Source organism: Candidatus Nitrosocosmicus sp. FF01, from assembly GCF_047711275.1.
In the GTDB taxonomy this organism is placed as follows: Archaea; Thermoproteota; Nitrososphaeria; order Nitrososphaerales; family Nitrososphaeraceae; genus Nitrosocosmicus.
Genome location: NZ_JBLNIG010000003.1, coordinates 1 through 57,671, shown reverse-complemented (window position 1 = coordinate 57,671; position 57,671 = coordinate 1). Strand labels below are relative to the sequence as shown.

General features: G+C 33.9%; 58 protein-coding genes and 2 pseudogenes. 22 read left to right on the top strand and 38 right to left on the bottom strand.

The features are described from left to right. Positions 1–352: 352 nt before the first annotated feature. The 3 genes from ACMT7R_RS10415 to ACMT7R_RS10405 form a co-directional block, all read right to left on the bottom strand. Entirely contained in the window at positions 353–1,057 is a 705-nt protein-coding gene (locus ACMT7R_RS10415; RefSeq protein ID WP_415311770.1) for a hypothetical protein, read from the bottom strand. Positions 1,058–1,328: 271 nt separating this feature from the next. Further along, a complete protein-coding gene (locus ACMT7R_RS10410) occupies positions 1,329–1,685 on the bottom strand; it encodes a hypothetical protein (protein ID WP_415311768.1) in 357 nt (118 codons plus the stop codon). Positions 1,686–2,000: 315 nt separating this feature from the next. Next, on the bottom strand, positions 2,001–2,795 hold the full coding sequence (locus ACMT7R_RS10405) for an AN1-type zinc finger domain-containing protein (protein ID WP_415311767.1): 795 nt from the start codon (positions 2,793–2,795) through the stop codon (positions 2,001–2,003). 1,632 nt (positions 2,796–4,427) lie between these two features. On the opposite strand from ACMT7R_RS10405, the gene ACMT7R_RS10400 reads away from it, so the two are divergent. Beyond that, positions 4,428–4,817 carry a hypothetical protein gene (locus tag ACMT7R_RS10400; protein ID WP_415311765.1) on the top strand — a complete coding sequence of 130 codons (390 nt, stop codon included), beginning with the start codon at positions 4,428–4,430 and terminating at the stop codon, positions 4,815–4,817. A gap of 210 nt (positions 4,818–5,027) precedes the next feature. Here ACMT7R_RS10400 and ACMT7R_RS10395 read toward each other — a convergent pair whose 3' ends face one another. The 3 genes from ACMT7R_RS10395 to ACMT7R_RS10385 all read right to left on the bottom strand — a co-directional run bounded on the left by ACMT7R_RS10395 (position 5,028) and on the right by ACMT7R_RS10385 (position 8,812). Next, entirely contained in the window at positions 5,028–5,282 is a 255-nt protein-coding gene (locus tag ACMT7R_RS10395; protein ID WP_415311763.1) for a hypothetical protein, read from the bottom strand. Between the two features lie 1,298 nt (positions 5,283–6,580). Beyond that, positions 6,581–6,985, bottom strand: coding sequence for a response regulator (locus ACMT7R_RS10390; RefSeq protein ID WP_415311761.1), 405 nt, complete (start codon positions 6,983–6,985; stop codon positions 6,581–6,583). Between the two features lie 1,323 nt (positions 6,986–8,308). Further along, positions 8,309–8,812, bottom strand: coding sequence for a Dps family protein (locus ACMT7R_RS10385; protein WP_415311760.1), 504 nt, complete (start codon positions 8,810–8,812; stop codon positions 8,309–8,311). Positions 8,813–9,316: 504 nt separating this feature from the next. Between ACMT7R_RS10385 and ACMT7R_RS10380 the strand changes: the two genes are divergently transcribed. The 3 genes from ACMT7R_RS10380 to ACMT7R_RS10370 all read left to right on the top strand — a co-directional run bounded on the left by ACMT7R_RS10380 (position 9,317) and on the right by ACMT7R_RS10370 (position 12,150). After that, on the top strand, positions 9,317–10,225 hold the full coding sequence (locus ACMT7R_RS10380; protein ID WP_415311758.1) for a TPM domain-containing protein: 909 nt from the start codon (positions 9,317–9,319) through the stop codon (positions 10,223–10,225). After that, positions 10,125–10,889 (top strand): LemA family protein, encoded by a 765-nt coding sequence (locus ACMT7R_RS10375; RefSeq protein WP_415311756.1) that lies wholly within the window; start codon positions 10,125–10,127, stop codon positions 10,887–10,889. Before ACMT7R_RS10380 ends, ACMT7R_RS10375 begins: the two co-directional genes overlap by 101 nt. 187 nt (positions 10,890–11,076) lie before the next feature. Then, positions 11,077–12,150 (top strand): radical SAM protein, encoded by a 1,074-nt coding sequence (locus tag ACMT7R_RS10370; protein WP_415311755.1) that lies wholly within the window; start codon positions 11,077–11,079, stop codon positions 12,148–12,150. Positions 12,151–12,393: 243 nt separating this feature from the next. Here the strand turns inward: ACMT7R_RS10370 and ACMT7R_RS10365 are convergent, their stop codons facing one another. The 3 genes from ACMT7R_RS10365 to ACMT7R_RS10355 all read right to left on the bottom strand — a co-directional run bounded on the left by ACMT7R_RS10365 (position 12,394) and on the right by ACMT7R_RS10355 (position 16,420). Continuing rightward, positions 12,394–13,998, bottom strand: coding sequence for an ATP-binding protein (locus ACMT7R_RS10365; RefSeq protein WP_415311754.1), 1,605 nt, complete (start codon positions 13,996–13,998; stop codon positions 12,394–12,396). A gap of 1,343 nt (positions 13,999–15,341) precedes the next feature. After that, positions 15,342–15,794, bottom strand: coding sequence for a hypothetical protein (locus ACMT7R_RS10360; RefSeq protein ID WP_415311753.1), 453 nt, complete (start codon positions 15,792–15,794; stop codon positions 15,342–15,344). 104 nt (positions 15,795–15,898) lie between these two features. After that, positions 15,899–16,420: a response regulator gene (locus ACMT7R_RS10355; RefSeq protein WP_415311752.1), complete on the bottom strand. Its 522-nt coding sequence runs from the start codon at positions 16,418–16,420 to the stop codon at positions 15,899–15,901. Between the two features lie 356 nt (positions 16,421–16,776). On the opposite strand from ACMT7R_RS10355, the gene ACMT7R_RS10350 reads away from it, so the two are divergent. Beyond that, positions 16,777–17,097 carry a hypothetical protein gene (locus ACMT7R_RS10350; RefSeq protein ID WP_415311751.1) on the top strand — a complete coding sequence of 107 codons (321 nt, stop codon included), beginning with the start codon at positions 16,777–16,779 and terminating at the stop codon, positions 17,095–17,097. Between the two features lie 622 nt (positions 17,098–17,719). Here the strand turns inward: ACMT7R_RS10350 and ACMT7R_RS10345 are convergent. Together ACMT7R_RS10345 and ACMT7R_RS10340 are read right to left on the bottom strand one after the other, a co-directional pair. After that, positions 17,720–18,967, bottom strand: a complete 1,248-nt coding sequence (locus ACMT7R_RS10345; RefSeq protein ID WP_415311750.1) for an MBL fold metallo-hydrolase — start codon at positions 18,965–18,967, stop codon at positions 17,720–17,722. A gap of 173 nt (positions 18,968–19,140) precedes the next feature. Continuing rightward, on the bottom strand, positions 19,141–19,494 hold the full coding sequence (locus ACMT7R_RS10340; RefSeq protein WP_415311749.1) for a hypothetical protein: 354 nt from the start codon (positions 19,492–19,494) through the stop codon (positions 19,141–19,143). A 493-nt stretch (positions 19,495–19,987) separates the two neighbouring features. Here ACMT7R_RS10340 and ACMT7R_RS10335 point away from each other — a divergent pair, with 493 nt between their 5' ends. The 7 genes from ACMT7R_RS10335 (at position 19,988) to ACMT7R_RS10305 (ending at position 24,391) form a co-directional block, all read left to right on the top strand. Continuing rightward, the gene (locus ACMT7R_RS10335) at positions 19,988–20,488 is read left to right on the top strand and encodes a Mut7-C RNAse domain-containing protein (RefSeq protein ID WP_415311747.1); all 501 of its coding nucleotides are present in this window, start codon (positions 19,988–19,990) and stop codon (positions 20,486–20,488) included. A gap of 293 nt (positions 20,489–20,781) precedes the next feature. Then, positions 20,782–20,988 carry a hypothetical protein gene (locus ACMT7R_RS10330; RefSeq protein ID WP_415311746.1) on the top strand — a complete coding sequence of 69 codons (207 nt, stop codon included), beginning with the start codon at positions 20,782–20,784 and terminating at the stop codon, positions 20,986–20,988. Between the two features lie 195 nt (positions 20,989–21,183). Then, positions 21,184–21,837 (top strand): NADPH-dependent F420 reductase, encoded by a 654-nt coding sequence (locus ACMT7R_RS10325; RefSeq protein WP_415311744.1) that lies wholly within the window; start codon positions 21,184–21,186, stop codon positions 21,835–21,837. A 313-nt stretch (positions 21,838–22,150) separates the two neighbouring features. After that, on the top strand, positions 22,151–22,432 hold the full coding sequence (locus tag ACMT7R_RS10320; RefSeq protein ID WP_415311742.1) for a macro domain-containing protein: 282 nt from the start codon (positions 22,151–22,153) through the stop codon (positions 22,430–22,432). Between the two features lie 10 nt (positions 22,433–22,442). Continuing rightward, positions 22,443–22,703 (top strand): macro domain-containing protein, encoded by a 261-nt coding sequence (locus ACMT7R_RS10315; protein WP_415311740.1) that lies wholly within the window; start codon positions 22,443–22,445, stop codon positions 22,701–22,703. 327 nt (positions 22,704–23,030) lie between these two features. Further along, complete coding sequence (locus ACMT7R_RS10310; protein ID WP_415311739.1) at positions 23,031–23,195, top strand: hypothetical protein; 165 nt, start codon at positions 23,031–23,033, stop codon at positions 23,193–23,195. 350 nt (positions 23,196–23,545) lie between these two features. Beyond that, positions 23,546–24,391: a hypothetical protein gene (locus ACMT7R_RS10305; protein ID WP_415311737.1), complete on the top strand. Its 846-nt coding sequence runs from the start codon at positions 23,546–23,548 to the stop codon at positions 24,389–24,391. 10 nt (positions 24,392–24,401) lie between these two features. Here the strand turns inward: ACMT7R_RS10305 and ACMT7R_RS10300 are convergent, their stop codons facing one another. The 4 genes from ACMT7R_RS10300 to ACMT7R_RS10285 form a co-directional block, all read right to left on the bottom strand. After that, the gene (locus tag ACMT7R_RS10300) at positions 24,402–24,617 is read right to left on the bottom strand and encodes a dodecin family protein (RefSeq protein ID WP_415311736.1); all 216 of its coding nucleotides are present in this window, start codon (positions 24,615–24,617) and stop codon (positions 24,402–24,404) included. 196 nt (positions 24,618–24,813) lie between these two features. Beyond that, positions 24,814–25,005: a hypothetical protein gene (locus tag ACMT7R_RS10295; protein WP_415311734.1), complete on the bottom strand. Its 192-nt coding sequence runs from the start codon at positions 25,003–25,005 to the stop codon at positions 24,814–24,816. Between the two features lie 155 nt (positions 25,006–25,160). After that, positions 25,161–25,337 carry a hypothetical protein gene (locus ACMT7R_RS10290; protein WP_415311732.1) on the bottom strand — a complete coding sequence of 59 codons (177 nt, stop codon included), beginning with the start codon at positions 25,335–25,337 and terminating at the stop codon, positions 25,161–25,163. Between the two features lie 284 nt (positions 25,338–25,621). Beyond that, positions 25,622–26,431, bottom strand: coding sequence for a nucleotidyltransferase family protein (locus ACMT7R_RS10285; protein ID WP_415311730.1), 810 nt, complete (start codon positions 26,429–26,431; stop codon positions 25,622–25,624). 297 nt (positions 26,432–26,728) lie between these two features. Here ACMT7R_RS10285 and ACMT7R_RS10280 point away from each other — a divergent pair, with 297 nt between their 5' ends. After that, entirely contained in the window at positions 26,729–27,319 is a 591-nt protein-coding gene (locus ACMT7R_RS10280; protein WP_415311729.1) for a MarR family transcriptional regulator, read from the top strand. Between the two features lie 311 nt (positions 27,320–27,630). Here the strand turns inward: ACMT7R_RS10280 and ACMT7R_RS10275 are convergent. Then, positions 27,631–28,615 (bottom strand): annotated as a pseudogene (locus ACMT7R_RS10275) (NAD(P)-dependent alcohol dehydrogenase). Between the two features lie 254 nt (positions 28,616–28,869). On the opposite strand from ACMT7R_RS10275, the gene ACMT7R_RS10270 reads away from it, so the two are divergent. Together ACMT7R_RS10270 and ACMT7R_RS10265 are read left to right on the top strand one after the other, a co-directional pair. After that, positions 28,870–29,664 (top strand): carbonic anhydrase, encoded by a 795-nt coding sequence (locus ACMT7R_RS10270; RefSeq protein WP_415311727.1) that lies wholly within the window; start codon positions 28,870–28,872, stop codon positions 29,662–29,664. A 789-nt stretch (positions 29,665–30,453) separates the two neighbouring features. Then, complete coding sequence (locus ACMT7R_RS10265; RefSeq protein WP_415311725.1) at positions 30,454–31,080, top strand: TMEM175 family protein; 627 nt, start codon at positions 30,454–30,456, stop codon at positions 31,078–31,080. A 145-nt stretch (positions 31,081–31,225) separates the two neighbouring features. On the opposite strand, the gene ACMT7R_RS10260 is transcribed toward ACMT7R_RS10265, so the two are convergent. Beyond that, positions 31,226–32,041, bottom strand: coding sequence for an SIMPL domain-containing protein (locus tag ACMT7R_RS10260; protein ID WP_415311723.1), 816 nt, complete (start codon positions 32,039–32,041; stop codon positions 31,226–31,228). A 312-nt stretch (positions 32,042–32,353) separates the two neighbouring features. Here ACMT7R_RS10260 and ACMT7R_RS10255 point away from each other — a divergent pair, with 312 nt between their 5' ends. Next, positions 32,354–34,774: a DNA polymerase domain-containing protein gene (locus ACMT7R_RS10255; protein WP_415311721.1), complete on the top strand. Its 2,421-nt coding sequence runs from the start codon at positions 32,354–32,356 to the stop codon at positions 34,772–34,774. Positions 34,775–35,673: 899 nt separating this feature from the next. Here ACMT7R_RS10255 and ACMT7R_RS10250 read toward each other — a convergent pair. Together ACMT7R_RS10250 and ACMT7R_RS10245 are read right to left on the bottom strand one after the other, a co-directional pair. Next, entirely contained in the window at positions 35,674–36,177 is a 504-nt protein-coding gene (locus ACMT7R_RS10250; RefSeq protein ID WP_415311719.1) for a CHRD domain-containing protein, read from the bottom strand. A 1,341-nt stretch (positions 36,178–37,518) separates the two neighbouring features. Beyond that, entirely contained in the window at positions 37,519–37,716 is a 198-nt protein-coding gene (locus tag ACMT7R_RS10245) for a hypothetical protein (protein ID WP_415311718.1), read from the bottom strand. Positions 37,717–38,933: 1,217 nt separating this feature from the next. Here ACMT7R_RS10245 and ACMT7R_RS10240 point away from each other — a divergent pair. Continuing rightward, positions 38,934–39,104 carry a hypothetical protein gene (locus ACMT7R_RS10240; protein ID WP_415311716.1) on the top strand — a complete coding sequence of 57 codons (171 nt, stop codon included), beginning with the start codon at positions 38,934–38,936 and terminating at the stop codon, positions 39,102–39,104. A 147-nt stretch (positions 39,105–39,251) separates the two neighbouring features. On the opposite strand, the gene ACMT7R_RS10235 is transcribed toward ACMT7R_RS10240, so the two are convergent. From ACMT7R_RS10235 to ACMT7R_RS10215, 5 genes are all read right to left on the bottom strand, one after another. Beyond that, positions 39,252–39,419: a hypothetical protein gene (locus tag ACMT7R_RS10235; RefSeq protein WP_415311714.1), complete on the bottom strand. Its 168-nt coding sequence runs from the start codon at positions 39,417–39,419 to the stop codon at positions 39,252–39,254. A gap of 706 nt (positions 39,420–40,125) precedes the next feature. Further along, a complete protein-coding gene (locus ACMT7R_RS10230) occupies positions 40,126–40,611 on the bottom strand; it encodes a hypothetical protein (protein WP_415311712.1) in 486 nt (161 codons plus the stop codon). Between the two features lie 526 nt (positions 40,612–41,137). Beyond that, the gene (locus ACMT7R_RS10225; protein WP_415311710.1) at positions 41,138–41,329 is read right to left on the bottom strand and encodes a hypothetical protein; all 192 of its coding nucleotides are present in this window, start codon (positions 41,327–41,329) and stop codon (positions 41,138–41,140) included. Between the two features lie 437 nt (positions 41,330–41,766). Next, positions 41,767–42,771 carry an LLM class flavin-dependent oxidoreductase gene (locus ACMT7R_RS10220; RefSeq protein WP_415311709.1) on the bottom strand — a complete coding sequence of 335 codons (1,005 nt, stop codon included), beginning with the start codon at positions 42,769–42,771 and terminating at the stop codon, positions 41,767–41,769. Positions 42,772–43,305: 534 nt separating this feature from the next. Then, entirely contained in the window at positions 43,306–44,334 is a 1,029-nt protein-coding gene (locus ACMT7R_RS10215; protein WP_415311707.1) for an aldo/keto reductase, read from the bottom strand. Between the two features lie 474 nt (positions 44,335–44,808). Here ACMT7R_RS10215 and ACMT7R_RS10210 point away from each other — a divergent pair, with 474 nt between their 5' ends. After that, positions 44,809–45,618 carry a DNA alkylation repair protein gene (locus ACMT7R_RS10210; RefSeq protein ID WP_415311706.1) on the top strand — a complete coding sequence of 270 codons (810 nt, stop codon included), beginning with the start codon at positions 44,809–44,811 and terminating at the stop codon, positions 45,616–45,618. Positions 45,619–45,791: 173 nt separating this feature from the next. On the opposite strand, the gene ACMT7R_RS10205 is transcribed toward ACMT7R_RS10210, so the two are convergent. The 4 genes from ACMT7R_RS10205 to ACMT7R_RS10190 form a co-directional block, all read right to left on the bottom strand. After that, a complete protein-coding gene (locus ACMT7R_RS10205; protein WP_415311705.1) occupies positions 45,792–46,436 on the bottom strand; it encodes a hypothetical protein in 645 nt (214 codons plus the stop codon). 162 nt (positions 46,437–46,598) lie between these two features. Next, entirely contained in the window at positions 46,599–47,000 is a 402-nt protein-coding gene (locus tag ACMT7R_RS10200; RefSeq protein WP_415311704.1) for a hypothetical protein, read from the bottom strand. A 216-nt stretch (positions 47,001–47,216) separates the two neighbouring features. Beyond that, positions 47,217–47,579, bottom strand: coding sequence for a hypothetical protein (locus ACMT7R_RS10195; RefSeq protein ID WP_415311703.1), 363 nt, complete (start codon positions 47,577–47,579; stop codon positions 47,217–47,219). 339 nt (positions 47,580–47,918) lie between these two features. Next, positions 47,919–48,536 (bottom strand): TMEM175 family protein, encoded by a 618-nt coding sequence (locus ACMT7R_RS10190; protein ID WP_415311702.1) that lies wholly within the window; start codon positions 48,534–48,536, stop codon positions 47,919–47,921. A gap of 831 nt (positions 48,537–49,367) precedes the next feature. Between ACMT7R_RS10190 and ACMT7R_RS10185 the strand changes: the two genes are divergently transcribed. From ACMT7R_RS10185 to ACMT7R_RS10170, 4 genes are all read left to right on the top strand, one after another. Next, on the top strand, positions 49,368–49,757 hold the full coding sequence (locus ACMT7R_RS10185) for a methyltransferase dimerization domain-containing protein (protein WP_415311701.1): 390 nt from the start codon (positions 49,368–49,370) through the stop codon (positions 49,755–49,757). Then, on the top strand, positions 49,720–50,187 hold the full coding sequence (locus ACMT7R_RS10180) for a methyltransferase (RefSeq protein WP_415311700.1): 468 nt from the start codon (positions 49,720–49,722) through the stop codon (positions 50,185–50,187). The genes ACMT7R_RS10185 and ACMT7R_RS10180 overlap by 38 nt, the downstream gene beginning before the upstream one ends. A gap of 7 nt (positions 50,188–50,194) precedes the next feature. After that, complete coding sequence (locus ACMT7R_RS10175; RefSeq protein WP_415311699.1) at positions 50,195–50,383, top strand: methyltransferase; 189 nt, start codon at positions 50,195–50,197, stop codon at positions 50,381–50,383. 332 nt (positions 50,384–50,715) lie between these two features. Next, a complete protein-coding gene (locus tag ACMT7R_RS10170) occupies positions 50,716–51,162 on the top strand; it encodes a hypothetical protein (protein WP_415311698.1) in 447 nt (148 codons plus the stop codon). Positions 51,163–52,331: 1,169 nt separating this feature from the next. Here ACMT7R_RS10170 and ACMT7R_RS10165 read toward each other — a convergent pair. From ACMT7R_RS10165 to ACMT7R_RS10120, 10 genes and pseudogenes are all read right to left on the bottom strand, one after another. Continuing rightward, positions 52,332–52,517 carry a hypothetical protein gene (locus ACMT7R_RS10165; RefSeq protein ID WP_415311697.1) on the bottom strand — a complete coding sequence of 62 codons (186 nt, stop codon included), beginning with the start codon at positions 52,515–52,517 and terminating at the stop codon, positions 52,332–52,334. 365 nt (positions 52,518–52,882) lie between these two features. Continuing rightward, positions 52,883–53,053, bottom strand: a complete 171-nt coding sequence (locus ACMT7R_RS10160) for a hypothetical protein (protein WP_415311696.1) — start codon at positions 53,051–53,053, stop codon at positions 52,883–52,885. Positions 53,054–54,324: 1,271 nt separating this feature from the next. Continuing rightward, positions 54,325–54,513, bottom strand: coding sequence for a hypothetical protein (locus ACMT7R_RS10155; RefSeq protein WP_415311694.1), 189 nt, complete (start codon positions 54,511–54,513; stop codon positions 54,325–54,327). Between the two features lie 851 nt (positions 54,514–55,364). After that, positions 55,365–55,628, bottom strand: coding sequence for a hypothetical protein (locus ACMT7R_RS10150; RefSeq protein ID WP_415311693.1), 264 nt, complete (start codon positions 55,626–55,628; stop codon positions 55,365–55,367). Next, the gene (locus ACMT7R_RS10145; protein WP_415311692.1) at positions 55,629–55,880 is read right to left on the bottom strand and encodes a hypothetical protein; all 252 of its coding nucleotides are present in this window, start codon (positions 55,878–55,880) and stop codon (positions 55,629–55,631) included. Beyond that, the gene (locus ACMT7R_RS10140; protein WP_415311691.1) at positions 55,861–56,187 is read right to left on the bottom strand and encodes a hypothetical protein; all 327 of its coding nucleotides are present in this window, start codon (positions 56,185–56,187) and stop codon (positions 55,861–55,863) included. Before ACMT7R_RS10140 ends, ACMT7R_RS10145 begins: the two co-directional genes overlap by 20 nt. Continuing rightward, positions 56,144–56,338 (bottom strand): hypothetical protein, encoded by a 195-nt coding sequence (locus tag ACMT7R_RS10135; RefSeq protein WP_415311690.1) that lies wholly within the window; start codon positions 56,336–56,338, stop codon positions 56,144–56,146. Before ACMT7R_RS10135 ends, ACMT7R_RS10140 begins: the two co-directional genes overlap by 44 nt. Continuing rightward, a pseudogene (locus tag ACMT7R_RS10130) lies at positions 56,316–56,877 on the bottom strand (hypothetical protein). Before ACMT7R_RS10130 ends, ACMT7R_RS10135 begins: the two are co-directional and overlap by 23 nt. 67 nt (positions 56,878–56,944) lie before the next feature. Continuing rightward, positions 56,945–57,121, bottom strand: coding sequence for a hypothetical protein (locus ACMT7R_RS10125; protein ID WP_415311688.1), 177 nt, complete (start codon positions 57,119–57,121; stop codon positions 56,945–56,947). 370 nt (positions 57,122–57,491) lie between these two features. Beyond that, a partial coding sequence (locus ACMT7R_RS10120) for a hypothetical protein (RefSeq protein ID WP_415311687.1) occupies positions 57,492–57,671 on the bottom strand: 180 nt, incomplete at its 5' end.

Below are 57,671 nucleotides of genomic sequence, written 5' to 3'. Positions count from 1 at the left end.
ATTTTAAATAATCAAAAACATTCATCTCATAGTCAAAAAATATCTATTTCACGATTATAATGAGAAAATATTACCTCCTAATCTTTCAATTTCTCACACAAAAAATAACAAACTAGATAAAAACTTGACAGCATGGTGCAATCGTTTAATGGAAAGTTTGAAGTTAATCTATTTTAGTTTCAATATAATATCTTTGCCTGAGTTTTGGTGAGCGATATTCAAAATCTTGAACTTAATTTCAAAATTTGTTACAATAAAATCAATTATGACTCAATTCCATCATAATGGAATTCTTACAGATGAGATCAAACTGGCTAACGTCATAAGTCAGACAGGATCCGACTTTTCTGAGTTATCTACATAGGTCTATTACTTCATCACATTTTAGCTCCTGAGTTCCAAAAATAGGGGAAGTTCCAAAGTGTTTGTTAAGCTTGCCGGCGTCCAACCAAATACTAACGGCACTGTCTCCCAATAAAGTAATGTTAATTGGTACATTCGCAACAGGACCCTCTCTCATGGTTACCGTAGAGGTACCATTAAGGAAAGTAGAATTATTTCCCATTAGATTATCTGTTATTGCTCTCAATTTGGAATCGTAGATATCGTGTGAATGAGAGGAACTTCCATTAGTTTTTACCATATAAAAGGATGCATTGAAAGTTGGGGATTTAGATGTAAGGTTTTCTATTTCATAAACTCCCCCTAATATCCATATAGTTCCGTTATTCATAGGATCATTTTGCAAACTGGTGATCCCCCCTCTTACTATATCATTTGCTGAACTATTGACAGGTATATCTTGACGTTGCATTTGCTCGGGACCTGAGGATGACGAGTTTGTGCTATTATCAATACTACTAATAGTATCAGTAATAGATTGTTGCACCTCTCTATTTATAGAGTCTTGTAGGGCTTGTTGAGTATCTTGAAGGGATTGGTCGAATGAGTTAGTCGCAAATACATAAATTGATATGCTGCCAAACAAAACCATGCTAATGATAGGGCCAGTTATTACTAATGCAAAAGGAAAAAACACAAGAAAGATTCTATTCATGCAGAAGGTTCATCATTCTTATTATTAAGATTTTGTGGGTTTTAGTGACTATTGTCTATGGGTTATTTGAGATCAAATTGGTTTTAAACCAATTTACAGTTGATAATCACCATAATCGATTTTAAATTTGCTTAGAATAATTTTTGTTTGAGAATAGGTTATTTTCGCCCTATTTAAAAAATCATATCAGAATTGAATAATTCATTCGATCATAGTAAACATCAACGAAATGATCTAATTTTATTCTAAGATCTAAAGAGAAATAAAAAATTTATGGGCAATCCACTGCGGATTGATTGGGTAACTGCATACAGTCCTCTTGTTCATTTACGGTTATACTATCCGTTAATGTGTTGTTAGTATCGCTTATGTTGGTATCATTTCCTAAGATATCAGCATTGCTACCTTCTATGCTTTCAAAAGACTGGATCGTTTCGGGACCTGTTTCATTGAGTGGAGGATAGTAGGGTTCTGAGTTATTTACAGTACCAACTTCCCCAGGTGTTCCCGGGTCTATCTCTGACGTTGCGAGTACATTTGCTGGGACAAGTCCCGAAACTACCGATGCAACTAAAACGAGAAAAGCAGGTGCCATTCCAAGCATTACTGAACTTTTTACTAAATTCATTATGAGTAATCATGTGAAATAGAATTAAAACATTTTGGTTTATGAAAAAGACATGGACAATAAGTGAAATTACTAGCTTTAAATTGACGAAGAAGATAGTATAAAATGCCAATCGGCAATCAATTATTATCGGATAAAAAGATAAAGCCAATCAAGCTATGCTGATCTCGTTTTGGTAACCAGAACAGTACAAGTTGACTGCCAAATCAAACAGACTGAGCAGAGTTGCGATCTGAACAAAATCACTAATCATCTTGAAGAGTGATCGCCTAACTACAACAATTTACAAGAAGCATGCCCATCCTCTAATTATGCCTACAGATATCCAATAACAAATAGCACCATTGCAGCAGTCATCGAAATGCCCCAGACAACTTTGTTCCAATCGAAGATTTTTTGACCATCTAATACTCCCATTGGAATTAAATTGAACATGGCGATCCAACCATTAAATGACGCCCCGATCGCAAAATAATGGCTATTTGAGTCATTAGATAAATTTGATAACAATAGGAACGAAAACCCCATTATCAAATTAGTTACAGGACCAATTAGGGCGACTCTACCGAATTTCTGCCTATCTGCTAAGTGAACCATAACTGCTCCGGGAGCAATAAATTTGAAGGGCATTATGGGAAGAGCAGAAATGGCAGTTATTATTAATCCATACATTTCTGCTCGAAACTCGGCCCAACTACCGTAGTATTGAGCAAGAAACTTGTGAGCTAACTCATGTACTAAAAAAGCACTGATAAAAATTGTTAAAAACTGCCACGAAAATGACCTATATTGATTCAAAGACAGACCTACGCATGTAACCAATATAGTTGCAATAGTTAAATGAAGTAGTTCGGTTCGTGAACTTTTTAGTCTAAACATCCTCCGCATGGCGTTATTCCAAGAAGGATCATTGTTGCCAGAAGATCTAAGTTGAGAAAATTTCGTGTCCTGGTTTTTTTTGATGTAAGTTGAAAGAAAGGGACATGAGTGTATTAAGGGGTTTCGATGATCGCTACAAAAATATTCTTTGCAATAGGTACATCTGAATGGGAGATTCTCCACTTTATCACAAAAAGAGCATTTAATAGAATTATTTTCTTGAGTGTCCATTTGAATAATCTTTAACCAAAATGTTTTCCTAACATCAATCTCATTCCTTTGTGATTATAGCCACATAGCAAAATACTCGTATAATTGGTGACAGAATTTATCAGTAAAATCAGAGATTTATGAGAATTCGACAAATGATCATTCACAAAAATAATTAGCCATTCCACATATTTAATAATTGATTCAGTCTAGGATATCGGAATATAATCTGATGATTTCGCGACTACCAAGAGAAAAAAGATCTGGATTTTGAATTTATATACATTAATCATAAAATTTTTGAAATTCTCTGAGTTTCGGTTAGATAATTAATCCCCTTGCGATAAATTGCAAGTCGCATGTTGGTAATTTATTGATCTCAAACATGATGGTTTTTTTATAGGTTTTCCTTCAAACTAGTCCTTATGCTATATAGTGGTCAAGGTACTTGCATTATATCATGTGATTTAGATCGAGATTCTAACTTTAGGTCGGGCTTCCTTTGTTACGGTTACTGGTAAATCTAGTATGGGAAATTCTGTCTGAATGTATGAAAAGACGATTAGACATTGAAAACACTAGAAAGTTAATATAACTACAATTAATATCATTGAGTTCATGTACAACACCAAGTATAGGTATATCAAACTATTAAACAAAAAATAGAATTGAATTCAATACTTAAAATGATATTTTTTAAACAAGTTTTCGTTCAACAATCAAGTTAGATTTGGGAAAGAAATAGTAAAATATTTTCAAATAATCAAATTGATGTAAACCTATGTAATGATTTTCACAAGTAACATGCGGCAATGCTTCAATACGGTTTCATTTTGATGATGCCTCTGCAATAAATTTATCGGTTGGAAGATTTGGTAGATAATATAAAATGAATTGCCCTTTTTATACCCAGATCACTTTCATGAAATGTATCTTCACAATTTAAGTGAATCTTCAAAAGCATTTCTGCAGTCCACCTTCCAAGACCCTTAATTTTAATTAATTCGCTTATTACTTCCTCGTTTTTAAGACGGCAAATATTTTGAGTTTAATTCATTTGAGGGATATTGATGATTGATCTATTATATATTCAATTTTTTGAACAACAGTCAAAATTGGAGTGTAGAATTTGTTGTGGGGTTTCCAGAATCTATCGAGGAGATGGAAAAGATGGATTGTAATACATAACGAATCTCTCGATAATTACATTGTCAGCTTTTCTGGCCAATTGCTGAAAAATATAGATCTAATCAAAGACTCGAAATCTTTATGCTATTCGATTGAATAGTTACCAACTAAACATACAATTTGAGCCATTCAAACGTCGTTCTTTGACAGGGTCTCTATTGGACTTGTCTTTACCATTAAATGATATTATAATTTTTTCCACAATATTAAACTTGTTGAATTAGTATCTCCAAACTAGAAATCTAGATTTATTACAGTCATTGTCCAACGCCACTATCCTACATAATAAATTCAGTATTACAATAAAACGCCACTAGTTTATGATATATTTTTCAAGGAAATCGTATAAATTTCATTTTAAGTATTGATAAAAACGTAATGAGCCTAACGGGAGAAAAATTATTTTCATTTTCTAGAAGCAAATAGCATATAGGAATTATTTGCATACTTTTGATAATTTTAGTTGTGATTGAAAATAACAAAACGCCTTTCAGTCAATCGCAGATAAACCCTCAATCAGCCTTAAATTCCATTGGTAAAACCGTTCAAGATAATAGTCTAATCGCAGGTCTTGTTGGAATAGATCAAGCTGTAAACATATGTAACAATGTACAATCAATTGGCTCAAATCAGGCACTTTCTGAACTTTGCAATGTTGTTTCCGGTTTAAAGATCATAAATGGTGATTCTTATTGCAACACACAAACACAGCAAGCAGATCAGAAAAGTCAAGTTCAAGTCGAAAATGGCATTCGGAATACTTTAGCTAACAGCAATGATAACCAGGACGCCAACAAACCAGGATCAATCATAGATAGATTGATTGGATTCTTGCTAAATCAATTTGGACTGTAGAGTAATGCAATGAAAAGACTAAAAAATTAAATTTTATTTCTGCAGATTTATTGCAGAATGTATCATAATATGATCCGTTGGATTTAACTTATGTACCTTATTTGACAAGGGTCCTTGATCATATAGAACCTTGAATGAAAGAATTTTCCTAACCAGGATTCAAGTATAAATTAAAAATAATTTTATTTCAGGTAAAATATATGGTATAAGCTATTTCCTAGATAGTGTGAATGTGTGGGCATTAGAAGCGTCGTAAGTCGGAGGGATTGGACTAGTAGAGAAGCAATTTTGTTTTGAGATAATAATGCCACTATCAGATGTACATTTTCGATTGGGTGTTTGACCAGCAATAGTTGAAAGAAACCTAATTCGTAATATCTGCAATGAGAGAAGTACGATTATTATAGTAGTAAGGTTGAAATCAGAATCGTTATTGGGAGAGCGAGTATTATGCAGAGATCTCATAATAAAATATTATTTATCAAAATATATGATCAACTTCACCTTAGCTAAATTCCTCTTTATCTACAAGTAATATTACTACAGATGTAGTTTTGTCCCTAATATGCGTAAGCACCGTCAGCAGGTCTACATTGGTTGCATAACTTAACTTTCTCATTTGTATCCTTCCTGGTAACGACCATTATTTCAACATTATCCAAGCCACAATCTTCACACTTTCCAATCATCAACATTCTATGTCTATCATAGTTAAAATAGATATTATGATCTAGGTCAGTTAGGTTGAGAGTAGCAGCATGCTAATAATGTCATTTCTCCGAATAAATCCATAAAATTTTTATGATTGATTTGATACCAATGCTTTAAAACTTGCAAATTACTTCTCAATTGAAAAACATCGTATCTCCCATTTAATGAACATAGCAGGACATAAATCATTTTCATAAGACCCAACTGAATATGTTGAGCCGTTAATAAATAGTGATTCCGATTGAAACTATTTCATATAGAACAGCATATGTAACTGAACATACGATATAATACCAACTAGAACAAAAATTAATACGATAAATAATAGCTGTATTGATGAAGTGCTGATATTAAAATAGGTATCTAATTATCCTGTTTCAAAGAACACAATACTATATGCATACAAACGATATTATTCTATAATAGGTCTGGCTTCAGGCATCGATTGGAATGAGATGTCTAAGAAGGAAGCAAGAGCGAGTAATGATACACATTTGGGCGAAATTCATCAATCCCTAAGAGAATGAGTAATTGTTCAAAAGGATCGATCGACAAGAAAATACACGATTTTAAAGTCCTTAGTAAAAATTTTGATGGTAAGATCCTTACTAGTGAGATTCCAGAAAATCAAGTGATAGACTTAAAAAGACAAATCTGATTCACTGACAGTCAGAGATCAATATCTAGCTACCACTGATATTGATTTAGGAGGTGGAAATGGTGGAGGCATACAAATAGAACCGCCTGCAGACAATTCAATCTCGAGTTCTGAGTCTACGTAAAATATTATTGCAATTTGCAGGCGGTAATTTAATTTTTAATAAATCTCAATAGTTCATTTTGAGGTTGTTATGAGAACTAAACGTAAAGGGTTAATAGATATGATGTATCTTTCATTAATTTAATTTGAAGAAATTTTTTAGCCAGTTACTAAATAAGATTTAATGAAAAGATTCCGAGTAAGAATTATCAATTCATAAAACGCAAATATTTTCGGTAACAAGTTTTTGAAGTAATAGGTTCGGTAAATAAAAGTACTATTAGTCATTTTCTCAACAAATGATTTCCATTGCCTCTTGGATCATTTGTCGCATTTTAATTGGTTTCTGCAAGAATTTTTCTATATACTTATTCTCAAGCAAATCTTTCTTGATGGGTTCATCTAGATTATAGGCAGACAATAAGATAATCTTTATGCCGTTGTGCTCTTTTATTTTTTTTGCGACTTCATCTCCAAGCATATCTTCCAATTTATAATCTAAAATGAGCAAATCTATATTGGCGCCATTAGATTTTTGGTCCAAATACTTGTTTATGCAGTCATTCCCAGAGCAAACCTTAATCACCTCATATCTTGATTCTAAAACTTTTGAATATAATTCTAAAAGTTCGCTTTCATCTTCACAAACCATAACAACTTTTTTCCTTGAGGGCCCAATTGGTTTGGGATTTTCCATCTAAATTTAAAATCAAATCCTCGGTATAAAAATTTTCATTTAAAATTTTGGCGTGAATTGAATTCATCCTTGCAAAAAAAAATCAAAAAATTTCACTACTTCTTGATAAGGAAAACTAATTCTAATTTTTAATATTCTAAAGCGTTGATAGAGATCTATCCAATAATTGACATAAAGTACGTTTCTCTACCCTCTAATTTATCATAGATTTTAAATCACTTTGTAACACTAGAATGAATATAGTCAAGAATTGGCGATCCAGTAGAGTGCTGCTGCTATGAATATTCCTATTGCAATGCCATTTATGATTTTCCATTTTCTATCCATTATCTCTTATGATACCGCTGTTACAGAATATTATTTTAAGATACCTATGGTCACACATGTCTATTGTGCTAAACCTAGCACAAAATGAAATGAAATACCTTCGGAAGCTATAGATTAACATAACATTTTATTTTCTTGATTGTATATTATTATTCTACATTCATAACATGCTGTTAATGGATTGTTGGAGATCGGCCAATTGCATTTTGCGTTAACCTCATTTTAGTAGTTTTTGTTCAGATCCTACAAACTTATCTGATAATAGCTACTATTATTGGTGCGGAGGGATACAATCACAATAAAAAAAAGATTTGAGTTCTATCTGTTGCTAAACATTTTTTTTCCTTAATTTTTGATATACAAACAAGCGTTCAGTAATTCTTGGGTTATAACTGCGAAATCACTCACGTCCTCAATAAATGCCTAGTAGCTTTTAACATGCCTGGATTTAGCTAAGCATAACCTCTTTTTTATCGAGGTATATACGATATTGATTCAATATATGACATGAAATTTTGTCGAAATTTTTGTTTTAACGCATATTAGTTTCTATTGTGAACATATTTTCTATTATGTTCATTTACGCTTCCTCCGTAGACTAGATTCAGGTTCATTCAAGACCACAATTACATGTAAGATTGAGTGAGATGATACAAATGTTGGCAGGGAAATGCTTCATATCATCCATATACTTGAATAGAAAAAACGGATTTTTCAAATAGACCAGTTAGATAATAATATTTCAATTATTGAAGCTAATATCCAATTTTAGAGATAGTAAATCAATAGAATTGAATTAAGATTCTATCGATTAACTTCTTCTTCTTTTGGCTAAAATATGCTAGTTCGCCTTGATTGACGAATCAAAATTAGTTATATAGTTAAAAATAAGTATGCAACAAGAAACTGTGAAGTATACAGAGAGAATAGAACAATTGAGTGATAATAAAAACTAATCACTTGGATAAACTCATTTGTAAATTGTTAATCTTTAATCTAGTCTAGATGGGTTCTTAACATCCAAGCCATTTTTTCGTGAATTTCCATTAGGCCTATGAGAAAATCGTTGGTACCACTATCATTATATTCTTCATCACAGTCTTTAGCACTTTTTCGTAAAAATTTAATCGTACTCTCATGATCTTTTAGGAGATTCGAAATCATTTTTATGTCGGAGGGGTACTCACCTGGATTTTCTTTCAAATTTGCAATTTGTATGAATTCATTCAGTGTGGCTACAGATAAACCTCCCAATTGTCGGGTTCTTTCAGCTATTTCATCTATCATTTCATCCAATTTTTCGTACTGCTCTTGAAAGAATTCATGTCGCTCCTTGAAATCCTTACCTACTACGTTCCAATGATAATTGCGAGTTTTTGTGTAAAGGACGTATTCATCTGCTAATAGGGTATTTAAAATTCCGACCACTTCTTTTCGGTTTTCTGACTCGATACCGATATCGACATTTTCTCTCATCTCATTAATCTGTTTTTCAAGCATAATGTAGTATATGGTAAAGAAAGTTTTTATAGATAACAAATTTGTGTCTAAAATCTTTCGCTTAGATGATGACTCTATTTGCCCTATATGCAAGTAGAATGGCTATTAGTCTAATTAATGAAATGAATTTGGTTTTAAAATTTTAAATCTAAAAAAATTATGGATATGTATTGGAATATTGCGAACCCCGTGAATTTTTTTTCTGTGAGTTTACGTAATCACTATGACCGCATTCTAAAACCCTGCCTCGTTAGCAGACACAATATACTTTTGGCATGAAAAAGATTTTGCAACAGTTTTTACCTTTACACAATTTAAGGCACACACAAAGATATCACAATAGGCTTACCGAGGTCAGTATAATCCTACAGAATCTTGAGAAGTTGTATACTCACGCTGAGTAGGCCAATCCCCGGAAAAATGAATAGATGATATTAATGAAATACGAATAGATAGAGAGATTAATCTCTTTACCTATTAAGTAGACAAATATTGAGATTCAGTTTGGGCAAATTAAAACCGTTTTCCGTTCTCGATAGGAAGAAAAAAGAAATGATTTTCCCTCTCTTAAATTGTTTAGTTCTATCTTCTCTTTTTATTGCAGGAGACTCCATTTATCCAGTTCATGCCTCTCCGGAAGGATCTCGTCCGTCTTATGTTTATGACAGGGCTAACATCATTAGTCCAGATTATGAAGAATTACTGAACGACTACAGTCGTCAGCTAGATAGGGCGACTTCTACAGAAATTATTGTTTTTACGATTCCCGGGTTTATTGGACATGGTATAATGAAAGACGGAATAGAAATTCAGGATAGAGATTCACTTTCAAATTTCATTTACAATGAACTATCACTTGATGGCATCACAGGTATCGGTAAAAAAGGAATAGACAATGGTGTACTGCTGCTCTATTCATCTAATCCAGACGCCGCTGGCGGCTCAATGCGGATTGAAGTTGGAAGAGGATTAGAGGGAAACATAACGGATGGGATAGCAGGAGAAATTCTTGACAGATATCTTGTTCCAGCTAGGGACACTTTTAATCAAGATAGAAATATTACAGTAATTGATAACGGAATTTTCAATACTGTTGTTGCTCTTGGTCAGTATTCTGGATATAGTAGTAGTGATCCAAAATACAAACTTTCAACGGAAATCAGCCAAGAAGAATCACTTGACTACTTTAGCATTATTGTCTTGGTAGCAATAATTGCTATAATATTGATAACGATACTTCGAAAGCGTGGAAATTATTGGTCTAGGAGCAGCAGATATGGCGGAAGTGGCTGGTATGGCGGTGGTTTTGGGGGTGCGGGTAGCTGGACTAGAGGCGGAGGCCATTCGAGCGGAGGCGGAGGCCATTCGAGCGGAGGCGGAGGCCATTCGAGCGGAGGCGGAGCAGGCAGATGAAATATATGGTATGTTCAATAACTCTTATAAAAAGAGAAATTCAGAAATGGTAAGTAGAAATATCATAATTATTTTGGGTATTATTGCGATATTTGCTATTACTGTCATTATTATGATTGTGGTTTACTTTACAGGATATAATACTGCGCTCGCAAAGGATGAAAATGTAAAAAAACTCGCTGCCGATACAGATACTCAGTTGCAAAGGCGATATGACCTGATCCCGAATCTTGTGCAATCCGTAAAAGGTTATATGCAATTTGAGCAACAAACGTTAACGGAATTAACCCAACTGAGAACTCAATGGATGGCCACTTCTAGCGAAGATATCGCAGAGAAAAATCAAATAAGTAGTTTAATTGAAAATGCATTGGGTAGGATTGTGTTAACATATGAAGCATATCCTGCGTTAAAAGCTGATCAAGTAGTTACGAGATTAATGGATGAATTAGCAGGAACAGAAAATAGAATAACCGTGGCAAGGACTTACTACAACGATGGGGTAAGAGAATACAATATCTTTCTAAAATCATTTCCTAATGTTTATTATAACAATAACGGATTCCTAGGATTGAAACCTTGGGGATTTTCTGAACTTCCACAGTTCCAAGCAAGCTCTTTAGTTAGGACTTCCGTTCCCCAAGTTAATTTGAGCTTGGCTTAATCAAGTCACGCAGTTCTATAAGTAAATTGCAAGCAACATATTTCATTTATTAATAGAGACTGATTTATTTGTCAACAACATCTTATCAGAATCAATATGTCGTATGAGCATTAAAATTGCCATCTCTAACGCAGTCGATAAGCGATCAGCCAACAATGTTATCTATCATAGATGAATCTATGGAGGTATGGTTGTAGATACAATTCGTACCCTAAAATTATTGGGGAATTGGGCTGGAAACAGGATTATACAAAAAAGACGTCCATTAATTGCTGTTTTCAGTTTGACCCACTATTGTAACTACTATTGCCCAATGTGTCCGTTTGGAGAATCAGATAAGACGGGTCAAATCAAGTTTGCCAAGAGCAATGATCTTACTACCGACCAATGGAAAATCATATTTGACAAGGCCTCCAAGTATTGCATTTGGTCAATTATCGAAGGGGGAGAGCCCACATCTCGGCCTGATTTTATGGAGTTAGTAAAATATCTATATGAAATCAAAACGCCAGTCAGTGTCATATCAAATTGCTCGTTACTCCACAAATTAGATCTACCACATCTCAGAAGATATATCCAATTCATTACGTGTAGTATAGATTCCGTATATGAAGACTCGTATTGCAAAGTTCGAGGGGTCAATGGAGATACATTTAACAAAGTGTTAAGAAACATTCGCTTGTTACAAGAACATGATATACCTCATTACTTTAATAGCGTGATAACCAAATTTAATACCAAGGAATTTATCGAGCAAACATATTTTGAGAAAGCTCTTGAGCTCGGGTCCGATGCCGTTTCTCTAACATTTGTAGAAGATAGATCAGACGTAGATTATTCACTACTTCCGGATAGAAAAACTATGAACAAAGTGTGTGAGAGCATATTAGACTATACCAAGAGAAAGACCAAGCCGAGGATCATGATTCCTGACTTGTACTTTAAACAAATACTAGAGAATGGACATGTACTTTTTGATGAATGTGGAGTATGGAAAAGCATATTTGTTAATGGAGACGGTTCGGTGCTGGTACCGTGCTGGAAATTTAAAGGACCTGAGAATACTTATAATCTGTTATCCCAAAGCATTGACGAGATATGGAATGCTCCGCAATGGGACATTGCAAAAACCTGTCATGATTGCAAGGTTTTAGGATGTATTTGGTACTCCTCCCAACCATTAACCACATTTGTAAGCAACTATATGCAAGGATTATCGCAATATATATCTCATAAAAATCCTGAAATCGATATTCGATAAGAAGTAGAAATTAACAGGAGCCAACTCAAATAAAATGTGACTACTAAAATGGTAAATTTAAGATTCAAAATAGAAGGTATCTTGTAACATTCCGTATCAACTCCATATGGCAGATTGAACCACGAGTAATTATAACTAGACTGTGAAATTATAACCAGATATTTATTGATTTTGATATGTGTCTCACATAGATTACACTTTCAAGATATTGTTGTTATTTAGCAGGGTTGACATTTTCCATACCTACATCTCATCAAGTGGTAGACTGAATGAAAAAGTCGATCCCTTGCCATCCTTGTTATTTCGGGCCCAAATTTTACCTTTGTGTGCTTCTATGATACTTTTTGTGATATACAACCCCAGACCTGTACCTTGATTAGATTTTGTAACAAATTTTGTAAACAGCCTAGGCAAAATATCCTTATCGATCCCCTTGCCATGATCGATAATTGATACCACAACCATTTCACTAGGCGTGTTATCATCCATTCTACCAGAAACGAAAGTTTGGTTTTTAGAGTCTTTTTCATGACTTTGGGTATTTGGGACTATTTCAACAGTTATGTTAATGGGATTGCCTTCGGAGAACTTTATGGCATTATTAAGTAAATTGGAAAGCACTTCAAATATTCTAATCTTGTCGGCGTATACTGGAATAGGATCGATTTCTTGTTGATAAACAATCTTAACCTGATCTCCAGGCCTGTTTTGTGTATCCAGATCATTGTACTTCTTGGTAATATCCTTTATGACATTTTGTATTTTTTCGTTTAAGTTGAATCTTTCCTTGTGAATTTCCAACTGATTGCTTTCTATTCGTGACGTATCTAGAATATCATTTACAAGTTTTTCAAGCCTTTGAGAATTTCGGTATGTTGATTGTAATCCCCTTATAAAATCCGCGAGTTTTTCTTTATCTTCCAGTATCTCCTGAAATTCCTTTCTAAGCTCATTCTCATTGTGCCCGGTATTCTGCATAATAGATGGTATATGCATTATCTCGATTAGATCTAGGTTTCCCGAGATCGCTTGTGTAGGAGTTCTAAGTTCATGTGCCGCGATATTGATGAATTCTCTTTGAAGTTTATCGTGCGTTTTTAAGTCTTCATTTGCTTGTTCAAGTTTTCCAACTGATTCGGATAATTGAGTGGTTTTTTGACTTACATTTTCTTTTAAGATCTTGTTCCAATGTAATAACATAATTGCTACGATCAATGATATTGATGCAATCACTAAGATTATAGAGAAATTGACCAATATTAGAGTATCAATTAGACTTATAACCTCTACTGATAATATATGAGGAACGGTTATGAATAACGTCCCTATTCTGGTACTGGATTCATCCCTGTTTGGAACGTTAACAGCCTGATATGCAATAGTAGTTGTTGAATTTTCAAACTTGAATTCTTGCACACCATTCTCCGACTTCATGGCTCTGTTGATTATATCATTGAATCCTTCTTCTCTATCCTTTAAAATCGATTTCATATACGATTGAAAATCATTACCGAAGAAATCAACACCAATGAATGATTGATCTGATGAGTAAATTATAGTACCGTTTCGGTCTATAAAACCAATATCACCATTAAATTTGGGATGCATTTGAGATTCGAGAAAATTCCCAAGCGTTTTGGCTGCAACGGAAGCTACAATCACACCTTCAAATCTGGTGGGATTAGCAACATCAAGATCGCTTATATGGGTGGGAGTAACTGTTTGATTATTCTTGGTAATCGGTAAGGAAATGAAAACTCTTGGAACGCTATCATTCGAATCTATCACGGTATTTATGAATAATTCACCATCTCTTTTAGGAATTTGAAAATAATCTCTGTGACTCAAATTGATTCCCTCATATCGCGAATTCTATCCCTGATCTTTTCCAGTAAAGGTAACTAAAGTTCCATTTCTATCTAGAAGATAATATCCATCTGTTAGCTGATCCGTAGTATTTTGAGACAGAGCCAAAAGTCTTTCGATACCAGTAATATTCCAATTAAGTATGGAAGGCGAATTTACAATTCTCTCAAGATTAGAGTTAATGAAGAAAATAGAATTACTTAGCTTATTTGATATACTATAAACTTCAATCTCAGAATTTGTTTCTAAATCACTTAATGCAAGCTCTTGGACTTCATTGACGGTTTATGTAAAATAATTATGTGAAACTACTCCCAAAATGATTGAGGTAATTACCACGATTGGCAAAATTACAGAACTATTCTTACAATCTGACAGCCACAAGACAGTACATACCACAAATGTGGTATTATTAATATTTCTATGTTACCTTCATACTAATTTCTTATAATGAAATAAAACATATTTTCTTGGTGAATTCTCGAAAGAAACTCTCAACCCAGAAATTTTAGAAATAAAAGAAATCAAAATAAACATGACTACATAATTAAGCAAGTCTAAAAATTAACATAATATCCAAAGGGATTTGTTAGATTTTTGAATTTAAGGGAATGTCAGTGTTGATATCTAACCATGACCGAGAAGAATTGAGCATTTGATTTGACAACAAATTAATTGAACCTTTGTAAGCTCTGTCTTCCAGCGGGTCACAACACATCAAAAAGCTATTACCACTAGATGAGATTACAAACAAGTATATAACGATCGTATAATCCTCAAGTGAATTTAAGATACGGATTTAACCACATCTGTGCTAAATCCTTTTGAAATCCCAGTTCATAATTTCAGTAGCGCGCAAGATTTTTAGTCCAAGGGTTTTGAGTAGGATATGAAAAAGTTATGAATATGGTACATAATAACATAGAATTACAGGATATATGAAATCCAAGAGGAAAAAAGAAATATAAAGTATTTCTATCGGTGTTAAGAATAGAAACATTTTGCAAACAGTCATATACTTTACAGAGGTTACTCCGGTAGACAAATATATTCAGAAGTTAAAGTTGGCAGGGGAGATTATTACTGTTACTAAATATGCGAACCTCAGGTATTAATTTTTTACTATCTTGTTTGATAGCAAAAGAATATTTGTTCCGCCTATTCAAAAAAAAAGGAAATAAGATAGTACAAGGAAATCGAATGGTTGTATTAAGACCACATACGCTTAAACAAACCAGTACTTATCGTTACTAATACCCAACATGTAACATATATGAGTAAGATGTCCAACTTTCTTTTTTTGTTACTTTATTATGGTTTAATATTCAGGAACTGCTTTTATCTTCACCATGATGCTTACAAAAAGCACCAATTCCAAGCCCCAACACACTTGCAGCTATGGGTGCAACCAATAAAGCAGAGCTTTCAGGTAGTTTTAACTTATCCATTATCAATTGAACCACTGATGCACCAGTAACGACATCATCGGACTCCATTAGTTTATGCATGCTACCTGTTGGCCCGCAGAGATCATCGTGTAGTACTTCAGCATACGCAAACCATATGGACCTCCCGTCAGGATTTGTTGTATTATGTTCTAAATCTACATCAAAGAGTGCCGGCATAACTAGATCAACATCAATTCCTTGTCTCCTATAATCAATCAGAATTTCTTCCAGCTTGTAATATACAGGAACCAAACTTCCGCCGGATTTCTTAATTTTGGCCGAAACTTGATCAGCAAGTTCACCTGCTTTTTGAATATCAGGTAGACTCATCCATATCACCCTCTTAGATTTCGTTCTAATACTTGTTTATAAAATTTTAGTGCTGGTCAAATTTAACCTGAAAAATTACCAATTTTAGTATATTATATCGAGGTTTATCGCTCTATAGAGCATAGTAGTTCTGAGAGTCTAAATGGTTTAGTAAATACATCAGCTTCATTTACTTTTGCACTTTTGAGAAGTTCGTACGAAAGTTGTTCTCTTGGAGTTGTACTCATTATCATTATGCGTTGGTCTAAATCTATTTTACGGATCTCATTTGCAACAATTAGTCCGGGCATATTGTCTAGATGGGTATCTAATAAGATGACGTCATATTTTTTCTTCTTACTTGACTTGTTACCATTGAAATATTGGAGCACCCTATCGCCATTTTTAACCACGTCGTAATCGTAACCGAGAGAGTTTAGGAATAGTTTTAACATCGAAAGGATTTCTGAGTTTGATTCAGCAACTAAAATTGACTTTTTATTTATTGGTAAACTGGTCCGACCTTTGTTATACCCATGTTCGTTATGATTCAATGATTGTCGGAGATTCTCTTGAGTTCTTGCAGTTTTATTACCCAAATTCCATTCTATATCACCCCTTTTTCCTCTTCTATTGATCTGACTCATTGAGGCTATGTAACACAAGTATTCAATTGACATAAGTTTACCGACTAATGTAGATTTTTGGATAACATACTTAATAAACTGTTAATTACATTCGTAATGAAATATGGAAGTCGATATAAAAAATTAGATATATTTTAGATTCCTACGAGGCAATGGATTTTACATTTGTGCGATATCAACATGATATGAATATAATATGATGGTCTAAAAGTACTAATTCTTCGTTCCTATCCATCGAATTGGATTAAATTTGGTCTAAAATTGTTAAAAACAAGATGATATTGACTATTTGCTATATTTATAGACAAACTAATATAATGACCCCATAGATTGTAATTTGATATCAAGATTATACCATGTCAAACAAACCATGTATTTTCGCAACTGAAGCTGTAAAAGTTTCGGAAAGCATCAAAGAATTTTTGATTTATTCCGAAAATCACCATGGCGAATTTGGCATAAATATGTTAGATTTAGATGGAATATATCGTTTTATTGAGCTAAACAAACCGCAAACTGTAATAATTATTGGAGATGATATCCACGGGAGAGATATCATAGCTCTTTTAGAATATTTGTTGTCAAGAAAGTATAAACCGCTTATTTGTGAATTGTCAATACTGAGATCACCCAAGTACAATAGAGTAATGATAATAAAACTCCAAAGACTGGTCTAAAATAGTCGTATTAATGTCAGACATTAATTATTTATAAACACAACCAGTTAACACAAATGGACTCAAAATAGTGTTTGGTATTACATTTGTGATCACATTGGTACTCTTGAATTTAAAACTTACAATTCAAGCTGCAGTTTGCGAGGAAGATAATATGATAATTTCTTCTTAGTTCTATGATTCTAGACTATTCATACCATCGAAGGAATTTTATTAAAAAACTAGGTCTTTATTTTTGTCTTGTAGTTGTAGCCTCTACTTTCATTGAGGTGTTGGTTTAATCAGAATTAAGAAAAAATATATTAATAATTAGTAACCTAATTGGCTTCTATAACGAAATAAGGTCTTGTTAAGAAATCAAAACATTCATTTCTGGCAATACAATAACCTTTACTAAGACACTGTAGTCGATTACAAGACAAATTTAATTCACTATTGATTATTCACAACAATAACATAGATATTCTATAAGAAATTAAAGGGAATCTAAAATCACTCATTTGTCTGATTGTGTTGCTTGGAATGGGCCGCTATATATTATTGCGCGAAATTTCTCTATTTATTGGAAAGATAAATAGTTGTAATTCCTTCATAACAAAGAGGTATTAATTTAAGGTACCTATCATGTCCTAATCCCACATGAATTTGGTCCAGCTTCTAAATCCCTAAACAACACAGTTTCACAAGAAATGAGATTCCTATTTATTTTTACAATCTTATCATAATTCATTGGTTGTGGAGGAATATTTGATGAGACATATTCCGAAAAACTGTTCTCTGATTGAGTAATATCTCCTAATTTTTGTTTAATTGATTTCAAGCTGTTGAATATGAGTTTGTTATGTGAAAAGATTTCACTATAATGTGTTGGTAATACTATGGTATTATCAGGCATACTAAATATTTTAAGTTGATATGTTTGATAGAGATGGGCTGTGTACTGTTCAGCATTGTTGTGCAGATCAGGTCTGCCAACACCATTGACAAATAAAGTGTCTCCTGTGAATAACAATAAAGGATGATCAGAAACATTGCTCTCAGCTCCTAGCTTTTGATTGTCTTTCACTGCAGCATGATTGATGTCAAGAGTAAAGCTCATACTACCTTCAGTGTGTCCAGGAGTGTGAATAGCCTCTAAATAAAACTCATCTCCTATTTTTATTCTATCGCCATCAGCAATTCTCTTGATTTTAGAATGGGATTCTGGAGATATACCTTCTATAATGTAGTTTTCTATCGAACTAATGCTCAATTGAGCATTGTACTTTGATGCGATTTTTGTAGCGCCGGACAGATGATCTGCATGCATATGAGTATCAATAACATTAGAAATTGTAAGCTGATATGAAGATATCAAGTCATCAATGACGCTATCAATACCACATGTAGGATCTATTACAACAGCTGCTTTTTCTGTAATGGATGCGATGATATAACTCATGCATCCTTTTGAAATACGTCTTATTTGCCAAATTCTTAGAGGAATTGATTTTTCAATTTCAACGTCAGCTATGTCGTATACGTTACTCCATTCAGCAATTCCCCCCTCGACCGTACGAACTTTAAAACCCAAAGAAGAGAGTGCACTTGCAGCAAAGGACGAGCGCTGCCCGTGTGCGCAATACGCGATGATTTCCTTGTCCTTCGGTAGTTTCTTTAGCGATTCAGCTGACATCAAGGTATCAACAGGTATCAGAGTTGAATCTTGATACTTGTCATATGATATGGTCCACATGTCATGTTCTTGTTTAGTCCTTACATCTAGAATTAGAAAGTCATCCCCATCGTCCATTTTTTTCTTCAATTCAGATGGTTTGATTATCAGATCATTATTATCACCTTTTTTTGAGTTTCCAAGATTTGAAAGCATGTTTCCTATTTGGCAAGTTATTATTTATAAATCATAAATGAAACGTTAGTAGCTAAATAGGTTTATGGAATTACGTTCAATTCTAAAGACTCTAGCCTCGAATTTGTTTGGTTTCTTAGCATCATTGCTAGTTTGTCAAGAGCGGGTTTTTGATGAAAGTAATAAAATACCTATCATTTATTTTTTACCTCAAGGATCGTCTTAGCATCATTACCAACAAGATAGCAAAGATTGAGTACATATGCCGTGACAGCTCCTATGGGGGCATTGGCAACTTGTGATGCGGGGGTGGCATTTGAATCATTGTGAACTATTGACCTAAAATACTTCTCAATCGATTGGGTCGCTTGATAATATTGAAATTCAGGATTGGATATACCTTTTGCGAAAATACTTGAATTCATTATATTTGTCTGAATGAAACTTGGTTCGATAACTACTACCTTTATTCCAAAAGGTTGCAATTCATGATACAATGATTCGCATAATCCTTCTGAAGCATGTATTGTGCTCTGATAAGCAGACAATATTGGAGCACCCACGCAGCGTCCCTCGAACTTTGTGAGCGAGTGCAATTATTTTTATATTTTTAAACTATTTGAAGGATAATAAATCCGCATAGTTGGTCAAATAGATAGAAAGAATTGTCGCATTTTCAGACAGAAGCTGTGATACCTCGTTTTTAGATTCATCAGGATTAAACTTTTAAAACTCCATGCACACTTTCGTTTATTCTTTAATATTTTGTTGTACCTTAAGCAATATGAATGGTAAGGATACATCAAGGTGTGATTCTTGTGGTAATACACTAGTTTCCAAAAATAATGATACTATATGCAAGATTGCGAATAAGAGATATAAAACACAGGTTAGTTTTTTGAATGCTCTCCAGAATTTTTTGTAGATTCTTGGATGGATATCCTCAAAAGTCCAATAAATACATTACAACAGCTAGCCAAAATAAATTCATAAATGAGCTTGGAGAATCTTAAGTTCACGTAATTTTTTTGATTTATCAGCATGACCCCTCGAGCCAGCAATAATCCAAATTTTTATGTGGATGCCATGTTAGGGAAAATAGCAAAGAAACTAAGATTGTTTGGATTTGATACCATGTATAAAACAGGCATCAGTGATGAGTTATTAGTAGAACAAGCGTTACTTCAAAATAGAATTTTAGTTACCAAGGATAAGAATCTCTATCAAAGATTAAAAAGGTCTAAAATCCTAGTTGTGTTACCATTAAGAAATGACGAAGTGGGAATTTTAATAGAATTACTAAGATGTTGTAAAATTAGACATATAGACTTGTTACCTAATTCCTATACGAGGTGTCCTATATGTAATGGATTGCTGAAGACAATAAACAAAATTCGCGTGATTAATGAGATACCTCATAATGTTTTTGGACGAATTGATGCTGCATATAGATGTTCAAGTTGTATGAAGGTTTATTGGAATGGTACGCATATCAGTTGCATTAACGCAATAATCATGGAAATCAATACTCATTTGTATTGAAATTGGTAGGCTTAGTATCTAAACTATTTTCTGGTGTTATATAGCAAGATTGGTGGATGATTAAAGATCAAAAAGGGTTAATCTGTTAGATCGTCAAATAAATAGGATACTAATGTCATAACAGATTGGTATTCTTCCTTCTCTGTTACTCGTAGCCGGTTTCTCTGAGGCTTTTTTTGATTCCAGATATGCTATAAGAATACGATCTAATCTCAATGATACTACAAAAGTCCCCTATAGTAGTACTAATTTCCCTACGTCTACATCAGCTCACAAGGGATTGAAAAAGTTAGATGCCTATGGAAGATTTAGTGATTTCAAAATCACCAGAAGGTTTGTTAGTTCTAAACGCATCTGTAAGAAATAATCGCACTTTTCAAGTACACCACATAAAAATTATCCTTGAATTTTTTGATAAGGATGAAAACAGTTTGTGCAAAATTGAAGGGTTTGATATCCAGTCTTTACACACAACTAAACCAGAGGGAAAATTTGTCTAGTTTGATAAGGCCACAATTTTCAACCATACCGGCCAGAAGTACAGCTGTAAAAACTCTGGTGTTGTATCCTATTGCAAAAAATGTATTTTGATCAGCAGTAGAATTAATTTAATGGCATGCTTTGTAGACCTCGTAATTCTAAGGTTCGACAGACAAAAGGATTTAAGTTTTGATAAATAATCTTATTTATATCATATGAAAATTGGAATATTGGGGTCAGGAGAGGTAGGGCGTAGGCTCGGCAAAGGATGTATTGATCTTGGTCATCATGTAATGATTGGAACGAGAAATCCTGAGAAAAAAGAGATTCAAGAATGGCTGAAAGACTCAAACAGTAAGAATAAGGCATTTGTAGGAACGTTTGCAGAAGCCTCGGCTTTTGGAGATCTACTCATTATTGCTACTTTATGGAGTGGAACAGAAAATGCTATAGACCTTGCAATTCCGACTAATTTTAAAGACAAGATAGTCGTTGATACAACAAATCCGCTTGACTTCACGAAAGAAAATTTACCCCAATTATCAATTGGCTTTGATAAGTCAGCAGGAGAAACGATTCAATCAATTTTATCTGACTCTAAAGTGGTAAAAGCGTTTAATATAGTAGGAAACCCTCACATGATAAAGCCAGATTTTCCTTCTGGACCGCCCACTATGTTTATTTGTGGAAATTCAGAAGATGCAAAAAAGACTGTAATCGAGACGCTTACAAATCCATTTGGTTGGGAAACAATAGATTTAGGTGGAATTGAGCAGAGTAGATTGTTGGAACCACTTGCAATGATCTGGATAAATTACTATTTAATAACGGGATCAGGAAATCATGCGTTTAAGTTATTAAAGAAATAGACATGCTCACTTTCTCGCGTTCCATAATGAAGATTTGAAAAATCATCATAAATGCAAAAATTTTGGAAATGCATTTAAATTGAAGTAAAAATTTGTTGATTAAGTCTTGTTAGAATACAACAAGTTGAGGAGACATGTAGATATATGAAAACAAGTTTTTAATCAACTATGATAGAGTGATGTGGTAGTATTATAGGTAAGAAATACAAACATAGACTTTAACATACTTCAAATTCTGTGTAAAATCATTTAAAGAACTTTATAATACGACAACTTTATTAAATAATCATCCAAATAGTCCAAAAGGATTATCTTGAGAATTATTAATGAAGTAGTCATAACTGACGGTATAACGCTGAGACTAGTCGTTAGTAATATTACTTCAATAAACGTTGATGCTATAGTGAACCCGGCAAATTCGAATCTAAAGCATGGAGGAGGAGTCGCAGGAGCAATTGTATTAAGAGGAGGGATCACCATTCAAGAGGAAAGTGAAAAAACAGGATTTGTTCCAGTTGGAACATCAGTAATAACGGGTAGTGGACTTTTACCTTGTAAAGGAATAATTCATACTGTAGGACCTCGAATGGGCTAAGGAAACGAAGATGAAAAACTTAAAAGCAGTTTGCAGTTGTCTTGAACTATGTACCAAAGCAGGTTTTAAAAGTGTCTCAATTCCAGCAATTAACACAAGGATTTTTGGTTTCCCTAAAGAACTATGTGTAAAAATATTAGTTAGAGAGGCATTTGATTTTTTAACAAGACTAGAAACAGCAAGAACAAAAATTAATCTGGTAGAATTCTGTATTATAGATATTGATACTCTAGAGTTCTTTGATTGTGAATTCTCAAATTTAAAGAATTAAATGGACTAAATTACTCTCGATGTAAAGTAATAATGTGCAGTATGTTGCAAACTTGGTGACAATGGCAAAATAGGGTGTAAACTCACCTTGTAGTATTAATGCCCAATATAATACTCAAAATCAAGGAGTAGGCGAAATGAATAGTTGATTTTCAACCTGTCGATAAATAATTTCTCTTAATATAGTCTTCTAACTAATTGTTCGTATGGTTTCGACAATTTCAAAATTATCATCCTAATTTGCAGAATCCATATAATATAATTTTGCTTGCAAAATATAAGATTGCACTGGATAAAGAACTGTGATTGTAACCGGCTGGGCTTGGGTATGCCAAAGACAATCGAGTTTTTCAAAATTAGTAAATCAAGAACACAACTTAGATGCAGTAGATGTAAAGGATTGATGGGATGGTGGGATGAGCCCTCTCAAGTAAAGAAAATTAGGCCAGAAAAAAGAGATTGGTCATATCAAGAACGGTTGTCGCTTCGATAATTAATTGCATTTGAATTCTTACTAACTTACCTACCCATATTTATGATAAATATTGGCAAGGTCAATAGGAATATGGCCACAAAAAGATTTTTTCTACAACAAGTAATCTTTGATGATCGTAATTAAAGCACCAATCGTTACAATTTAGTGCTATGAAGTAATCAGTCAAACTGAAATGAAAATGCAATACAAATACTGATTCATTTTGAGTTTAGTTGAATCAGCAAAATTTTTTTGAATTATTCTATCGATATTCTAATAGTCAAAAAACCCAAGTCGTCCACAAGTCCTTTTGTATAAAATAATATATTTATGATACCATTAGCTACAAATCAGTAAAATTGCGAGTCTTGACTAACATAATCAATTCAGGCTTGATTCGCAATTTATCTGTAAAGTCAATATTAATATTTTTTATAGTTTTTGAAGCCATCGCGTTTGGCTTGTATTTTTCTGGAACATTCGATCGATATAATATTTCGAATGTTTTGTCTTCGGGTGTTATCGTCGGACTAGTTTTAATATTTCTATTAAAATATACCAGTTCAATTGGCAATATCAATAAAAGTGAATTATTTTTTCTCTTAACATTAACGTGCTGGTTTGGTGCCGAAATCCTTTATGGATATTTAAACGGTTACCTCCAAATAGATGCTTATCCATCAGTTGCTGACATCCTTTATATCTTTGGTTATATCTTTTTTGTTTCCTTCTTATGGTTCATGAATAGAATATACAAGATTGAACTTGCATATATCATGAGTGCTACAATCACATTCGCGCTTATTGTATTTTATGTAATGTATATAGCAATTTTTGTTTATGAAATTTATTCCTTCAGTGGTAGTGTAATCGACCTGACACTTTTGTTCGTTTATCCAATAGTTGATCTGTTTATATTTTTGGGTTCGATGATGTTTTATTTTAGGGGTAGAACTATTTCAATAAATAAGGGACATAATTTCTGGCTTTTCATCTCAGCTGCAGGAGTAGTTTTCTTTGTAGCAGACGTAATTTTTGGATTTAATGATCTCTTTAAGTTGCTAGCCGAAGATGACATCTACTTGTCCGATTTGTTTTATAATCTCGGCTATATTTTGTTCGGAATCGCTTTCATAGTAAGAATAAGTTCCTTGATCATGGGAGACAAGAGCAACAACGATCAGTATCTAGGATCTAAAAAAATAAAAAAGTAAAGTATAGAGGTCAGGAATGTTCCACACCAAATGCTATTTTTATGGTCGAATGGTAGTCGGATATTTTTCCCGTACCAGAATCTACCTTTGCGGTCATATCTACTAGTTCAATCCCCGTTATGCCATGCACCGTCTTCGTAGCCTCAGCAAGCGCCACCTGTGCCGCATCCTCCCAACTTTTTGAAGAAGTTCCTACAATTTCAATAATCTTTGCTACATGTGTCATTATATGTCTATTTTTTATTTATTATACTTTAAATACCCTATAAAATAGGGGTTTCAATCCAATATAGTATTGGTTGCAAGACATTTTGGGATTTTTGAGATAAAGATCGTTCCACATATCATTAACTGACTATTTAGTTTGTTACTATAAAATAAGAATATGTAGACCTCAATTCTGTAAAGAATTGTTGGTGGATCTACTCATCAGAACTCGTAGAGTTAGGCTTCGATAGTGAAGTGTCAGTCACATCGAATACTCCTTTAGGTTGAACAACATCTGCAACTACTTCGTATACTGTAATAAATGGTTCTCCATTAGGTGATCGAAGCCACAATGAATCACCTTCCAAAGTTGATGGAAGTTGAGAAACTGGATGGAACAGTTCCATGATCAGGTATAATCACTGAAGGAACGCTTTTGACCCCAGGGGTTCCACATTCGCTAGTATTGTTATGAAAACTGCATAAAACTCACTAGACTCCGCAGTATCAATCTGTAAATAGATTGAATTATCATTATGGAGTAGGTGGCTAGTGTCTAATTTCACGGGTTAGCTGCAGTTGATGTTATTATTTCGGAATAAATTGAACCATCCGGGTTGTATGTCAGGATGGCAGCAGCATGTGGAGCGTCTCCAGTCTCTGAAGTTACATCTTTAAATTCTTCATAAGAGACACTGTCTCGATGCACTATCTTGTCACCAGATTTTGTAATACTCACTTTTTCAGCGCTACTATAGTCCTGAGAATTATTTGTAGTATCTAACTGGGCAGAAGCGTATAACGAATCTGTCTAAATTATAAAACGTTGCAAAAAGCAATGGAAAGGCAAAGGTGATGATGTTGGCTGCAAATACAAAACCTAATAGTGTTATTGTAATTTGCTTTTGCATAATTATCATGCAATAAAATGTCTTGTAAAAATGAGTCAACCCGAAAAAGGGATTGTGGCTATAAACGGTCAATTTCCAGTCGATTAATTGGGTAAAGTTGTGGAGTTAAAAATCAATCAAATATCCTCCAATTTATCATTTGATTAACAATGGTTTTCATACTAACCTTGTTTCTATTTACAAAAGTTGGAGATTCAATATCAACCCATTCTTTTTTTGTATATTCAATATCATAAGCGTACAATTTATTTTGTTCATCATATTTCACATGTGACAAGATATCAGATGATAAATCAAAGGATTGAGAAGAATGCATCTCGGCACAATACATCAATTCATCAAGAATTCGTTGAGTAAACAAATAGATTCCTACCGCTTCTGGATTTTCCAAATTTATTATGGGTTTCTCCACAAAAGACTCTATGACGTAAACATTCTCTTGACAGTGGTCATTTACTAACACTCTACCTGTTTCTTCGTGACGCTTGGATCTGGTTACAACCATTGCTATAGGAAGTTTTTCTTGTTTCTTATCCTCTAATAATTTGAATTTCTTATACATGTCATTCAAATGTAGTGCACAGAGGTTATCTGCATACCAGACCAAAAAGAAGGGCTCATCCTTCAAGAGTTCCCTGCATTGAAATAGCGCTCCTCCTGTGCCGTTCTTCTTATCTTCTACAAATCGAATTTTTTTACCAATTATTTTCTCCTTACCTTCAAAATAATTAATAATCTGATTTCCAAACGAATCAAACTCACACACAATTAAGATTTCAGAAATAAATGAAAATTTACAAATATACCTGGTGATATGATCCACGAGTGGTCTTCCTTCTATTGGAATCATAGCTTTTGGACAATAATCGGTAAATGGTTTTTCTCTAGTTCCCAGTCCGCCTGCCAAAAGAACGGCCCTCATCTGATTACTTGGACCTGTACCAATAAAACAATTACTAAGACTAAAAGAATGGTATTATGGCGCAAATGCTAATTTTGGTCAGTCATAATTACTCATTTACAAGACCAGAATATTATAAACCCCTACATTTGACTATTACAGTTTTTAGATCTATTAGATGTTAGGGATGACAAGCTTAGTAAATTTAAGACTGTATGGAGATCGATCTATATCGACAAAATAAAATATTTGAATTTTTGAATAATATAGCCTCTCCAGTAAACTAAGATTTAAATATTTTCATATTAATAAAATGATATGTCTTCCGACGGTGCTCAAGGTCAAAGTCCAAATCATTTCATGGTTTTGGATGCTATCTCAAGAGGTATAAAAAAAATAGGCGATATAGCAAAAATTACGAAGTTATCTAAGGACGAAGTAGAACTAATAGTTAATGATTTAAAATCACAAAAATTGATTTTTATGAATGAGAAAAAAGGGTTTTTTGGAGGTAAGAAAATAGAAGTTTATACAACTGATACAGGATTTAAGGTATTGGATTCAAAAAAGCAAGAATTAGCAAGTAAATCAAAGTATCTTCAACAATTGTATGAAACAGGTAACAAGCGTCAGTTACAAAGTTATATGGACGATAATAGAGCCTGGATGCCTATGATGTTATTTTCTGGATTAATAAATATGGTAATGTTCACATCTATGATGTCATTCATGGGTATGCCAATGACTCCCGCAGAAACTACTCAAGCTGAATCTCAAGCGAGCGAGTCTTCTAATTCGGCATCTGAAGATTCAGGCTCAGCGTCAGACGATGCAGGGGGTGCAGATTCTGGGGGTTATAGTGAAGCTGACTTTGGCGGAATGGATATGGGCGGGTTTGATTCGTTCTAGACGATAACAGACGCTTCTGTCTAATGAAAGGATCACCTTGTTATGAATTTTTTTCTTCCCATAAGTCAACATGGACAAGACAATTATAAGTTTTAAATTTATTTTCTGATTGTTCTCCAACCATTACCTACTATCTGGTACCTCCAAAGGTAAAAGAATAGTAAACTATATCTGAAATGATCATGACACTGCTCCTAGCTAGAACCCATCAAAGCCCCCATTAAACTGCAGCGTTATCCTACTTGATTGTATTTAAAAGAATTAAAAATATCAATTACAAAACGACATCGGACTTCACTTTTTAATACCCGTTAGTATGCTTGGTTTACATAATCAATTTTGATTAATTCAATCTCAGATGCAATTTCATTTTTTGAGCAGAAATCTAACATCTCCAGGGTTTCGGCAACCTCACCGATAGTCGAACCGGCTAAAATACGACGTGAATTAATAAGGTTAGTTGTACCAATTTTATCATCAAATTCAGGAATGCAAACCAACCCCGTCGTCCCATCTAAACCCAGTAATCTCAGATATTGATTCAAATCCGAATTTGAAGATTCCGAATGATCAAAATAGCCCTCAAGAGAGCCCAGTTCACTAGGATCTGATGTTGCAATGAATCTATCAGCCTCCATTTTCTTGCAATCCTGTTGTTTTTTGAGAGTATGGCTCAGTACTGTAACCTATGCCTCAAAAGCATGAGCCATTTTTACACCCAGGTGGCCAAGACCTCCAAGACCAATAATTGCTACTTTTTTCCCTGCACTCGCTTTCCAATGAATTAATGGACGATATAGAGTAATTCCCGCACAAAGCAATGGCGCCGCCTTGTTAAGGGGAATATTTTGTGGATTACGAAGTACAAAATATTCATTGACTATCATCCTGTTTGAATACCCACCCTGTGTCGGTGTCTTGATGCCTTGAATAACCTGTTCGTGATAATAAGTGAGGGGGACCACCACCAGTACGGTACTGTTCCAAGCCTTTGGCAAACTCATCACAGTATCTGCACGAATCCACCATGCAACCCATACCTACGCTATCATATTTCTTGAATCGAGTGACTTTTGGGCCTATTTTGAATACTTTACCGATTATCTCATGTCCAAAAACGATAGGAAATTTAGAATTTCCACCCCATTCATCCCTGACTTGATGAATATCAGAAGGACAAATTCCACAATAATGAATGTCAATCACCCCGTCATGGTTCAAAGGCTCACACCTCTCAAAAGAGTATGAAGTAAGCAATGATTTGGACGCTTTTGCAGCATAAGCAGATACCTTCATAGAAATTTAATGTTCATATCCATTAGAATATTTATCAAGCTGTCGGAATTAAAGATAAAATGATCTTGTGTTTTAATGTGGTTGATTCCGAGGGGCTAGGTATAATGATGTCCATTTGTTTGATAAGGAATTGACAATTGATCAAAGTTCATTGACATCGGTATATTTATCTATATACCGAAGGAGATGTTATGATTAGTAATAACTATAAATTTCAGAAATATCTGTTTACTATAACCAGCATAATTATTCTAGTGACAATAGTGCCTTCTAGTTATGCACAACAGAATATGTCACAATCAGGTCAACAGGTTAATCCCGAGTGGCCAAACATTCATCAAAATGTTGTAACCGATTTTAATTCAAATGTTTCTTTCCCATTTATGAAAGAGTCTGCATTCATACATCCTTTTGCAATAGTTATTGGAAATTGCTACATAGGTGAAAAGGTTTTTGTGGCACCAACAGCTGTTTGCAGAGGTGATGAGGGGACACCCATCCATGTTGGGGCATTTTCTAACTTACAGGACGGTGTTGTATTACACGGCTTAGAAACGACATTTAACGGCATAAATATAGATGAAAGGCGTTTTTCTAGTAATGGAGAAAGACTATTAGGAAATGATAGTGGATTTGAGAACGGATATTCTGTTTTTGTAGGTGAAAATGCAAGCTTAGCACATGGTGTATTAATACATGGACCTGCATATGTAGGAAATAATACGTTTGTTGGTATGGAAAGCCTAGTATTTGATGCAAAACTGGGAAATAATGTAGCAGTTGGAGTTGCAAGCACTATAACAGGAGGAGTAGAAGTTGCAGATGACAAATTTGTACCCCCAGGTAGCGTCATAACAACTCAGGAACAGGCCAATGCTCTTCCAGAAAGAGCAGGTACCGACTATGAGAATATCAATTCTGCAGTGGTTCATGTAAATGAAAAACTTGCAAAAGGTTATGGAGAGCTTGATTTGCAGAATGCATCAGCAATAGAAAGAGAGAGCATAATGGAAGAAGAAATGTTGGAGACTAGTTTCTCAGCTCCCTAGTCCTCCCAATAATATTGAAAGCATAAAAGAGCAATCGCATTAAACAAAAAGTAACTGCTAGGAGAACAAGCAAGCAGCTAAACCTAATTTTATTGAATTATTCATATGATCGAGTTTGGTTTCATCCATAAGAGCAACTTTGTATATCCAAATTATTGATTCCTGTTTTTGCCATATTTCAAAAAACTTTTCATCCATTGTTGTTTTTGTTCTAATCGCTTCGTTTGATCAGGTACTGTCAAAAAATACAACAAATTCTTAAAAAATTTAAACCTAGATATACTTTTTTAAGGCCCTGTTAACTTAACGTGATTTTTCAAATGTTTTCCAATATTTCATATGGATTAGGATGAATAATATCAGAACATTATGTCTCAAATCGTGCATAAACTCCAAACAAACTTGTCGAAAGTGAGTAGTTTGGTTCAATGACAATTCAAATTTACCCTAATTCAAACACTTAAGTTAACAGGGCCTTTTTTAATGTGATCAGATTCATATGGTCCAAAAACTCGTGTAGTTGATACCCCTCTACCTATCATATCTATATTGTTGTTGTACTATACATTGACAACTAAATGTCTAAAAAATTTACACTAATTCTTCTGCTGGTCAAATTAAATAAAATCATAAATTGATTTTGCATGTGGAATTTCCCACTCTGTATCGAGCTATTATTGAGTCATACAAATTTTCATACCCTATATTATTTTTTTAGAGATAGAAAGAAAATTTGATCCATATGGAGCCTAATTAACAAAATTAATTAAATCGAATCTTAAAACAGAATTGTTTGATTTGTCGGCCAAGGCATTTACTCCTAAAATAAAGTTAGAACACATCATCACATTTAGTGATGCAGTATTTGCTTTTGCGTTAACACTGATGGCTTTGACAGTTGACATCCCGGATCTTGATTTGAATCTATCTGAGCAAGGATTGACCGAAAGACTATATGATATGATACCTCAGCTAGAAAGCTATATTCTAAGTTTCTTTATTATAGCCCTCTTTTGGGTTTCTTATCACCAAGTATTCAATCACGTAAGAAAATCATACATTTCAATTGTTTACCTAAATCTGGTTTTTCTACTACTAATAACTATCCTATCAATATCAACCTCTTTAGTTATTTCATTTGACAATTATCAAATATCATATCTAATTTACTATACTGTAGTAGTAATAACGAGCGCTTTGTTATTACTAATATGGTGGTATGCAATACAGATTGACGCAGTTGGTAATAAGATACACCCATATTTTAAGAAAGGAATGTTAATTCAGCTCGGCATAATTCCAGTCGCGTTTTCATTTGCTATAGCAGTATCATATGTTAACCTGAATGTAGCCCAGTATTTTTGGCTCATCATAATTCCTGTTAATATGTATGTAAGACAAAAATTCAAGCACTAGGTGCCAAAAATATCTAGTTTGAGTCGAATCTTGCAAGATTTTCTTGGTGGTATAATAGACATCTGTCCTTGGAAATATGAGATAACATGCGATCTACGAGGATTATTTAATAACCTGTATTTAAAAAAAGAAAATACCTTAACATTTATCTAAACAGATATGTAACTTGAACGCTGATCGAAACCTCCTGTTCTCCTGGTATAATTGGAGTAGAGAAAGATTCTGAACCAAAGGATCTCTGCATAATTGGCTCGTTAAATGGTATGGGATTGAAGCCCTCTGTAATAACAGATATAGATTTGACGCCTACCAGTGTAGCCCCTACTGCACCTGAAGCGATATCTGCTTTTTGCTTAGCATTAACAATCGCTTGTTCGATTAGTGTATTTCTAACATTTTCTAAAGATTTGTCAGATACTCTAAAATCTACGCCATTAATAGTATTAGCCCCTGCAGATACTGCAGAATCGATCCATAGAGAGATGTTGTTAAAGTTTGAACTCTGAATTGTCAGTATATTTGACACAGTAAAACCCGTTGTATTTATAATATTGCCCGATTCTGAATAATTGTAGTTAGGTTGAATCGTATACTGAGAAGTGCTGATCTCATTTTCCTCAACTCCACTGGCTTTCAAACTTGAGACGATCTTGTTTGCGATTTTTGAGTTCGAAACTAAAGCATCGGTGGCCGAGATATTTGTAGATTGTACACCCATTGAGATTGTTACCAAGTCTGTATCTACTTTATCTGTCGCAGTACCAGAAACATATAATGTATTATTGAGAGAAGCTAAATAAGTTTGATTGGTCTGGTCAAGAACTGTGGCCTGAGCTTTTACTTCGATGAGGTTCATACTCAAAAAATTAAAAGATAAAAACCCCATCCCCAATCCGACTAATAATAGAAACGATATAGTACTAGTTTCATTATTCAAATTTCTTAATTGATTTGACATCATTTGTTAAAACCTACTCCAATATTTAAGATGACCTTTTCTAACCTGGTTAAAGTGAAATTGTATCATTGATATTCATATGGAGATAAGTTGTTAGTTTTGTCAATAGGTAATCAAAGATAAAACATAGCGTAAACTATGTATACACAGAGTAAGGGTTATAAACATGTTATAACATCCATCAATATGCTAAAAGTAGGTGAGAGAAGGCTTGATCAAGAGTCACTCGATCGGAACATGAAATATAAATTAAATTACTATTGTATAAAACTGTGTCTTTTCAACCTCCAAGTCAATTAATTCACGGTGAATATAATGAAGTCTATTACAAATGGATGGCTATTTGATATCTATCACATAAAAGATCGAATGATATTATGGATTAAACAAAAAGAAGGAGATGTAAAAAGATTAGAATATCCTTGGTCGCCTTCGATATATGTTGCCTCGGATTTAAAAAAAGATCTGTTAGCGCTATTAGAGGACAATAGAATTCTTTCATTGATCAAAGGTTATGAATTTGAAGTCAAATTTGAATATCCTTCCTCTATTACCAAAAATGGTAAATATAAGAATGAGGTGTTAAAGCTGACTCTGGCAGATTCACTAAGTATATTGAATTTGGCAAGAAGGATTGAAAAACTTTCTACTCAATTTGGACACTATCGATTATATAATGTGGATATATCACCTGAACAGGCATTTCTATACGAAAAGGAACTATATCCACTCGGACTATATAATATAGAAAGAAACCTAGCGAATTTTGAGGGATCTGAAAGATATCGAATAATTAATGACAAAAATGACGACATTGATTCATTTGAATACGTTATACCAGATCTTAAGTTTTTATCATTTGAACTGATTTCAGAAAAAAAATCAATAGCGAGTGATTTTAGAGATGAGATTCTAAAGATAAAAATTCTAGTTTTTAATAACACTACCATAGTTGAGGAAAAATTTTCTATACGTGAAGAAAACGAGTTGGAAACATTATTAGAATTTGCATACGAGATTAACAAGATTGATCCTGATATAATTCTGACCACAGGAGGAGATCAATTTCTATTTCCACATTTACTATTTAGAGCAAAAGCAAACAAAGTCGAAAATCAATTACTAGTAAATCTAAATAGAGAAACTAATATTGAATATATTTTAAAAAAGAATAAGTTATTTCTACATTCTGTTACTATGAATAATTCCAATTCTTCAATATCCTATATCGCATATGGCAAAGTGTACTTTAAACCTAAGCCCTTCTTCTTATATGGCAGAATTCATATTGATATCAATAACTCATTCATATACAAAGATAATGGCCTAGACGGATTGGCAGAGTTATGCAGAGTATGTAGAATACCTATGCAAATAGCATCAAGATCTACAATAGGTAAATGTCTTAGTAGTCTATATTTTTACAATGCTCAAAAAAGTGATGTTTTAATTCCATGGAAGCCCACGACATCAGAAGTTTTCAAATCGTTCTCTGATTTATTGAAAGCTGACAAAGGCGGATCTATTTTTAAATCAAAGCCAGGAGCATATGATAATGTGGCAGAATTTGATTTTGTTTCGTTATATCCAAATATCATGTTAAAAAAGAATGTATCTTCTGACACTATCAATTGCGACTGTTGTAAATCAGAATCAGAAAATCAGGTTCCAGAATTAAAACATCTTTATTATATATGTAAAAAAAGAGCAGGAATAGTTCCACAGTCATTAAAAACCGTGTTAGACAGACGGTTAGAATACAAATATAGAAAAAAGAACTACAATAACACAAACAATAATCAATCAAACAATCAAATGAAAGTAAGAGATCGATATGACAGCAGGCAAACAGCGTTGAAGTGGATTCTGGTTACTTCTTTTGGATATTTAGGGTTTAGTAATTCAAAGTTTGGACGAATAGATGCACATATAGCGGTGTGTGCATTTGCCAGAGATTTATTATTGACTACATCGAAAATTGCAGAAAGACATGGATTTGAAATAATTCACGGCATTGTAGACTCAATTTGGATTAAAGAAAGAGCAACAACTAAACCTAGAACTTCTGGCTCAAAGGACATGAAGAAAGTAACGAATTCAAAGATAAGGCTAAACAAACTAAAATTAGATATAGAAAAACTAACAAACTTTTCAATTTCATTTGAGGGAGTATACAAGTGGATTGTATTCGATTATTCTAAACCTAACCCCACATTACCTGCCCTAAACAGATATTTTGGAGTATTTCATGATGGAACCATTAAAATGCGAGGAATTGAGATAAGAAGACATGATACTCCTCCGCTTTTTATAAACTTTCAACAAGAGTTAGTAAATGTCATGTCCAATTGTAGAAATATTAATGAAATAATCGTTATATTACCACAATTAGAAGAAATCTATGATAAATATAGAAACCTGTTACTCTCAAGAGAAGTTAACCATACCGATTTAATATTTACAAAGAGAATTTCGAAAAACAGTAATGAATATGCAAATAGAAAAACATTAGAAAATTGCGTATTAAAAAGATTGGCAGATAGAGGAAAGCACTTACATGCAGGAGAACAAATAAAGTATATTATTACTGATTTTTATAACAAGAATTTTTTAGACAGGGCTATTCCAATAGAATTAATTAGGAAAAATTACACTAAATATGATAACAAAAGATATATAGAAATATTAAAGAATACTTACGATTCTATAACTAGAGTATTTTATCAGAGGATTTGATAAATCCGAGAAGAGTGAATACTCTAGAAGCAGGCATGATATCTAATTATTTATACGTTCCAAATTAAATATTAGTCAAATCCAAAAAAGGATAATCAGAAATCAGAATAAATAAAACCTCAATCCATCTTTATTTCCTTATCTCTTGGCAAGGCATATTCCTTTTTCTTGTTAAGTGATTTCCAATACGCCATTGTTGTAAATAGACTTTGCAGATTCAATATCATCTACTTTTAGAAGTTCTATACTCTTGCGATATTTTCTAGAGTCATAAGAAGCATCTATCTCAACTTGAACATTTGCTGCATTTACCTTAATATCATCTTTCTAAATTCCAGCATTTCAACTACGACTTTTACTTTTTGTTATATGGAAATTGCGGCTACTAAAGGTTCCATATAAGAGACAAAGGTGATATCTTGTCTACTTGTTTTTGAATAGACATTGTTTTTCTTCGAATCAATTTCCCAACAATTTGACATTTCCAAATTCTATTACGTGATGTTTTCCATCTGGGACAATAGTCATAGAATAGCCATACGCTATTGGGCCAAATTCTCTAACTTTTCTTCTTTCTTCTATTTGATATCCTCTTACATGTTATCGAGGGCCTTGGTTTTCATTATTGCAAAATACTTCAAATATGCTATCCATATCTTCGTGAATACTTTCAATTCCAGACAATAAGTTTCCAGTATTAAATATCCTATCAATTCTATTGTTATTATCTTGGGCAAAGATTTTATTAACCCAACCAAACTGTGCTATGTTAATAGCAGGTATGAGAACAGTTTAAACAGGGTGCAAGTCTGCAGATATTTAAGACAGACTAATTGATTTTTTTACGCTTACAAGTATAAAATAGCATCATCGAAAAAAAATATTGGAATATATTTCCGTTATTCAGTACTATTTAATTGGCCTCTGATTTCGCCCTCTGGATTTTGTTCGGTATGGAAGTTTACATAAGTAGTACTATTTTTCATTGCAGATATCAAATCAGCAACTGCTTTACCTTGCAATGGTCCTTCCAAATTGCTTGAACTAATTGTACCATTTTCTGAAACTCCATCCTGAGTATTATTATAATTAAATAAGGTAACTACAACTGGACCGTTTACTCCTTTTTCACCACTGTGTATGTGTCCTTGTGTTACGCCCAAAAGATTAGTAGCGTTCAAGAAATAATCAATAGTTTCGTTAGCAGGTGCGATTGGCACAAAAATAACCTCTGCTGTTGCTTGAGTGTCAACCGGAGGAACTTCTTCTTGGCCCGTCAGATTGGCTGCAAACTCATGATTTGCAAACACCATGGAAAGGTCGTTTATTGAAGACAATGCAAATGCACTTCCTAGTACTAAGCCCATGGCTAAAAATAAGCCTGTAATATTTTTGGTTATCATCCATTTATTGACAATAATCTACTATATAATCACTTTGTCAATTTGGTATCTCTTCAAGTTGACATTAGATGTCTTCAATTTATTGAAAAAAAATACAGAGAAAACACAAATAATTGTTTTTATCTTATAACGGCTTTCGATAGGTAGGAGCCAGACTAATACAAGAGATTGTTCTCATTCAATAACTGTTTTCCAAAGTATGACAGTGGAGTTTACACGTTAGGATACTATACTCCCATTCTTTTTGTGGGAAATGGATTAGTCCAAAATAAATTGTCAAAATTCAAAATATAACCAAAGACCGAAGATCTGATTTGATCATACAATTTACAATTCTTGTAAGTATTTGGTCTTAATATTGAGATCTGTTATGCCATCTCAAGATCTTTTTTGGCTATCGGTAATGCCTGCAGATTCTCATATTAGCATAATATTATGCGGGCAATTAACTTAAGTTATTTCCGTAATAGGAATTACCTACCATTTTCATCAGAACTTTCTTGAAAATACATTTTTAGTGACGACCTTATCCTGGTCATCAATCTTACTTAGTAACAGTCTAGAACTGAAATGAAATTATTAGAACCCTTATCAAAAAGGGTTTAAGAATTTTTAATAGAGAGAGAGATTATTGTATCATCTTAAGTAGATAGGGTTCTATTTGTCTAATCTATTGTCTTACCCTTCCCCGAAGTTCTTAACTAGCTTATTATCTTTTTGTCCAATAACATGTTTGTTGAATCCAAATGAAAGTTAGTTCTATGACAATCAAATTATACTGCCCTAACTTAAGGTTATTCAACTTGAGTTAAAGGATAGAGACCATACAGAGACCATAACAAATGGATTTGAAGTGAATTGTAAAAGACAATACTCAATTAAATATAATCAAAAACCGTTCTTAAAAATTATTCTAATGAGAGAAATATTTGGGGTTGAACCAATTCCCTATAATTTGCATTTTTTTCCAATAACTCTATGTAGACTAATACCAACATTATTTCATCAAAGACATAAACACTAACATGGATCCATCTTACGAAATATTTTTTCAACAAACTGAACAATAAATATTTTTATTGGTATCGAGTAAACTGTTCTCTTAGAGATAGAATAAGACTCTTTAATTTACCAATTTAAATTTAAAAAAATGTCATTTAACTCTGCGATCTCAATGATGTATTTCATCTTTGTTAATAGTATTAATAAATCCTTTAGATCCTCGCCTTCTTACAAAGTAGTCAATTATATGTCAAGATGATACTTATATCTATACGGACTGAAATGATCACAAACTTTGAATCAAAAAAAATAAAATAAAATAAAATATTTCTATTTCACTTATTGGGTTGTATTACCAGTCATGCCGGTAGAATTGTCCATTGTCATTGTCATGTTACCCATGTCGCCCATTGGCATAGTAGCATTGTCCATTTCCATGGTCATGTTATCTTGTGCTAGAGCTGGGGTAACCATTGCACCAAACATTGATGCTGCTGCAACGATGGTCAAAACTACGAAAAGATTCAACTTGTTCATGCAGTGTTATATTTTATTTACTGGTATATAATACTTGGTTTAGTACGAGTATATTTTTCTGCTAAATTTTTATGCTAATAATACATAGAAAATTATCATTTTGAAAGTTTTCACCATCAAAGGCTAATTTTTTGAATAATACTCAGCATCCTTTGAGATATTGCATAAAAATCTTGATCTTGATGCCTTGAAAACAAAATGCTTTATATCAAATCACATATTTCTCTATAAAAAAGACAACATCCTTTAATGTAATTAAAGATAAATTGGAGGTTCATATTTTCTGGCGAATACCATTGATTTAAATTTCAACAGGATACAAATAGTGATTACAAACTGCACGTCAGAGTTTTCCGAATTTCCAGATACAAGTTTCACAACAAAAATAGATCAACCCACCAGTGTTAGTTGATCCATTAATTTTACAGCCAAAGCATCACTATGCTTACTTATTATTCTCAATCTGAGCTAAGATTGAGATGCCTTAGCGAAGCAGTTTTGATTGTTTTTCTTGTTCTCCTGCTTAAAGGCGCAAATTGACTCATTATACCCATGAGATAATTCTGCCACAGTATTGATCTCATGGATTGCTTTTTTAGTAACGTATTCTCTAATTCTGTTAGAGAAGATAGAATTACTGAGCAGGTATAATTCCGTCAACTACAAAGTGTACTTTTCATATAAATAGTATTTACCCACGTTTACTCCATTGTGTTCCCAAATAGTTGGTTTATGCCAACATAATCAAAGGAAAAATCTTTTTATATTTACAAGAACATTCTTAGCAGATACGCCTAATTTATATTAGGATCGCCGTTTTGAAGATGGATTAGTAATTTGTGTAGCTCCATGTCACCCAGACTATTGCCGAACGTCATTCCACACCGATTGCACTCGTATTCTTTCTGCTTAACAAATTCTTTCTTTCGATGCTTATTGTCGTACGTATTCAAGACTTTTTAATCAAAGATATATACATTAAAATTTATTAACATCAGATCTGAGAATCGTATGTTAATTTCCGAAAGCTATTTAAATTTCATAAATGACTAGGTATCGTTAAAGTGGGTGGGGTATCTCAAAGTAAAGATTTAGAAGTACTTGATAAATACTGTAAAGATTTTTAAAATAAAACTCAACTTCAAGACTGTATTAATGTAAACCCAGGAGGTTATTATAAAGCAATTTGGGCACTGCATCGACCATAGCAAATACAAATGAAAATTTGGCAAAGAAATAATAAAATATTAGAAAGAATTACAGGACTAATTATAGAAAGCCAGAGATTGAATTTAATGGCTTGTATTGATCTTTCTGTCCAAATAGGAAATTTCGTTTTATGCATTCCTCCACCAGTAAAGGCAAATCTCCAAAGATTTGAAATATGATTATCATTCATGCCAGAGACGGTCAGAGTTAATTCTCCATGTCTTAACCAATCAATCGATAAATATCGAGTTGTAGAAAATGAATAAATCAAAGAATCAAATGGATTAATTTATTAACTTCAAATTGAAATCTTCTCGGATTAAATACTATAGAATTTTCTTATTGCTCCAATCGATCAAAATGTTATCGCCCTTAGTCTTCCTCTGGTTTCTGTCGCCATATTCCTGCGGCCCACCTTCATCAATATTTTTTTGTCTCTCTATTTGGTAATCTGGAACAACCTTGTCAGGTTTGTTAATTTTTTCTTTTGACATTCTCCTAATACGTGCAAATTTATAACATACTATTTAAAAATCACATAGTTCCGATAATTTATCGATTTGATAATAATTGAATAGTTTAACGATTAGAAATGGAGTAACTGAAGAGTTATCGAGAAGGATATTTTTACTCCATTTCTATACTCGCGGACTGGATAATGAGCAAATACATTTGTGAAACAAACTATATATAGATAAACCATCTTTGCACATTTGTTTCATAGATGTGGTCAAAACATTAATCATGTAACTAAAGTTGAAGCAATGTCTCATCAAATAATTAATTTAGCCATATTAAGTCTAAACTTAAAATTGAGAGCATCATTTTCAAAAAAATCCATTACTCCTAGCTGTCATTTCTCTTAATAGACAAATCGACCTCATATGAAGTAAAGTCAAAAAGACGTAATTATCTCATTTGAAGATAAAATAAAAACAATTTAGATATTTGTGGTTGGAAAGTTGTGCCTATTCAACAGCACAGTCAATAGGAAGGAATATTAACTAAATTATAGAAAATGGTAAATCCTATCTTCCAACGAATTAAGACAATCAATTAATAAGATAATAACATTGAGACTACTCTTAATAATCAAGGCCAATCAATCATAAACGGAAATTAGAAAATATATGATTAACAAATATATAATAAACGAGTCACAACTACTACCATTATCAGAGTAACACTTATTATATATTATTAGAAGACAGAGAATAGGCCGTTTAATTTTATACCAGATCCAGATTCGTAATGAACCAGGCTTTTTTCTTTTAATTCATCTAAAGTACTATCTATGAAGCTACTGCTATATTTCGATTTAATAGCGTAGACTTTATCGAGTGATTCCTGCTCGTTTTCGCAGTAATTTGTACTATCTATCAGAGTAGTCGCGACCTCCAACCAATTGACATCCTTGTCTTTGAATAACTCCAAAAACCTTTGGGAAAAATCATTATCAAAGGTCCACTCGGTCTTATTTAAGTCAAGAGATGTTGCCTGAAGGTCCATCTTTTCATAATAATAGTTAGCTAGTTCTGGCGAATAGGGACCATTATTATATATGTTATATTCGTATCCAAAGTTGTTTTTCAACGAAGTTTGTGCCAAGTACACATACTTTTGTAGTTTTAATCGATTTACAAGACCGATTTCGTCGTCTCTCAATAAATCGTGTATGGTAATCATCTTGTTCTGGTGAAGAAATTCTATAAAATTTTGTAATTTCACATTCATATGTGTTTGAATAGATACTATACGTGGAACTACTATATTAACAGAATGTTTTAACGTTATCACACAAAAGACATATAGATCCTTTTCAATATTCGATTATTACGATTATGATTATTGAGAAGTAAACCTTTTTCGGTTTTTATAGGTATTCCTCTCGCAAGTGCTCTAAATATAGCTAAAGTTTTCAAGCAAAGTGATTTCACATTACATACCTGTAAAATCCCATCCATAGATAGACATGAATTTATGACTTTGATTTTTCTGTGTTTTACAAGTAAATAGGCTTCTGTAGAATTATTACTATTTGTAGTCATCGTTTCAATTTGATATCGAGATTCACAATTTACAGATGTTCAAGTTAATCAACAAAAAAATTCTATCTTACAAAACGGAAAGTAGTGTACTAGAAACAAATTTTGAGTAAAAATACTTATTGGATCCTCTTAGGTGTTATATCATATTCGAATAGCATCGTTGATTACCCCACAGTATCTGTAAACTGTCTAAGCTGTAGCATCTTGTCTCTCTCAATTTCATAAACCCGACAAAAAGGTGTCTCAAAACTTGAATCTTGTCTTGATTTTCCAATATACGATCCAAATACTAGAACTATACTACCAATTATTAGTAATTCTTTTTTCTCTGCACTATATCCTCTGAAATCTAACAAAATTTTTGGAAAGCATCATCAAATACTGATTTCAATCAAGTATGTTCCTCCATTTGCCGTTCCATCCGTTGTTATCCGCAGAAGGTTTTCAAGGCAGTAATTCACAATTTTTGAGTCTTGCACTTAAACGAATTAAAATGTCTTTGAATAGCTGTTTGTAGTTCTGCCTATGTACTCTACCACACGAGATAGCATTGAGAGGAATTAATATTCTAATTTTCACTTATGTTTGAACTCTGCATTTTTGAAAACATTGATCTCGGGTTGCAATTTGTCATTGATGTCTGCAAGAAAGTAATATATTTAGATGACAGGAGAAATGACATTCAATTCTGTAAATCAAACAATCTTAATTAGTATAACTCAAGTGAGCATCAAGGGATGGTGTTATAAAACAGTGATAACTGGTACGCTTAAGGCAGTTTTATCCTATGGTATCACAATGTAGATAGTATTTCAAAAGAGCATAACCGTGCCTCATGTTCATATATATGTGAAACGACCATTAACTCATTAACATGAATACCGTTCAAAAAAGATACCAAACCTCTCTTGAGTGTATTAGGTTCTCCAACGAAAGAATATTTGAGCCTTTCATTCACGGTATACTTTTCAAGAGGGTTCCAAATTTTGTCCATATCGTCTACAGGTGGCTGTAACAAAGAATGATTTCTTCTAATCATTCCCAATGCCATTTGTTGTACAGAGGTAAATAAACGATTAGCCTCCTTATCTGTATAAGCAGCACATACATTTACAGCAGCCATGACATATGGCTGTTTCAGGTTAGCCGAAGGTTGAAATCTCTCGCGATAAATATTGACAGCTGACTCCAAATAAGCAGGAGCAAAATGACTCGCAAATGCAAAAGGCAATCCCCAATCACCTGCCAGCTGAGCACTAAACATGCTAGAACCTAATAACCAGATTGGTATATCCAATCCCTCTCCCGGATTAGCTCGAACCGTTTTATTGACCTCCTCTGAACCAAAATAACGTATTAATTCCTTTACGCTATTTGGAAAGTCATCTTCAGTTTCTTCTAATTTGCCGCGTCTCAATGCCAAAGCTGTAGATCGATCGGTGCCTGGAGCACGACCTAGACCCAGATCAATTCTACCCGGGTACAGACTTTCGAGGGTTCCAAATTGCTCTGCTATAATCAATGGGCTGTGATTTGGAAGCATAATCCCTCCAGAACCTACCCTAATTTTGGTAGTACCGCCTGCAATAAAACCGATGAGGATTGAGGTTGCGGTACTTGCAACACTCATAATATTATGATGTTCAGTTAACCAATACCGCCCATATCCCCATTTTTCAACATGCTGTGCCAGATCCAAACTATTTCGCATAGATTGAGCCGGGGAGCCATTAGTATTTACCATTACCAAATCAAGTACTGATAATTGGAGCTCGCTTTTTGTTGTAGGATTTTGCAATAACTGATTAATACATCTTCAAAGTATTATGTTTAATTCCACCCGATCAAAATTGCATCATTTAATTAATTTGAGCGACTGGGTTTATCTCAATAAATACCAACCCTTTCAAAATATACATGCTAAATAGGTTGTGAATTTTTTTTAGTAAATTGTATAAAAAATCTTTAAGCGAGTCTCAACTTGCATGAATGTCCTTCCAGTAGACGAGGCTTTTATGAGCTTGGATATGGTCATAGCCATATTACCGAACATCGCCGAATAGATCGCATACTTCGATATATTATTAACTTCTGTTTATTTTACTAAATTTACTGTTTAACTAGTTGACCAGAACTCTTAAGATCCATCGCCTTCGATTTATGAGATTGCAGTTTTTTGCGTTGAATTGCCAATAATTCACACTTGATACACATAACTACATTATCGTATCTAGAGTATTTAAGTATTGTCATACTCTAAAGATGACAAACTAAAATTATTGGTCTCCGAATGTTTTAGAGGTTATTATCTTTAATTTGGATTATGAATATCCTATCTATACTCATCGCCACAATCTCCCACAACCTCCATCAAATCATTTCCCTTTTCACATACGATATCAATGGTGTCAATATCCTCTCTTTCCAAAGAGAACTTAAATACCTGTGAATTACTGTTCCTATGATCAGACAGACCAAGTCTTGTACCAATTAGGACTCCAGCCACAACAGACTTATCTAGGACGTATTTAGTAGCTATATTGGCCATACTTACATGATGTTTTTGCGCAATCTCATGTAGTGTAGACAACATTTCCTGGAACAAAGTCCAATCGCCCCACTTATCAATCATTTTTTTATATTTTCGCAAGCTAAGCGTATCTAACTCATAAATAGATGGCTCGTGTTCTCTTCCAAGAAATCTCTCTGTTAAAAGTCCCCCACAAAGGGTTCCATATGCAAGAATTTTAATATCATGATCCTCACAAAATGGGACCATTTTTGCCTCGGGCCTACGATCTATAATAGAATATTGAATTTGATTAGACAAGATTTGTAGACCCGCATCATCCATCACTTGTAGGCGTTCGGTATCAAAATTTGTTAGACCAACATGTTTAATCTTTCCTTCATCTCGTAGGTCGGATAGATAATTTAATGCATCTATATAATAAGGATTATTATAATCCCACCAATGAAACTGCAAAACATCCAATGATTCTACTCCCATTCTATTTAGCGAACATTGAATATTTTCTCGAACCATAGACTCAGTAATTTTACCCGGATGAGGAACCCATTTTGTGAGAACCTGAACTCTTTGAAGTTCTTCGCTTCCTTTTATCTCAGATAATCTCCGTCTAAAATGACCTATGAAATCCTCTGCAGGTCCATATATGTCTGCCAAATCCCAGCTGGTAAAGCCAGATTCATGATATCTCAACATATCCTCGATCGCTGCTACATGATCTATATATCCATGTCCGCCAGCTACTTGCCACATTCCATTGACCAATCTATGGATTGTCAAATCAGGTGCTAGTTCGTATTGAGAATTATTTTCAGTTGAAATATTATTCATTATCTACGTTTATTCTACAAATGAGCTGACAAATATAAGGATCGTGGAAAAGACTTTTATGAGAACAGAATAATGATAATGGGCTCTACCAATCGCAAATGAATAGAAAATATTGAATATGACCTCTGGTCAAATAATATTTGCTGCGATGTATGTATATAAAAAACATAGAATCTAACACACAACTTTTAATCGTCAAACCAAAAATTACGTGGCTAAAAAGTCTCTAGAACCGGTACAATAAACCTGAAGCAGTATAGAAAAAAGAAACCAGACCTCCCACCATAACTTTTCACAGATTGTTGTTCTAGATTCAAAGTATGAAGTGGTAATGTCTTCATAGTTATCGGTAGTTTAGAATCACGACCCTAAAATTATCAAGATCTGAATAATAGCTAACTAAAATATTTTAAAACAGAGATCGAATTAAGGAGTCAAACTATTTATCATATGTAACTTATTTTGACTTGAGGATTGACAAATAACAACAATAACTCTATTAAACTAAAATACTATTATGGTAAGAATCTTGCAATACTTCTCGCAGACAAAATCTGTAGAGCATATCCATCATTCCGGAGGCAACAATTCATTGATACTGTAGACAGGAAAACTCATGATTTGGAACTAAAAGGGCGTATAAGTGCAATAACAGAAGCTCTGCATGAATATCTACCTTTACCGTATGCAGAGGTAGTTAAAATTATGGTTAGTATACTTGGGCCCCCCAATCCACATGAAACGGGGATGTTTAAAGAAGGATATTGGATAATGCCAATCGCTTTTTTTGTAGAAACTCATGGTATAAATGATTTTGAGTTATCAACCGACGCAATCTATCAAATTACCCAACGCAGTACAGGCGAATATGCAGTACGCCCTTTTGTAGTAAAATATCCAAAGGAAATGACATTATTGATGCTGCAGTGGTCCCTTGATAGTAACGTACATGTAAGAAGGTTATCTTCTGAAGGATTGCGACCAAGACTTCCTTGGGCAAAAAAACTAGAACAATTTGTCTCAGACCCAGGACCCATTCTACCCATACTGGAGAATCTCAAAGAGGATGAATCATTATTTGTGAAAAAATCAGTTGCTAATAACATTAACGACATACTAAAGGATAATTATGATATTGGAATAAGATTATTGAAAAGATGGTCTAGATCTCAAAACACCAATACACGATGGATAATAAAACACGCGTTGAGAAATGAATTGAAAAAAGTAAATACAGAAGCAATAAATTTAGTGAAACCAAAAGGAAGAAATCGATACCCCTAGATTCCAGATCTACTATGAAAGAATTACAAACATACCAATACACCAGTAATACCACAAGTTAGACGCGACGGTATTTGAAAAAGGTTGGCTTTAATTATTTCAGAAGAGAGATGTTATTGTCACTAAACAAATTACTAGTTAGTAAAGTAATGGAAAATAAATATATTCATTTATTAGATGATCCCCTTCTGTTTTTTTAGTAAATCCATAGCAAAAGTGGCAAATGCACCAACTGCCCCTGCGACGATAAGAGCTACAGCGTCACCCCAAGTATGCCAATATCCCATAAAAGTTTCACTTAAGGTAAGTGGAGGTAATACTTCTATTGTTAAGTTTGCCTTGGTAGTAATATAATCTATTGTTGGATATTTTTTGGAAATTTGAAATTCTGGATTGGTGTTTCCTGTAACAGTATCATTAAATACAGGCAATTTTGATGATGTAGTTTGTATCAACATCGAAGCTACAAGGGGTATATCATATACGCCTACTGACGATTGCGGTGAAACATGTATCTTGAATAAAGTAGGATGAAATCTTTTCACCGATACATTCAAACCTTCAAAACTGTAGTTCGAACCATTATCAAATGTTATACTAGTTACATTGTTTGAAAGTGATGTTTCAAATTCAGAAAAAACTAACTGTTCCTCCCCTTGTCTTAAAACAATATTCTTTGGTTCAGTCAAAATATTTATTGCAGGTGGGAGAGCCGCGATCCAACTTGTATAATCTCTCACTTCATTTGATTTGGACGATTCAGAAGTATAAAATGACAATCCATAATTACTGGGAGAATGAATCAAATCAAGATCCAAACGTAGGCTAACATAACCAGGACCAAGTGTAGGCCCACCAAAGGAATTAGTATAGTTGATGTTTGAAGCTACAAGTGCGCCGGCGCCAGTCGAGGATAATTGGTAAAGATATTCACTTTAAGTACCATTGACTGATTCAATATAATAATCATAGTTGGCCCATTAAATCCCGGCTTTTTCGGGTAGAGTAACAATTGCAATTAGCATACCATATCTAATGCTCTTGAGAGGTTGGTCATATATGGTACCATTTTCTGCATTAGATTCCAACCATAATGTGGTATTGAGAGTTTCTCCATTGCTAAAATAATTTACCGCCAAAATATCTGCGAAATCAGACATTAGTTGATCTGTCTTGTTACCAGGAGTTTGGATCCAATCAATACCACCTTGATTGTCGAGATATAAATCAGAAATCAAAGATTCATCAAATGCAGGTGACATGGCAAAACCCTGAAACAATAAAGAAGAAGATCCCGATATCAAGATCAATAGCAACGTAATCAATATAACAGGAACATCAAAGTCAAAAATCAATGTAAAAGGGTCTTTTCTTGTTTGCAAATTCTATAGTTTTACTTCCATCTTTAAAATTAAATCTGAACTATTAAAGATTTATCATCCACGCAGGGTCGGTAAACACTTTTATAAGAATTTTTAAAAACAATTGGGCTGAGCCCGAAGTCTATAAGAAATATACTACTCGCATCCCGAGGGCGTGGAATCATAATATATATCGGCCTATCACTAGCACGGGATATATTCTTAGAAATTGATGATTCATTTTTTTGATCTTATTTCCTTGAGAACAGTTTCGTAATCCAAGCGAACCCTTTTTCTCATATAAGGAATTAATTTGTAATGAATCGAATAATATTTCCCGTCTTGTAAAAGAATACCCTTGACCAAGAGAGATACCATGCCTCCAGTCATTTTTGAAGTTGGAATACCCTTTTGTTTAGATACCTCATCCCTCCGTTTGTGATATTCCTGGGGGGTAAAATAATTTCGGTTAATTTGCAGGATCAGGGGCCAGATTATATGTTCCCACATAAGTCTACGATTTTCAGTGGAAGTAGCATATTTTCCCTTTCCTGATTCAACAGCAAGAGAGGTTTTTTTTCTGTGCTTTTCAATTGTCATTTTCCTTCAACATAATTGCAATTCTCATAGTAGTCAAAATCATATATTATATTAGAAAACAAGTCTTATAAAACCAAGTATCTGAAAATTATAATTTTCCGTTATTACATAGTTTGGAACATACATATCAACCACACAAATATAAAATATCTAGGATTATAGTCATTTTCCAATGGTAGGAGCCCACTTTCTTACCGATATGAAATGGAGTCAGTGATATTATGAAACTAAGGCTAACTCGGTCGCATGCCTCAGGATTGGATTTAAAAAAATATGAAGACAAGGTATATTTATTCTAATCACCTTAATTCAGAACGATAGTGACAATAGTATTATCACTCACACTTCGTGCGCATGCAAATCACTATGATCCTTGTATTTCCACCTCAGAAAAATCGATACAGGGGTGATAATGATTAGCGGAAATATTGAGACAATATTGGGATTAATAAATGAAAATACTATTGAAATCGTATATGCAATGGGTATGATAATTGTCCGGTAGTATGTCAGTCGGATAACTTCAGGATTCAGTTGTGTCAAATTTTCTCTTTGACTATTAACTAATGTATTCTTCCTTATGACATGCTGCCACATTAGGAAAAGTATCAATCCGGTCATTATCTGGATTATAGAGTAAAATATGAACGAATGTTGATTGTTGTACTCATTCATTAATCTGATTGAAAATGGAATTATCGCTATAAACATTAGAAATGACAAGTTCATCCATATCATTAAATCAGTTGTGCGTGTGATGGGATTGAAGACTGCATGATAGGTAATCCAATATATTCCAATAATAACGAATGTCGTTATATAAGAAATAAAGGTAGTTGCGATCTCCCCGAATTCCTCGCTGCTGACAAGTGAATTACTGTCTAGGTGGGGAACCTGAAGCTCAACAGCCAAGATAGTTATTGCAACTCCAAAAACAGCATCAGTAAAGATCTTCATATGGAACTTGCTTATACCGTATATATTCACCATATTACATGAGGCAAAGGAACGATACTCAGTAACTAATTAAATGTTAGGATTAAGAATTCAGTCTAATTTTACAGATAAAATGTATTAACTTCAAGAATCGACGTTTGCAAGGATTTCAACTTTTACCAGAGTTGTCATAGATAATCTAAGTAGGATGAGCGCAAGTCGATAACACCACAAGTTGGTGGATTAGGGCATCATGTGATCTGGAATATAGTCAAGGAAAAAATGCTGTAATTGAGCACAATAATTTCATTCCCAAGCTGCATATCGTCTCTCTGGTTCAAAGTCCTGATAAATTTTTAATTTTACAAAAGGGCTTGATAAATATGACATCAGGATTTATTGAGATCAGAGATAGCACAACATAAAGTTATAACAAAAAAACAATGTTTCGGTTTAATGTACGACATAATTCAACAATCTGTCAAATCCCTTTTTGAGAGCCAAAGAATAAGTTATTTGGTGTTTTCTTAACTGCAGAGATTGTGCTAACATAGATAATAAAACAGGTCTCCATATCGTTGGCGGAAGTGTTCCCGAAAGATATGTCAAAGTGAATAATTTTGAATTCGTCAGCGATATATGTAAATGCAGTATTAGAATTTGAAGTTTTAATGTCATCAAGCATTTTAATATCAGTCAGTTTATGGGGGCCATTTAATTGACAGTTCACTTAAAAATACATATAATCATCAGTTTCGCTACTCTTTCAAGTAACAACAATAACCTAAATTAAAGCGTAATTCAAGTGAACATATAATAAAAAGACCTTATTCATTAGGCCTATGTCTGAATTTGACAGGTACTATAAGTTTCATTTTTGGCAGATGGAAAAGTCAAATACTTTATACAGGCGCCAAGAGTGGCATATTCGACTACCTTACAACAAATCCCGTAGATATACACCAAATTGCACAGGATTTAAATCTCAACGAGATTATGGCATATCGTATTCTCAGAGCAATATCGACTTTAGGCTATGCAAAAGAAGAAAATGATGGTCGCAGATTCTCTATAACATCATTGGGAGAAATACTGAAAAAAGATCATCCTCAAACCCTCCAAGGAGTTTTACTTTTAGAAGAGGGACCAGAACATTATCAAATTTGGAAACATTTACCTAGAATGATTAAGGACGGACAGCAGAATGCTTTTTCTTCGGAATATGGCATGGATTCTTTTTGAGTATGCAAGTAAGAACTCAGAGTATTCAAAAATTTTCAACGATGCAATGAGCAGTTATTCGGCGATGCATACTACCATGGTATTAGAAGCACTAAACAATTACGACTTTACTAACATATCTTCCCTTTGTGAAATTGGAGGTGGCCAGGGACATCTTTCAAGCCACCTTCATTCAAAATATGATCATCTCAATGGAACAATATTGGAATTGGAGCCAGTCGTAAGGAATCAAGAAAACTCCTGGCCCAGTAAAATGGGTTTGCAGGATCGTTGTAAATATATCAAAGGCAATATGTTTGATCAGGTCCCTTCAGCAGATCTTTACATGATGAAAATGATTCTACATGATTGGAGCGATAAAGAGTGCATTCAAATACTTGTAAATATTCATAAAGCTGGCACCCGACAAAGCCAGAATATTTATTGTTGAACACATAGTGCCAGAACCTAGCCAGCCACACTTTTCGAAATTGTTCGATATACATATGATGTGCGCTACTACCGGTAGAGAAAGGACAATAGCAGAATACAAGACCCTGTTAAGTCAATCGGGATGGAAATATCTTCAAACTCATTACCCTAATTCTAAAATGATTGGTGTTATCGAAGCAGTAAAAAATGGATAACTCTAAACCATTTTCATCAATTATTTTATCGGTGTTGACATTTATTTATTTAACATATTAACCAAGGTGGAATTTGAGAATCTAATTAAACATGTGCAAATATTTTTATTCTCTATTGATGTATAACAATACGTTCATTACAATACCAATTCTTAATGGTATCTAATCTTAGCTATTGTTGCCAGTTTATGGCTATAAACATAACACAAATATAATAATCCAATAATATCAAGATGTCAGATATGAAATTTCAACGCAGAAGACTATAATGTCTTATTGATACTCGTTATTGGATTTGTAATCTCGTTTTCCATGGCAGTTGCAAATTACGCTTGACATATCGAGCTTTTGACGACGCAAACTTTACTAATTCTTTGAATTTGGGAAAACCATTTGTTGTAGAAATTTATCAGTCATCAGGAGGAAAACCGGAATCTACAGATTATGGTATTTATTCAGATTTTGCTGGCAAAGGAATTCTTAACGGTACGATAGATATTGCTGTAGAGGGAAATTATTCGGAAATCCTTAGAAACAATGACACATCCTACATTCAAGGAAATACAAAGTTTTCTACAAAAGACAATGGTACAGCGTCATTTAGTTTTCAAGCTATAGGCAACTACAAACCAGACGGCACTTTTAATAGCAATGGAGTAGGGATCTTCGAAGATGAAGCAAAAGGCGAGCTTTCTTTTTTTAGAAATTGGGTGACCATTTATAAGGATCAAGTAGATAAAAACGGCAATGGAACATTTCTAATGTGGCATCTAAAGTAGATAGAAGAATAAAGCACAGGAACAGAGAGCAGCTAGTGGAGATACAATGCCTAGAAATTTGATCAATCCATAGGCTCCTCTTGATCTCGTATACTCTTTAAGATCTGTTATAAATAGAGGTACTCGACTATCAATATTTCTCTTGTTGTGTCCCTAGATGGGTGCGTAACAATATAAGAGAATAATTTGAATTTGGAATCGTAATATTTCTTACTATAGATACATTCATGCGGTGCTCTAAAAGATCTGAATTGAACTCTTCAATTTAGTATCAAATCTTGAAAGTCATGTATTGCTTAGACCAAGAGTTTGAGTTTACCTTTCAATTTTCAAAAACTGCCTATCAGTTTTTGTATCCTCTCAGCCACGAATTTTTCGACGGCCTTTTCTTGCACCATCCAACAATGTCGTGGCTCAGATATCCTGCTTCGATCCAGTGAGAAGAAAAATCTTGGCGCCAGGTTTTTTTTACTTGAATTAGCAGCTTGTGCGTGATCTAACGCTGTACATGGGTCAGAATTATACGTTTTACATTTTTGATATCGTATCCTATATCAAGTATATATTCTTCAAGCATCGGCAATCGAGAAAGAAGAGACTGGGTCAATCAGAGTCAAATTATCCTGGCATCCTCCACAAACAAGTAAGAAAAAACTTTTCCACGTGGATCAGGGTAATGAATTACTCCATCGATTTGAATATACCTTAGGAGTTATCTGGGTCATATGATTTCAAATGATTAATCATATTGATTTTTAAACTTATTCACTTTGATTTCGGAAATTTCATTTTATGATTTATGATTGCAAGACAAGAAATTATTAAAAACCGCTCATCTACTGAGAATGGGCCATGAGCAGTATATGTAGGTATCTGCATCTACCAATCGATCAAATTCTTTCTTGTAATTAAGCTGGCTCAAAAATGGGAACATCTGTAGAAATTATCTGATTTGCGTTTGGACTAAGTTGATAACAAAGTCAATATCAGGTGCCTTTGTACAGTCGGATTCCATTTCCTCTTCGCTAGCATTAAGAAACGCCTTAATCCACAATCCAACAATTTCGTAGCACGTGCGCCTTAAAGTCCAAATTCGAGTGACTATCAACAGGTTGAACGCCAAACAGCTGCATTTGTGCATCTCCCTTCAGTAATTGTCTTTAGCGTGCCTAACAAACAATCGCTACGATAACACGGTTTGGCTTGCTATGTAACAAGCCGCTGTTGCCAGATCTCAGGACGTCTGCGTATGCAGCAGTTTCTAACAGCCTACCTACACCTTGATAGCAGAATTTGGAAGATTTATGCAGGACACACACTATCACAATTCGAAGATGTTTCTGAAAGATTGGCAACCCAGCGATAGACCATTTTTCACCATATAATAAGCCGGATAATAGTAGTAGCACTGAGATGCAAATTTTTCAACAGTTGTGTCGCAAGGAGAAAAAGCATTATCTGAATCAAAGTCACCTTCTCCTGTTTCAAAGAAGGTACCAATGTTCTCCATAAATACACCCCTTCAGCATGCGCTCTCTGCCCCAGAACGGTAACAAACTCATTACAACGATCAACAGCTGCTGCAGTATCATAACGATATAATTTTATCAATCCATGCCCCACTCCATGAATACAATCACGTTCGTGTAGCCAACTGATGTTTTCTTGACCAACGGGACATAGATTCGCAATAGAAATTTGATCCTCTTCTAAGGTATTGTTAGAAATTGTTCTTGTTCAAAATAACTTTGCAAGATACCACCACAAACCGAACCCCCAACAGCTGTACTGCTGCATACTTGAGTGCTTCTTTGGGACTTCCTACATAATCATATAGCCACGTTCCAAGGCGCGTGACCATCATGATGACAAGAGTAATTGGCTTCGTCAAAAAGGCGAACAAGATTCAAAAATGTTGCTAAAACTGAATTCAACCGTCTGCTGTGGAATTATCGAGCTTGGTCTAGTGCCATCATGGGACAAGAGTGATCTTTGCTGGCAAACACATCATGACAAGATACCATAATTTGTTGGGCAAATGCCTTCGATGAATTATTTGCTGACACACCAGCCTCGTTTAGGCTATAACGGGACAGATTCTCAAATGAGTTGTGTAGACGCCGTGGTCTTTGTGATCGCCTAGCGAATAGACTTCAACACTACTGCCCAAAACAAGGGCAACAAACATTATTACAATTGTTAAAACTGATTTATATCTCTAAAGGACAACATCCGTCTGGTCCCTAGTATTTGTCTATTGTCAATCGAAAAACTCAACTATGTAAACAAGGTAAAAAGAGTGGTAATCCTTATTAAATTGGGAAAATTCATAAAATCGCTATTATTATATTTCTGAACACATTTGGCAAACTTGCAAAAATGATTGTTCAATGTGAATTCCATCATGAATAATAATTTCATATGTCATTCAACTATTCTGTAAAACGATCACATTTACCAACAATATTTGCGGTTTCTTGTCAAAATATCAAAGAAGTAGAACGGCTGAGGGACATTGCTGCTGGTGTGATCGCCTGAAATCTGGCCAATATACTCTCGACTGACTAGTTAAATCAGGATCGAAAGATTGCACATGTGTCTCATTTTGGGGACAAAACAAGGTAAACCAATCTTGATAATCAATTTGACATATCAATCTGGCAAACCTACTATTTTAAGATAGTGAATCAAATATCTTGTCAAATAAGTTGGTTGAAAAGTTGCAATAACACTACTCAAATAAATCTACTTGATTTCGAAATTGAAAATCTAAAAAAATTAAAGTCATACGTTCTCTACTTCTTATCTCTGATTCAACGTCTTTTAATCACGAATATGGGTAGGGCATTAAATAAATTTGAAAAGGATTTTACCTTTATTACCCAGGGCTTAAACTCAATTTTTTCAAAAAGTAAGTTGTTTCGACTATTCCGATTCCTTGTCTGAAAGTAAAACAAAACTATTACACCTTCCTCAACATGCTACAAGGTCTAAGGCAAGTACGATTACCACATGACCTCTGAATTCATTTTCTCTATTAGCCAAATTGTTCTTTTTATATCTGGAGTCTGTTTGTCAAAACCAGTCGCATTACTTAAAAATGAGAAACTTGAACTATTAGTGATTTCAAACTGGACTATTCCATTAAATAATTCTCCCTGGTCATTGATTATTCCAATATCTTGAAGAAATCCAATCGATACTCTCCCCATCTTCTGCTGTGATGGTACCATGGGCTGCACTCTGAATAATGCCTTCTGGCAAGTGAGTATTTATGAAGGTCATGTCATTAGTTACATTACCTACGCTTTTCATTACTGCCTTTTCTATAGCATGATCTTCGTGAATCATTGGTGTATCCGATGTTAAATTTTTAGTTTCAAGGAAGGTTCCCGAATATGCTTGATATACCGGTTTGCAAAGGTCAGGGAATCAGTAATCATATTGTTCAGCATGTGACTTGTTGTTTCATTATTTTGCAGTTCTGATCCGAACACATTTTTATCATCTAGTAGTAACACATTAATACTAAATCAATAAAATAGAGACAAGCAATATTTTGGTTTGCATATACATAGACAGCAATGAACAATAATATATAAAAATTCTTTTAGATATTATATATAACACGGATTTTCTTTAACAAGTGCTTATCCTTGATGCCTGGTTTTTGATCTTGCCAATCTTTACCAGATACCTAGAGATGTTGGTAACATATCAAAACTTTGGTCATTTATTTTTGTCTTCGTTCAGGTGGATTACAGCCATTGAAGAGTTGATTGATAGAGTGGACAAGGGGCAATTCTTCCAATGGATTTCAGTCATTGAGATACCTGAAGCAATTTTGCAATTAACCCATTTTAAGTAGCGAACAGCACGCATTTGATCAGACGGCTTACAACTTTTGTTTTAATTGAGATAAGGGGTAGAGGCATATGGACATATATAACAAAAACATTATGGAAAATAAGGGAGATTGCAACAAATATGATTTGATATTTTCATATATATTTGAAGACTCCATTGGTGATTACAAATTCTAATAACATAATCGATGTACGGTAATAAGAATAGCAAACAGATATTTTACATTTAAGTCGTTGTGGTCATCCTGTTTGACCTTATATTAATAATGGCTCTCAAGGTGGTGTAAATCAAAGCAATCTGCAATAGATATCCACCAACAATTAAAACAATTGCATTTAGAGGTTTAAAAATGTCATCATTAAATTAACATGAGGAGGTGCAAGGCTATTGCCGATGATAACAAGTATGGCTATCGGATAGTACACAAAGCTACTGTATCCCCTCCATAACAAAACAGATAGCGTGATAAAAGATAATTCTAAAGCAATTGCTCTATCAACAAAGTTAGGGTTACCAAATTGAATAGCTATTAGACCTGTTACAACGATAAAGATTAAAACGACTAGCAGCTGAGATAAATACTCATTGGATCTTTTCATTCACTCCAGACAATACAAAAGGATTTTGGAAGTACAATTGTATTCATTTTGGACCAAAGGAGAAAGATTATGAATGAGACATTTGGCTCCCAAATAGGCAATAAAGTAATCCGGGTCGTAGTCTTCATTCAGACTATTTTGAAGAAGCACTTTGGGAGCATATGTGGAACCGTATTGGTGTATTTTTAGTCGTAACCACCTTCTGATCGGATCAAAGTTGCCCTTCTCTATGTCATCTTCGTAGCTCTCCATGTCTTTGCGCATCTTTGAAGCAATTATCGCTGAGACCAAATTTCCTAAATAGATAAGTTGGGAAATATCCAAAGAGACCACTGCTCCAATGTGTATCCTGAAGGACCCCCAATGAATCCATTGTAGGTCTTACACCGAGTAACTGTTCCATTCTATCGTTCCAAAATTCAGGAATTTCAGAGACATTAAGATTACCCTCAAATATTTTCTTCTCTATTTCATATCGAATCGCTATATGTAAATTGTAGGTTACTTCATCAGCATCAACTCGAATACGCCTTGAGGTTATTGAAAAGCAGTTCATCATCTGTAGTTTGACTAGCAAAATTCACTTGCTTTCTAATTAAGGGTGATATCAATTTTAGAGAAACTTGACCCAAAGCATTTTCCCAGAACCTTGATTGAGATTCATGCAGTTCAAGCGAAGACCCACCTTCAATTGGAGCAACAGATACCATCTATCACATTGAAGATTACAGATAGTATTACCTCCCTCACTGACGGACGAAATATCGACTTTTTGAAATCGATTCCTTCATAACGAGTAGTTATTCTGACGTCGTTGAGCCCCATGGTCTCTGTGAAAGGATGAGTAAGAGTCCATTCTAAATTGTCTCTTGTCGTATTGTAGAAGATCCAAGATATCATGATTAAGCTGATCCACCTTTTTGAAATCATACTTTAATCTCCCAAGATTATTATCTTTGCAAAAAGGACTGTTTGAATCCACGAGTTTTTTCAAAAGCTTTTGAATACGAGGTGTCAATACACCAAATATCCTATCCGAATTACCACTCGCAGTGAGCTGCTCTTCGAACGCATCGTTAAAAAGAGCATCGTAAGGATGATTATCATACCCCCATTTTGCTGCGATTTCTTTCTTTATTTCTATCATTTTCTGCAAATGGGGTTCAAACATCTTAAAATCAGATTTCGCCCTTGCTTCTCTCCAGGCCATGTTTCCCCTTATTCTTACTAATGATTCTGCCTCAGTCAATTCTTTGGGTATCTTGATCTGTTTGGTTATTTCCTTGTCGAGGACTCTTAAGTACGCCCCTTTCGGTTTACATTACCGCAGCGTCATCGAAGTTCTTTGCTGATTCAACAAGGCCTGTAAATTCTTTGTTTAGCAGTAGATCTTTATGCAGCATGTGAAGTCGAGAATCGGCCACTCCCCGTTCTTCTGTTCCTTCCTTAGGCATAAAAGTCTCAAAGTCCCAACCCATAAGGGAAAACGGCATGTTTTATCGACCACATCGGTTTATAAGCATCGAGGATTCGATTCATGACTGGATTCTCGCATCTCATTTTTTTATACCTTTGATGGACTCAATCTATCAGTTACTTAATCCTTTGCTAGTGTGCGTAGAGTAATTAAAGATATATTTACTATTATACGAAAGACTAATCAATAATCATAATTTAGAATGCCCAAATCCATTATTTTGATTTGATCTTTGTTTGCATCAGAGAGCAATAAAATGGATGGGGAGTTAGAGAAATCAATTTACATGCCTATTCAAACAAGATATCAGAACCTCTCCATTGTCACATTCGAATGTCAGGACCCTTGGGTGAAGGCTTTTAATTCTACAAATTGCGATCATATTATCAAAATAAGTCTAGATGACCAGTGGAATTTGTTTTAGTATACAATACCAGTAGAGACTCTTGGATTATCAGTCTTACTCCATTAAGGTCAATCATTATGGCAGTTGCGTTGTCGGGTTTCATATTGCCACTACTATTAGAGTCATTGGTTGTAATGATGCTTTGTCCATTTACGATAGT

Coding starts and splice junctions, on each gene's coding strand:
- ACMT7R_RS10415 (WP_415311770.1), bottom strand. CDS start 1,057: ATGAATAGAATCTTTCTTGTGTTTTTTCCTTTTGCATTAGTAATAACT.
- ACMT7R_RS10410 (WP_415311768.1), bottom strand. CDS start 1,685: ATGAATTTAGTAAAAAGTTCAGTAATGCTTGGAATGGCACCTGCTTTT.
- ACMT7R_RS10405 (WP_415311767.1), bottom strand. CDS start 2,795: ATGGACACTCAAGAAAATAATTCTATTAAATGCTCTTTTTGTGATAAA.
- ACMT7R_RS10395 (WP_415311763.1), bottom strand. CDS start 5,282: ATGAGATCTCTGCATAATACTCGCTCTCCCAATAACGATTCTGATTTC.
- ACMT7R_RS10390 (WP_415311761.1), bottom strand. CDS start 6,985: ATGGAAAATCCCAAACCAATTGGGCCCTCAAGGAAAAAAGTTGTTATG.
- ACMT7R_RS10385 (WP_415311760.1), bottom strand. CDS start 8,812: ATGCTTGAAAAACAGATTAATGAGATGAGAGAAAATGTCGATATCGGT.
- ACMT7R_RS10370 (WP_415311755.1), top strand. CDS start 11,077: ATGGTTGTAGATACAATTCGTACCCTAAAATTATTGGGGAATTGGGCT.
- ACMT7R_RS10360 (WP_415311753.1), bottom strand. CDS start 15,794: ATGAGTCTACCTGATATTCAAAAAGCAGGTGAACTTGCTGATCAAGTT.
- ACMT7R_RS10355 (WP_415311752.1), bottom strand. CDS start 16,420: ATGAGTCAGATCAATAGAAGAGGAAAAAGGGGTGATATAGAATGGAAT.
- ACMT7R_RS10350 (WP_415311751.1), top strand. CDS start 16,777: ATGTCAAACAAACCATGTATTTTCGCAACTGAAGCTGTAAAAGTTTCG.
- ACMT7R_RS10345 (WP_415311750.1), bottom strand. CDS start 18,967: ATGCTTTCAAATCTTGGAAACTCAAAAAAAGGTGATAATAATGATCTG.
- ACMT7R_RS10335 (WP_415311747.1), top strand. CDS start 19,988: ATGACCCCTCGAGCCAGCAATAATCCAAATTTTTATGTGGATGCCATG.
- ACMT7R_RS10330 (WP_415311746.1), top strand. CDS start 20,782: ATGCCTATGGAAGATTTAGTGATTTCAAAATCACCAGAAGGTTTGTTA.
- ACMT7R_RS10325 (WP_415311744.1), top strand. CDS start 21,184: ATGAAAATTGGAATATTGGGGTCAGGAGAGGTAGGGCGTAGGCTCGGC.
- ACMT7R_RS10315 (WP_415311740.1), top strand. CDS start 22,443: ATGAAAAACTTAAAAGCAGTTTGCAGTTGTCTTGAACTATGTACCAAA.
- ACMT7R_RS10310 (WP_415311739.1), top strand. CDS start 23,031: ATGCCAAAGACAATCGAGTTTTTCAAAATTAGTAAATCAAGAACACAA.
- ACMT7R_RS10300 (WP_415311736.1), bottom strand. CDS start 24,617: ATGACACATGTAGCAAAGATTATTGAAATTGTAGGAACTTCTTCAAAA.
- ACMT7R_RS10295 (WP_415311734.1), bottom strand. CDS start 25,005: ATGGAACTGTTCCATCCAGTTTCTCAACTTCCATCAACTTTGGAAGGT.
- ACMT7R_RS10285 (WP_415311730.1), bottom strand. CDS start 26,431: ATGAGGGCCGTTCTTTTGGCAGGCGGACTGGGAACTAGAGAAAAACCA.
- ACMT7R_RS10280 (WP_415311729.1), top strand. CDS start 26,729: ATGTCTTCCGACGGTGCTCAAGGTCAAAGTCCAAATCATTTCATGGTT.
- ACMT7R_RS10260 (WP_415311723.1), bottom strand. CDS start 32,041: ATGATGTCAAATCAATTAAGAAATTTGAATAATGAAACTAGTACTATA.
- ACMT7R_RS10255 (WP_415311721.1), top strand. CDS start 32,354: ATGAAGTCTATTACAAATGGATGGCTATTTGATATCTATCACATAAAA.
- ACMT7R_RS10250 (WP_415311719.1), bottom strand. CDS start 36,177: ATGATAACCAAAAATATTACAGGCTTATTTTTAGCCATGGGCTTAGTA.
- ACMT7R_RS10245 (WP_415311718.1), bottom strand. CDS start 37,716: ATGAACAAGTTGAATCTTTTCGTAGTTTTGACCATCGTTGCAGCAGCA.
- ACMT7R_RS10240 (WP_415311716.1), top strand. CDS start 38,934: ATGAAAATTTGGCAAAGAAATAATAAAATATTAGAAAGAATTACAGGA.
- ACMT7R_RS10235 (WP_415311714.1), bottom strand. CDS start 39,419: ATGTCAAAAGAAAAAATTAACAAACCTGACAAGGTTGTTCCAGATTAC.
- ACMT7R_RS10230 (WP_415311712.1), bottom strand. CDS start 40,611: ATGATTACCATACACGATTTATTGAGAGACGACGAAATCGGTCTTGTA.
- ACMT7R_RS10215 (WP_415311707.1), bottom strand. CDS start 44,334: ATGAATAATATTTCAACTGAAAATAATTCTCAATACGAACTAGCACCT.
- ACMT7R_RS10195 (WP_415311703.1), bottom strand. CDS start 47,579: ATGACAATTGAAAAGCACAGAAAAAAAACCTCTCTTGCTGTTGAATCA.
- ACMT7R_RS10190 (WP_415311702.1), bottom strand. CDS start 48,536: ATGAAGATCTTTACTGATGCTGTTTTTGGAGTTGCAATAACTATCTTG.
- ACMT7R_RS10180 (WP_415311700.1), top strand. CDS start 49,720: ATGCTTTTTCTTCGGAATATGGCATGGATTCTTTTTGAGTATGCAAGT.
- ACMT7R_RS10155 (WP_415311694.1), bottom strand. CDS start 54,513: ATGATTCACGAAGATCATGCTATAGAAAAGGCAGTAATGAAAAGCGTA.
- ACMT7R_RS10150 (WP_415311693.1), bottom strand. CDS start 55,628: ATGAAAAGATCCAATGAGTATTTATCTCAGCTGCTAGTCGTTTTAATC.
- ACMT7R_RS10145 (WP_415311692.1), bottom strand. CDS start 55,880: ATGGAGAGCTACGAAGATGACATAGAGAAGGGCAACTTTGATCCGATC.
- ACMT7R_RS10140 (WP_415311691.1), bottom strand. CDS start 56,187: ATGATGAACTGCTTTTCAATAACCTCAAGGCGTATTCGAGTTGATGCT.
- ACMT7R_RS10135 (WP_415311690.1), bottom strand. CDS start 56,338: ATGGTATCTGTTGCTCCAATTGAAGGTGGGTCTTCGCTTGAACTGCAT.
- ACMT7R_RS10125 (WP_415311688.1), bottom strand. CDS start 57,121: ATGCCGTTTTCCCTTATGGGTTGGGACTTTGAGACTTTTATGCCTAAG.